The organism is Algoriphagus sp. SE2 (genome assembly GCF_039563885.1).
Classification (GTDB): domain Bacteria; phylum Bacteroidota; class Bacteroidia; order Cytophagales; family Cyclobacteriaceae; genus Algoriphagus.
Map to the genome: position 1 here is coordinate 57,672 of NZ_JBCLWJ010000016.1, position 52,252 is coordinate 109,923.

60 protein-coding genes (1 of these 60 running past the window's edge) are annotated in these 52,252 nt (G+C 38.1%); 54 read left to right on the forward strand and 6 right to left on the reverse strand.

Annotated elements, in window-relative coordinates; genetic code table 11:
* The 45 genes from rplA to cysM form a co-directional block, all read left to right on the forward strand.
* On the forward strand, positions 1-639 hold the 3' portion of the coding sequence (gene rplA, locus AAGF08_RS16755; RefSeq protein ID WP_343512470.1) for a 50S ribosomal protein L1. The gene continues 60 nt to the left of window position 1, outside the view; the window shows 639 of its 699 coding nt (coding positions 61-699); its start codon lies off the left edge, out of view; it ends in the stop codon at positions 637-639.
* A gap of 2 nt (positions 640-641) precedes the next feature.
* Positions 642-1,184, forward strand: a complete 543-nt coding sequence (gene rplJ / locus AAGF08_RS16760; protein ID WP_343512471.1) for a 50S ribosomal protein L10 — start codon at positions 642-644, stop codon at positions 1,182-1,184.
* Between the two features lie 44 nt (positions 1,185-1,228).
* Positions 1,229-1,609 carry a 50S ribosomal protein L7/L12 gene (rplL, locus tag AAGF08_RS16765; protein ID WP_343512472.1) on the forward strand — a complete coding sequence of 127 codons (381 nt, stop codon included), beginning with the start codon at positions 1,229-1,231 and terminating at the stop codon, positions 1,607-1,609.
* A 156-nt stretch (positions 1,610-1,765) separates the two neighbouring features.
* Positions 1,766-5,641 (forward strand): DNA-directed RNA polymerase subunit beta, encoded by a 3,876-nt coding sequence (rpoB, locus tag AAGF08_RS16770; RefSeq protein WP_343512473.1) that lies wholly within the window; start codon positions 1,766-1,768, stop codon positions 5,639-5,641.
* A 50-nt stretch (positions 5,642-5,691) separates the two neighbouring features.
* Entirely contained in the window at positions 5,692-10,002 is a 4,311-nt protein-coding gene (gene rpoC, locus AAGF08_RS16775) for a DNA-directed RNA polymerase subunit beta' (protein ID WP_343512474.1), read from the forward strand.
* A 63-nt stretch (positions 10,003-10,065) separates the two neighbouring features.
* Positions 10,066-10,386, forward strand: a complete 321-nt coding sequence (locus tag AAGF08_RS16780; protein ID WP_343512476.1) for a DUF3467 domain-containing protein — start codon at positions 10,066-10,068, stop codon at positions 10,384-10,386.
* A 98-nt stretch (positions 10,387-10,484) separates the two neighbouring features.
* On the forward strand, positions 10,485-10,880 hold the full coding sequence (gene rpsL / locus AAGF08_RS16785) for a 30S ribosomal protein S12 (RefSeq protein ID WP_343512477.1): 396 nt from the start codon (positions 10,485-10,487) through the stop codon (positions 10,878-10,880).
* A gap of 22 nt (positions 10,881-10,902) precedes the next feature.
* A complete protein-coding gene (gene rpsG, locus AAGF08_RS16790) occupies positions 10,903-11,370 on the forward strand; it encodes a 30S ribosomal protein S7 (protein ID WP_206584544.1) in 468 nt (155 codons plus the stop codon).
* A 5-nt stretch (positions 11,371-11,375) separates the two neighbouring features.
* A complete protein-coding gene (fusA, locus tag AAGF08_RS16795) occupies positions 11,376-13,496 on the forward strand; it encodes an elongation factor G (RefSeq protein WP_343512479.1) in 2,121 nt (706 codons plus the stop codon).
* Between the two features lie 12 nt (positions 13,497-13,508).
* Positions 13,509-13,814, forward strand: coding sequence for a 30S ribosomal protein S10 (gene rpsJ / locus AAGF08_RS16800; RefSeq protein WP_008203035.1), 306 nt, complete (start codon positions 13,509-13,511; stop codon positions 13,812-13,814).
* 236 nt (positions 13,815-14,050) lie between these two features.
* Positions 14,051-14,683 carry a 50S ribosomal protein L3 gene (gene rplC, locus AAGF08_RS16805; protein WP_343512490.1) on the forward strand — a complete coding sequence of 211 codons (633 nt, stop codon included), beginning with the start codon at positions 14,051-14,053 and terminating at the stop codon, positions 14,681-14,683.
* A 4-nt stretch (positions 14,684-14,687) separates the two neighbouring features.
* Positions 14,688-15,317, forward strand: coding sequence for a 50S ribosomal protein L4 (gene rplD, locus AAGF08_RS16810; RefSeq protein ID WP_343512491.1), 630 nt, complete (start codon positions 14,688-14,690; stop codon positions 15,315-15,317).
* 4 nt (positions 15,318-15,321) lie between these two features.
* Complete coding sequence (gene rplW, locus AAGF08_RS16815; RefSeq protein WP_296699877.1) at positions 15,322-15,609, forward strand: 50S ribosomal protein L23; 288 nt, start codon at positions 15,322-15,324, stop codon at positions 15,607-15,609.
* 13 nt (positions 15,610-15,622) lie between these two features.
* Entirely contained in the window at positions 15,623-16,447 is an 825-nt protein-coding gene (gene rplB, locus AAGF08_RS16820) for a 50S ribosomal protein L2 (protein ID WP_343512492.1), read from the forward strand.
* 2 nt (positions 16,448-16,449) lie between these two features.
* Positions 16,450-16,728, forward strand: a complete 279-nt coding sequence (gene rpsS, locus AAGF08_RS16825) for a 30S ribosomal protein S19 (protein WP_074226879.1) — start codon at positions 16,450-16,452, stop codon at positions 16,726-16,728.
* Positions 16,729-16,730: 2 nt separating this feature from the next.
* Complete coding sequence (gene rplV, locus AAGF08_RS16830) at positions 16,731-17,123, forward strand: 50S ribosomal protein L22 (RefSeq protein WP_343512493.1); 393 nt, start codon at positions 16,731-16,733, stop codon at positions 17,121-17,123.
* Positions 17,124-17,132: 9 nt separating this feature from the next.
* On the forward strand, positions 17,133-17,864 hold the full coding sequence (gene rpsC / locus AAGF08_RS16835; protein WP_296699867.1) for a 30S ribosomal protein S3: 732 nt from the start codon (positions 17,133-17,135) through the stop codon (positions 17,862-17,864).
* A gap of 24 nt (positions 17,865-17,888) precedes the next feature.
* Positions 17,889-18,308 carry a 50S ribosomal protein L16 gene (gene rplP, locus AAGF08_RS16840; RefSeq protein ID WP_184494596.1) on the forward strand — a complete coding sequence of 140 codons (420 nt, stop codon included), beginning with the start codon at positions 17,889-17,891 and terminating at the stop codon, positions 18,306-18,308.
* Positions 18,309-18,315: 7 nt separating this feature from the next.
* Entirely contained in the window at positions 18,316-18,498 is a 183-nt protein-coding gene (gene rpmC, locus AAGF08_RS16845; protein ID WP_343512494.1) for a 50S ribosomal protein L29, read from the forward strand.
* 19 nt (positions 18,499-18,517) lie between these two features.
* On the forward strand, positions 18,518-18,781 hold the full coding sequence (rpsQ, locus tag AAGF08_RS16850) for a 30S ribosomal protein S17 (protein WP_074226883.1): 264 nt from the start codon (positions 18,518-18,520) through the stop codon (positions 18,779-18,781).
* 2 nt (positions 18,782-18,783) lie between these two features.
* The gene (gene rplN, locus AAGF08_RS16855) at positions 18,784-19,152 is read left to right on the forward strand and encodes a 50S ribosomal protein L14 (RefSeq protein WP_343512495.1); all 369 of its coding nucleotides are present in this window, start codon (positions 18,784-18,786) and stop codon (positions 19,150-19,152) included.
* A gap of 2 nt (positions 19,153-19,154) precedes the next feature.
* Positions 19,155-19,499, forward strand: coding sequence for a 50S ribosomal protein L24 (gene rplX, locus AAGF08_RS16860; protein WP_343512496.1), 345 nt, complete (start codon positions 19,155-19,157; stop codon positions 19,497-19,499).
* Positions 19,492-20,052, forward strand: a complete 561-nt coding sequence (rplE, locus tag AAGF08_RS16865; protein WP_343512498.1) for a 50S ribosomal protein L5 — start codon at positions 19,492-19,494, stop codon at positions 20,050-20,052. Before rplX ends, rplE begins: the two co-directional genes overlap by 8 nt.
* A 2-nt stretch (positions 20,053-20,054) precedes the next feature.
* The gene (rpsN, locus tag AAGF08_RS16870) at positions 20,055-20,324 is read left to right on the forward strand and encodes a 30S ribosomal protein S14 (protein ID WP_343512500.1); all 270 of its coding nucleotides are present in this window, start codon (positions 20,055-20,057) and stop codon (positions 20,322-20,324) included.
* Positions 20,325-20,406: 82 nt separating this feature from the next.
* Positions 20,407-20,802 carry a 30S ribosomal protein S8 gene (rpsH, locus tag AAGF08_RS16875; protein ID WP_296699842.1) on the forward strand — a complete coding sequence of 132 codons (396 nt, stop codon included), beginning with the start codon at positions 20,407-20,409 and terminating at the stop codon, positions 20,800-20,802.
* A gap of 9 nt (positions 20,803-20,811) precedes the next feature.
* A complete protein-coding gene (gene rplF / locus AAGF08_RS16880; protein ID WP_343512502.1) occupies positions 20,812-21,369 on the forward strand; it encodes a 50S ribosomal protein L6 in 558 nt (185 codons plus the stop codon).
* A gap of 6 nt (positions 21,370-21,375) precedes the next feature.
* Positions 21,376-21,726, forward strand: coding sequence for a 50S ribosomal protein L18 (gene rplR / locus AAGF08_RS16885; RefSeq protein WP_343512504.1), 351 nt, complete (start codon positions 21,376-21,378; stop codon positions 21,724-21,726).
* A 6-nt stretch (positions 21,727-21,732) separates the two neighbouring features.
* Positions 21,733-22,251 (forward strand): 30S ribosomal protein S5, encoded by a 519-nt coding sequence (gene rpsE / locus AAGF08_RS16890; RefSeq protein WP_296699832.1) that lies wholly within the window; start codon positions 21,733-21,735, stop codon positions 22,249-22,251.
* 5 nt (positions 22,252-22,256) lie between these two features.
* Positions 22,257-22,436 (forward strand): 50S ribosomal protein L30, encoded by a 180-nt coding sequence (gene rpmD / locus AAGF08_RS16895; RefSeq protein ID WP_343512505.1) that lies wholly within the window; start codon positions 22,257-22,259, stop codon positions 22,434-22,436.
* A 2-nt stretch (positions 22,437-22,438) separates the two neighbouring features.
* Positions 22,439-22,885: a 50S ribosomal protein L15 gene (gene rplO, locus AAGF08_RS16900; protein ID WP_343512507.1), complete on the forward strand. Its 447-nt coding sequence runs from the start codon at positions 22,439-22,441 to the stop codon at positions 22,883-22,885.
* 4 nt (positions 22,886-22,889) lie between these two features.
* On the forward strand, positions 22,890-24,209 hold the full coding sequence (secY, locus tag AAGF08_RS16905) for a preprotein translocase subunit SecY (RefSeq protein WP_343512508.1): 1,320 nt from the start codon (positions 22,890-22,892) through the stop codon (positions 24,207-24,209).
* A gap of 1 nt (position 24,210) precedes the next feature.
* The gene (map, locus tag AAGF08_RS16910) at positions 24,211-24,984 is read left to right on the forward strand and encodes a type I methionyl aminopeptidase (RefSeq protein ID WP_343512510.1); all 774 of its coding nucleotides are present in this window, start codon (positions 24,211-24,213) and stop codon (positions 24,982-24,984) included.
* Position 24,985: 1 nt separating this feature from the next.
* A complete protein-coding gene (gene infA / locus AAGF08_RS16915; protein ID WP_143960025.1) occupies positions 24,986-25,204 on the forward strand; it encodes a translation initiation factor IF-1 in 219 nt (72 codons plus the stop codon).
* A 6-nt stretch (positions 25,205-25,210) separates the two neighbouring features.
* The gene (gene rpmJ / locus AAGF08_RS16920) at positions 25,211-25,327 is read left to right on the forward strand and encodes a 50S ribosomal protein L36 (RefSeq protein WP_206584531.1); all 117 of its coding nucleotides are present in this window, start codon (positions 25,211-25,213) and stop codon (positions 25,325-25,327) included.
* Between the two features lie 4 nt (positions 25,328-25,331).
* A complete protein-coding gene (gene rpsM / locus AAGF08_RS16925) occupies positions 25,332-25,709 on the forward strand; it encodes a 30S ribosomal protein S13 (protein WP_008202997.1) in 378 nt (125 codons plus the stop codon).
* Positions 25,710-25,723: 14 nt separating this feature from the next.
* Positions 25,724-26,122 carry a 30S ribosomal protein S11 gene (rpsK, locus tag AAGF08_RS16930; RefSeq protein ID WP_074226895.1) on the forward strand — a complete coding sequence of 133 codons (399 nt, stop codon included), beginning with the start codon at positions 25,724-25,726 and terminating at the stop codon, positions 26,120-26,122.
* Positions 26,123-26,140: 18 nt separating this feature from the next.
* Positions 26,141-26,746, forward strand: a complete 606-nt coding sequence (gene rpsD / locus AAGF08_RS16935; RefSeq protein WP_296699782.1) for a 30S ribosomal protein S4 — start codon at positions 26,141-26,143, stop codon at positions 26,744-26,746.
* A 38-nt stretch (positions 26,747-26,784) separates the two neighbouring features.
* The gene (locus AAGF08_RS16940) at positions 26,785-27,774 is read left to right on the forward strand and encodes a DNA-directed RNA polymerase subunit alpha (RefSeq protein WP_296699779.1); all 990 of its coding nucleotides are present in this window, start codon (positions 26,785-26,787) and stop codon (positions 27,772-27,774) included.
* A 6-nt stretch (positions 27,775-27,780) separates the two neighbouring features.
* On the forward strand, positions 27,781-28,308 hold the full coding sequence (rplQ, locus tag AAGF08_RS16945) for a 50S ribosomal protein L17 (RefSeq protein WP_343512512.1): 528 nt from the start codon (positions 27,781-27,783) through the stop codon (positions 28,306-28,308).
* Positions 28,309-28,426: 118 nt separating this feature from the next.
* Positions 28,427-29,524 (forward strand): glutamine-hydrolyzing carbamoyl-phosphate synthase small subunit, encoded by a 1,098-nt coding sequence (gene carA / locus AAGF08_RS16950; protein ID WP_343512514.1) that lies wholly within the window; start codon positions 28,427-28,429, stop codon positions 29,522-29,524.
* Positions 29,525-29,545: 21 nt separating this feature from the next.
* A complete protein-coding gene (gene eno / locus AAGF08_RS16955) occupies positions 29,546-30,823 on the forward strand; it encodes a phosphopyruvate hydratase (protein WP_343512515.1) in 1,278 nt (425 codons plus the stop codon).
* 97 nt (positions 30,824-30,920) lie between these two features.
* On the forward strand, positions 30,921-31,208 hold the full coding sequence (locus AAGF08_RS16960) for a septum formation initiator family protein (protein WP_343512516.1): 288 nt from the start codon (positions 30,921-30,923) through the stop codon (positions 31,206-31,208).
* Positions 31,189-31,734 (forward strand): hypothetical protein, encoded by a 546-nt coding sequence (locus AAGF08_RS16965; protein WP_343512517.1) that lies wholly within the window; start codon positions 31,189-31,191, stop codon positions 31,732-31,734. The genes AAGF08_RS16960 and AAGF08_RS16965 overlap by 20 nt, the downstream gene beginning before the upstream one ends.
* Positions 31,735-31,755: 21 nt before the next feature.
* On the forward strand, positions 31,756-32,601 hold the full coding sequence (gene epsC, locus AAGF08_RS16970) for a serine O-acetyltransferase EpsC (protein WP_343512518.1): 846 nt from the start codon (positions 31,756-31,758) through the stop codon (positions 32,599-32,601).
* A complete protein-coding gene (gene cysM, locus AAGF08_RS16975; RefSeq protein WP_343512520.1) occupies positions 32,588-33,466 on the forward strand; it encodes a cysteine synthase CysM in 879 nt (292 codons plus the stop codon). The genes epsC and cysM overlap by 14 nt, the downstream gene beginning before the upstream one ends.
* On the opposite strand, the gene AAGF08_RS16980 is transcribed toward cysM, so the two are convergent.
* A complete protein-coding gene (locus AAGF08_RS16980) occupies positions 33,467-34,375 on the reverse strand; it encodes a sugar phosphate isomerase/epimerase (RefSeq protein WP_343512522.1) in 909 nt (302 codons plus the stop codon). It lies immediately after the preceding gene.
* 110 nt (positions 34,376-34,485) lie between these two features.
* Between AAGF08_RS16980 and AAGF08_RS16985 the strand changes: the two genes are divergently transcribed.
* From AAGF08_RS16985 to AAGF08_RS17000, 4 genes are read left to right on the forward strand one after another with little or no spacing between them, the layout of a single operon-like run.
* Positions 34,486-35,208, forward strand: a complete 723-nt coding sequence (locus AAGF08_RS16985; RefSeq protein WP_343512523.1) for a hypothetical protein — start codon at positions 34,486-34,488, stop codon at positions 35,206-35,208.
* On the forward strand, positions 35,205-37,943 hold the full coding sequence (locus AAGF08_RS16990; protein ID WP_343512525.1) for a carboxypeptidase-like regulatory domain-containing protein: 2,739 nt from the start codon (positions 35,205-35,207) through the stop codon (positions 37,941-37,943). Before AAGF08_RS16985 ends, AAGF08_RS16990 begins: the two co-directional genes overlap by 4 nt.
* Complete coding sequence (locus AAGF08_RS16995) at positions 37,944-39,101, forward strand: DUF4249 domain-containing protein (protein WP_343512526.1); 1,158 nt, start codon at positions 37,944-37,946, stop codon at positions 39,099-39,101. It abuts the gene before it with no gap.
* A 2-nt stretch (positions 39,102-39,103) separates the two neighbouring features.
* A complete protein-coding gene (locus tag AAGF08_RS17000; RefSeq protein ID WP_343512527.1) occupies positions 39,104-40,705 on the forward strand; it encodes a hypothetical protein in 1,602 nt (533 codons plus the stop codon).
* A gap of 12 nt (positions 40,706-40,717) precedes the next feature.
* Here AAGF08_RS17000 and AAGF08_RS17005 read toward each other — a convergent pair whose 3' ends face one another.
* From AAGF08_RS17005 to tilS, 5 genes are all read right to left on the reverse strand, one after another.
* A complete protein-coding gene (locus AAGF08_RS17005) occupies positions 40,718-42,376 on the reverse strand; it encodes a mechanosensitive ion channel family protein (protein WP_343512529.1) in 1,659 nt (552 codons plus the stop codon).
* A gap of 60 nt (positions 42,377-42,436) precedes the next feature.
* Entirely contained in the window at positions 42,437-45,142 is a 2,706-nt protein-coding gene (locus tag AAGF08_RS17010; RefSeq protein WP_343512530.1) for a hypothetical protein, read from the reverse strand.
* A 100-nt stretch (positions 45,143-45,242) separates the two neighbouring features.
* Positions 45,243-46,178, reverse strand: a complete 936-nt coding sequence (gene mdh, locus AAGF08_RS17015) for a malate dehydrogenase (protein WP_343512531.1) — start codon at positions 46,176-46,178, stop codon at positions 45,243-45,245.
* A 148-nt stretch (positions 46,179-46,326) separates the two neighbouring features.
* Positions 46,327-46,842 (reverse strand): cyclic nucleotide-binding domain-containing protein, encoded by a 516-nt coding sequence (locus tag AAGF08_RS17020; protein WP_343512533.1) that lies wholly within the window; start codon positions 46,840-46,842, stop codon positions 46,327-46,329.
* Between the two features lie 2 nt (positions 46,843-46,844).
* Positions 46,845-48,164 (reverse strand): tRNA lysidine(34) synthetase TilS, encoded by a 1,320-nt coding sequence (gene tilS, locus AAGF08_RS17025; RefSeq protein WP_343512535.1) that lies wholly within the window; start codon positions 48,162-48,164, stop codon positions 46,845-46,847.
* A 47-nt stretch (positions 48,165-48,211) separates the two neighbouring features.
* On the opposite strand from tilS, the gene AAGF08_RS17030 reads away from it, so the two are divergent.
* From AAGF08_RS17030 to AAGF08_RS17050, 5 genes are all read left to right on the forward strand, one after another.
* A complete protein-coding gene (locus AAGF08_RS17030) occupies positions 48,212-49,855 on the forward strand; it encodes an OstA-like protein (protein ID WP_343512536.1) in 1,644 nt (547 codons plus the stop codon).
* A gap of 166 nt (positions 49,856-50,021) precedes the next feature.
* Positions 50,022-50,738 carry a T9SS type A sorting domain-containing protein gene (locus tag AAGF08_RS17035; protein ID WP_343512537.1) on the forward strand — a complete coding sequence of 239 codons (717 nt, stop codon included), beginning with the start codon at positions 50,022-50,024 and terminating at the stop codon, positions 50,736-50,738.
* A gap of 67 nt (positions 50,739-50,805) precedes the next feature.
* Entirely contained in the window at positions 50,806-51,711 is a 906-nt protein-coding gene (locus AAGF08_RS17040; protein WP_343512538.1) for an outer membrane protein assembly factor BamD, read from the forward strand.
* A 23-nt stretch (positions 51,712-51,734) separates the two neighbouring features.
* Entirely contained in the window at positions 51,735-52,049 is a 315-nt protein-coding gene (locus tag AAGF08_RS17045; protein WP_343512540.1) for a DNA-directed RNA polymerase subunit omega, read from the forward strand.
* Positions 52,050-52,054: 5 nt separating this feature from the next.
* A partial coding sequence (locus AAGF08_RS17050) for a flavoprotein (protein WP_343512542.1) occupies positions 52,055-52,252 on the forward strand: 198 nt, incomplete at its 3' end.

Sequence of the window (52,252 nt, forward strand, 5' to 3'; positions counted from 1 at the left end):
TACTCCCTTGAGGCAGCTTCTTCTATCGTAAAGGAAATTACCAGCACTAAGTTTGATGCTTCTATAGATCTTGACATCCGATTGGGTGTTGATCCAAGGAAGTCAGATCAGATGGTGAGAGGGGTTGTTGCCCTTCCTCATGGTACTGGAAAAGACATCAAAGTATTGGTGCTTTGTACTCCTGATAAAGCGGCAGAAGCAACTGAAGCGGGTGCAGATTATGTGGGCTTGGATGACTACATAGCTAAGATTGAAGGCGGATGGACTGACATTGATGTCATCATCACAATGCCTAATGTAATGGCGAAAGTAGGTAGATTAGGTAGAGTGCTAGGGCCTAGAGGTCTTATGCCAAATCCTAAATCAGGAACAGTTACACTAGATGTAGCAAAAGCTGTAAAAGAGGTTAAAGCAGGTAAGATTGATTTCAAAGTTGATAAATTTGGAATTATTCACGCGAGTGTCGGTAAAGTTTCTTTTACTCCTGAAAAAATTCAGGATAATGTACGAGAACTTATGGTGACTATCTCAAAGCTTAAGCCTAGCTCATCGAAAGGTACTTATTTCAAGAGTATCCATTTATCAAGTACAATGTCTCCTGGAATCGCAGTAGACAAGGGTAGCATTCAAGGTATTTAATTATGACTAGAGACGAAAAGAAAGTAATAATCGACGGTCTTACTGAGAAATTTAGAGAAAACCCTTTCTTCTATATCACGGATGCTTCAGGTTTTACTGTTGCTCAAGTGAATGCATTCAGAAGAACTTGTTTTGAAAAAGGTGTTGAGTACAAAGTTTACAAAAACACGCTTATTCAAAAAGCTTTGGAAAATTTAGATGCAGATTTTTCGCAACTAAGTTCTGAGGCCTTGAAAGGATTCTCTGGAATTATATTCTCAAAAGAGACAAGTAATCTTCCAGCAAAAGTATTGCTGGATTTCAGAAAAAAAATAGGTAAAAAAGCGACAAGACCTGTATTTAAAGGTGCTTCAATTGATACAGATATATTCATTGGAGAGGAAAACCTCGAGATGCTGTCTAAGCTTAAATCTAAGCAGGAACTATTGGGCGACCTTATCGGATTGCTTCAATCTCCAGCTATGAACCTTATTTCTGCTTTGCAGAGTGGTCAAAACAACCTTACAGGTGTATTGAAAGCTCTTGCTGAGAAGGAAGAAAATTGAGTAAAAAAAATAAAATAAAACACAAAAAATAAATTTCAAATAAAATGGCAGATCTTACGAAACTTGCAGATGAGTTGGTGAACTTGACTGTTAAAGAGGTTAAAGAATTGACAGATATCCTTAAAGATCAGTACGGAATCGAACCTGCTGCTGCTGGTGTAGCAGTAGCAGCTGGTGCCGCTGGTGGAGGAGAAGCTGCTGCAGAAGAAGAGAAAACTTCATTTGACGTTATCTTGAAAGCAGCAGGAGCATCTAAATTAGCAGTAGTTAAATTGGTAAAAGAATTGACTGGACTTGGGTTGAAAGATGCTAAGGATCTAGTTGACTCAGCTCCTAAAGCGCTTAAAGAAGGCATTGCTAAAGACGAAGCTGAAGGCTTGAAGAAGTCTTTGGAAGAGGCTGGTGCTGAAGTAGAAATCAAGTAATTTGCTAAGCCAGAGCCTCTAGGTTATGGTTTAGCCCATGAGACCTGACTAAAATAGTCAGGTCTTTTCCTGTTTATGCACAGGTATAAAATTGCATTATTTTAAGCGAAAATTGTCGCATTTCGTTAATTAATTTCACTATAAACATATACTACCTTGGCTATCAAGAATCAAACCGAAAGGAAAAGTTTCTCCTCCATTAAGGTGGTCAAAGACTATCCGGATTTTCTAGATATTCAGCTTCAGTCTTTTAAAGACTTTTTTCAGTTGGATACCCCCGCAGAAAAGCGCCGGGCAGACGGGTTATTTAAAGTATTTGCCGAAAACTTCCCAATCAGTGATTCCCGTGAAAATTTCACTTTGGAATTTATTGATTATGCAGTAGATCCTCCTAAGTATAGTGTAGGAGAATGTATTGATAGAGGTTTGACATATTCTGTCCCTTTGAAGGCAAAACTTAGACTTCTTTGTCACGATGAGGATAATGAGGATTTCGAAACCATTGAGCAAGAGGTTTTCTTGGGAAACCTTCCCTACATGACTGAGAAGGGATCCTTTGTAATCAATGGTGCAGAGAGAGTTATCGTTTCTCAGCTTCATAGATCTCCTGGTGTGTTCTTTGCACAAAGCAAGCATACCAATGGAACAAAACTCTATTCAGCTAGAATTATTCCTTTTAAAGGTTCCTGGATTGAATTTGCTACCGACATCAATAATGTCATGTATGCTTATATCGATCGGAAAAAGAAATTCCCGGTAACTACATTGCTTCGGGCAATTGGTTATGGTTCTGATAAAGACATCTTGGATCTATTTGGACTGTCTGAAGAGGTATCAGCTACCAAAAATGCTTTGAAAAAAGCTGCAGGTAGAAAATTGGCGGCAAGGGTTCTCAGGACTTGGGTAGAAGATTTCGTGGATGAGGATACTGGTGAAGTGGTATCAATCGATAGAAATGAGGTATTGCTTGAGCGTGATACCGTTCTTACAGATGAAGATATCTCAATGATTTTGGATTCGGGCTCTAAGAGTATCATTCTTCATAGAGAAGATGTTAATATTGCCGATTTCTCTATCGTTTATAATACATTGCAAAAAGATAATTCCAACTCTGAAAAAGAAGCAGTTGAGGTTATCTATCGTCAGTTGAGAAATACTGAAGCACCAGATGAGGCGACTGCAAGAGAAGTAATTCATAGCTTATTCTTCTCAGATAAGCGTTATGATCTTGGTGAAGTTGGTCGTTACAGAATCAACAAAAAATTAGGTCTTGATATCGAGTCTGAAAAAATTGTTTTAACAAAAGAGGATATTATTTCCATTGTGAAATATCTGATTGGGTTGATAAATTCTAAGGCTGTAGTCGATGATATTGACCACTTAAGTAACAGAAGGGTTAGAACAGTTGGAGAACAACTTTATAGCCAATTTGGGGTGGGGCTTGCCAGAATGGCTAGAACTATCCGTGAAAGAATGAACGTTCGTGACAATGAAGACTTTAAACCGGTCGATTTGATAAACGCTCGTACGCTTTCTTCTGTAATCAATTCCTTCTTCGGAACGAATCAGCTTTCTCAGTTTATGGATCAGACTAACCCATTGGCTGAGTTAACTCATAAGAGAAGACTTTCTGCTTTGGGACCTGGTGGTCTTTCAAGAGAAAGAGCTGGTTTCGAGGTTCGAGATGTACACTATACCCACTATGGTCGTCTTTGTACGATCGAAACACCGGAAGGTCCAAATATTGGTCTTATCTCTTCTCTTTGTGTTCATGCAAAAGTGAACTCAATGGGCTTCCTTGAAACACCTTACAGAAAGGTAAAAGATGGGAAAGTAAATATGGATAGGGGTGAAATTGTATTCCTGACCGCTGAAGAAGAAGATGATAATAATATCGCTCAAGCAAATGCTCCTTTAGATGACAAAGGGAATTTCTTGAATGAAAAAGTTAAGGCGAGATTTGAAGGGGACTTCCCAGTTCTTGAGCCAAGCGAAATTAGCTATATGGATGTGGCTCCAAATCAAATTGTTTCTGTAGCTGCATCTTTGATTCCTTTCTTGGAGCATGATGATGCAAACAGAGCCTTGATGGGATCAAACATGCAACGTCAGGCTGTTCCATTACTGAAAGCAGAAGCTCCTATTGTAGGAACAGGTCTTGAAGCTAAAGCTGCTGTGGATTCTAGATCCTTGATTATTGCTGAAGCTGATGGTGTAGTTGATTATGTTGACGCTAGAAAAATCACTATCAAATATGATCTTTCAGATGATGAATTATTAGTCAATTTCACTGACGAATATAAGTCTTATGACCTGATCAAATTTAGAAGAACAAATCAGGATACTACTATTAACTTGACTCCTTTAGTATTGAAAGGTCAAAAAGTAGTAAAAGGTCAAGTTCTTGTGGAAGGATATTCAACCAATGATGGTGAGCTTGCCTTAGGAAAGAACTTGAAAGTGGCATACATGCCATGGCAAGGATATAACTTTGAGGATGCGATTGTAATCTCTGAGCGAGTTGTTCGTGAAGATGTATTTACTTCCATTCACGTTGAAGAATTCCAACTGGAAGTAAGAGACACCAAGCGTGGAGAGGAAGAATTAACTTCTGAAATCCCTAACGTTTCCGAAGAAGCTGTAAAGCATTTGGATGAAAATGGTGTTATCAGAATCGGTGCGGAAGTAAAAGAAGGTGATATTATCATTGGTAAAATTACTCCAAAAGGTGAAACTGATCCTACTCCAGAAGAGAAGCTTCTAAGGGCGATCTTCGGTGACAAAGCAGGTGATGTAAAAGATGCATCTTTGAAAGCTTCTCCTTCATTAAATGGGGTTGTAATCGAGACTAAGTTATTTGCCCGTCCTAAAAAGGATAAGGATGTAAGAGTTAAAGCAAAAGCAGAAGTTGAAAAGCTTAAAGCAAAATACTCAAAAGACCTTTTGGGCATTAGAGCTCGAATGATCAATAAATTGGTTACACTTCTTGATGGCAAAACTTCTCAAGGGGTAAGACATAAGTTTGGTGATGAGATTATTAGTAAGGGGGTAAAATTCAATTTGAAAAATATTGAAAACAACCTATTCCCAGCTAAAAATCCTTACAGAGACGAAAGCAATTATAATGTTCCTGAAGAAGCTAATTTGATTTCTGATATCATTTTAGATGACTGGACAGATGATGTTCATACCAATGATTTGATTGTAAAATTGGTTAAGAATTATACCAATTCAAGAAACGAGATTTCAGGTCTTTTCAAAAGAGATAGATTTACATTGGAAGTTGGCGATGAACTTCCTGCTGGTATTGTAAAACTTGCAAAAGTTTATGTTGCTAAAAAGCGTAAACTAAAAGTAGGTGATAAGATGGCAGGTCGTCACGGAAACAAAGGTATTGTAGCTCGTATTGTAAGAGACGAAGATATGCCTTTCCTTGAGGATGGAACTCCAATGGATATTGTATTGAATCCTCTTGGTGTACCTTCCCGAATGAATATCGGACAGATTTTCGAAACTGTACTTGCTTGGGCAGGTCAGGTTCTAGGTAAGAAATATGCTACCCCAATCTTCGATGGAGCTTCTATGGAAGAAGTTTCTAATGAATTGGAGTTGGCAGGAGTTCCAGCTTATGGAAGAACTTATCTATATGACGGTCTATCAGGGGTGAAATTTGATCAGCCAGTGACGGTGGGTGTGTCTTACATGCTAAAGCTTGGGCACTTGGTTGATGATAAGATGCACGCAAGATCAATAGGTCCATATTCCTTGATTACGCAGCAACCATTGGGCGGTAAAGCTCAATTTGGCGGTCAGCGTTTCGGAGAAATGGAAGTTTGGGCACTGGAAGCTTTTGGTGCATCACACGTACTTCAGGAAATCCTGACAGTTAAATCAGATGACGTAATAGGTAGAGCAAAAGCTTATGAAGCTATTGTGAAAGGTGAAAACCTTCCTAAACCTAATATTCCTGAATCATTCAATGTATTGGTTCATGAACTAAGAGGTTTGGCTCTTGAAATTACCCTGGATTAAATTAGCTCATTAGGGCTCGCAAGAGCCCTTTACATATCTTTCAAAAAACTATGGCGTTCAGAAAAAATAAAAAACTTAACATCGATTTTTCCAGAGTCACCGTTAGTTTGGCTTCTCCAGAATCTATTCTGGATAGTTCAAACGGTGAAGTGACCCAGCCAGAGACGATCAACTATAGAACTTATAAACCAGAAATGGGTGGTTTGTTCTGTGAGAGAATCTTTGGTCCGGTTAAAGACTGGGAATGTCATTGTGGCAAGTACAAGCGCATCAGGTATAAAGGTATTATCTGTGACCGCTGCGGTGTAGAGGTTACAGAAAAGAAGGTAAGAAGAGAGAGAATGGGGCACATCGAACTGGTAGTACCAGTTGCTCACATTTGGTATTTCAAATCTCTACCTAATAAAATTGGTTATCTCCTTGGTTTACCAACTAAAAAACTTGATCAGATTGTTTACTATGAGCGTTATGCCGTAGTACAGCCAGGTATCAAAGCAGAAGACGGGATTCAATATCTTGATTTTCTTACTGAAGATGAATATCTGGATATCATGGATAAGCTTCCTAAGGAGAATCATATGCTTGATGATGACGATCCAAATAAATTTATCGCCAAAATGGGCGCTGAAGCTTTGGAAATGTTGTTGGCAAGAATAGAGTTAGATGAACTTTCCTATGCACTTCGTCACCAAGCGGCTACTGATACTTCTCAGCAGAGAAAGGCGGAAGCTCTAAAAAGACTTAAAGTTGTAGAGGCATTTCGTGATGCTAGAACCAGAATTGAAAACCGTCCTGAGTGGATGGTCGTGAGAATGGTTCCTGTAATTCCACCTGAATTGAGACCTTTGGTTCCTTTGGATGGAGGTAGATTTGCTACATCTGATTTAAATGACCTTTATAGAAGAGTTATTATCAGAAACAACCGTCTGAAGCGATTGATAGATATCAAAGCGCCAGAGGTGATTTTGAGAAACGAAAAAAGAATGCTTCAGGAAGCTGTAGATTCTTTGTTCGATAATTCTAGAAAAGTAAATGCGGTAAGATCCGATGGAAACCGTGCCTTGAAATCTCTTTCTGATATGTTGAAAGGTAAGCAAGGTCGTTTCCGTCAAAACTTGCTCGGTAAGCGTGTGGATTATTCAGGCCGATCTGTAATCGTCGTAGGTCCAGAATTGAAGCTTCACGAGTGTGGTCTACCAAAAAATATGGCTGCAGAACTTTTCAAACCTTTTATCATCAGAAAACTGATCGAAAGAGGTATTGTTAAGACTGTAAAATCTGCCAAGAAAATTGTGGATCGTAAAGATCCCGTGGTTTGGGATATTTTGGAAAACGTTTTAAAAGGACACCCTGTTCTTCTAAACCGTGCTCCTACGCTTCACAGACTAGGTATTCAAGCATTCCAACCAAAATTAATAGAAGGTAAAGCGATCCAGCTTCACCCATTGGTATGTACTGCATTCAATGCCGATTTTGACGGTGACCAGATGGCGGTACACGTACCTCTTGGTCATGAAGCAATTTTAGAAGCTTCAACTTTGATGCTTTCTGCACATAATATCTTAAACCCTGCAAATGGTGCTCCTATTACAGTACCATCTCAGGATATGGTTTTGGGTCTTTATTATGTAACAAAAGGCAAAAAATCTACTCCGGAAGAGCCAGTTCCAGGTGAAGGAATGACTTTCTATAGTACTGAGGAAGTTGTAATCGCTTTGAACGAAGGCGTGATTTCGAAGCATGCGAATATCAAGTGTAAAGTAAACATTCGAGAGGCTGATGGCCAGATCGTTGAAAAAATCATTGATACTGTTGCAGGTAGATTGATTTTCAATCAGTTTGTTCCCGAAGAAGTAGGTTATGTAAACGAACTACTTACTAAGAAAAAGCTTCAGCAAATCATTGCTCAAGTTGTCAAAGTTTGTGGCATAGCAAGAACTGCTAAATTCTTGGATGATATCAAGCACTTAGGTTTCCAGAGTGCTTACCAAGGAGGTTTATCCATGGGCCTTAATGATGTTATTATTCCAGAAGAAAAAGAGCCAATGATTGCTAAGGCGAAAGAGGAGGTTGATCAAGTGTGGAATAACTATCTGATGGGTTTAATCACTGATAACGAACGATACAATCAGGTAATTGATATATGGACTCGGACCAACTCTCATTTGACTAATAATCTGATGAAGCAGATGGAGGAGGACAAGCAAGGTTTCAATGCAATCTATATGATGATGCACTCTGGAGCCCGTGGTTCAAGAGAGCAAATTCGTCAGTTGGGTGGTATGAGAGGTTTGATGGCTAAGCCACAGAAAAACCTTCAAGGTTCTGTTGGTGAAATTATCGAAAACCCAATCTTATCCAACTTTAAAGAAGGTCTTGATGTATTGGAGTACTTTATTTCTACTCACGGTGCACGTAAAGGTCTTGCAGATACAGCATTGAAAACAGCTGATGCTGGATACTTGACACGTCGTCTTGTGGACGTTGCTCAGGATATGATTGTAACAGAAGAGGATTGTGGAACTTTGAGAGGGCTTAATGTTCTTCCATTGAAAGACAATGACGAAATCGTTGAACCACTTTCTGAAAGAATCCTTGGTAGAGTATCTGTTCATGACGTTTATGATCCATTGACAGACGAGTTGATTATTCCTGCAGGAATAGAAATCTCCGATGAGATAGCAGCTAAAGTAGACGAGTCTGCTATTGAAGAAGTTGAGATCAGATCCGTATTGACTTGTGAAACTAGAAGAGGAGTATGTTCTAAGTGCTATGGTAGAAACCTCGCTACAGGATATATGGTACAAAATGGAGAGTCAGTCGGTGTTATTGCTGCGCAATCCATTGGTGAGCCTGGTACTCAGTTGACATTAAGAACGTTCCACGTGGGTGGTACAGCATCTAACATGGCAGTTGAAGCTAGTATTACGGCCAAGTTTGAAGGAATAGTAGAGTTTGATGACGAGTTGAGGATGTTGGAAACTACCAACAAAGAAGGAGAGCCGGTTACAGTAGTAATGGGTAGATCAGGAGAGATCAAGATCAACGATCCTAAAACTGGTAAGACGTTAGTATCTAATCATGTTCCTTATGGTGCTTTATTAGCAGTTAAAGACGGTCAGAAAATAAGTAAAAATGGTGCACTATGTAAGTGGGATCCATATAATGCCGTAATTCTTTCTGAATTTGATGGAAAAATTGATTTTGAAGCTATTGTAGAAGGAGTAACCTACAAAGAAGTTGCTGATGATCAGACAGGTTTCCGTGAGAAAGTTATTATTGACACCAAAGATAGAACCAAGAACCCAGCCATTATTGTGAATTATGGTGATGAGTCTAAGTCTTATAATATTCCAGTAGGTGCTCACTTAGCAGTCGAAGTAGGTGAAAAAGTTAAGGCTGGTCAGGTATTGGTAAAAATCCCAAGATCTGTAGGTAAAACTAGAGATATTACCGGTGGTCTTCCAAGAGTTACAGAATTGTTTGAAGCTCGTAACCCATCTAACCCAGCGGTAGTTTCCGAAATCGATGGTGTAGTTACTTATGGTGGTATCAAGCGTGGTAATAGAGAGATTCTTATCGAGTCTAAGGATGGAGTGATCAAGAAATACATGGTATCTCTTTCTAAGCATATTTTGGTTCAGGAAAATGACTTTATCCGTGCAGGTGAGCCATTGTCTGATGGAGCAATCACTCCAAATGATATCCTTGCAATCAAAGGACCAACAGCAGTTCAGGAATACTTGGTGAATGAGATCCAGGAAGTTTATAGACTTCAAGGTGTAAAAATCAACGATAAGCATATTGAGGTAATTGTATCTCAGATGATGCAAAAAGTTGAAATACTTGATGCAGGTGATACTGGGTTCCTCCAAAATCAAGTAGTTGATAAGTGGGCGTTTAGAGAAGAGAACGACAATATCCTTGACAAAAAGGTTGTTATGGATGCGGGAGATTCATCTACCTTAAAACCAGGAATGATCATTTCCGCAAGAAGATTGAGAGATGAAAACTCAAGCTTAAAACGTAAAGATCTTAAGTTGGTACAGGTAAGAGATGCTGAAACTGCGGTTTCTAAACCTACGTTGCAGGGAATTACTGCTGCTTCATTGGGTACTGAAAGCTTCCTTTCTGCCGCTTCTTTCCAGGAAACTACTAAGGTTCTTTCCGAAGCAGCGATCAGAGGTAAGCGAGATGAATTATTAGGATTAAAAGAAAACGTATTGGTTGGACATCTTATCCCAGCTGGTACCGGACAGAGAAGAATCCAAAATATTATCGTCGGTTCTCAAGAAGAATATGATAAGCTTTCTGATAATATGGATCGTGTGGCAAAAAGATCAAGCGAAGCCATTTTATAATAAGTTGAATTAACAAATAGTAAAAGGCCTGTATCTGTACAGGCCTTTTTTAATCCAAAGAAGATGAAAGACGAAAAAGGAAATAGACCTGATCAGCAAATCAATGTTGAACTATCAGAGGAAGTTGCCGAGGGTGTTTATTCTAATTTGGCGATGATAGCCCACTCAAATTCCGAATTTGTTATTGATTTTATAAGACTTATGCCAGGAGTTCCCAAGGCAAAAGTAAAGTCAAGAATCATAGTAACTCCAGAGCATGCAAAGAGGTTGTTGGCTGCTTTGAAAGATAATATTGAGAAATATGAGGAAGCTTTTGGTAAGATTAGCCAATCAACGGGAGCTCCTCAATTCCCGATTAGCTTTGGTACACCAGGAGAAGCATAATAAAAATATAACTACTTAATTTTGTTCATCTTATTACTTTGGTTACCTTTGCAGTCCAAAATTTAACAGTTTACAGGAAAACTAAATTTTATCAGTTAATGCCTACTATTCAACAGTTAGTAAGAAAAGGTAGAACTACACTGGAGACCAAATCAAAATCAAGAGCTTTGGATGCATGTCCTCAGCGAAGAGGTGTTTGTACCAGGGTATACACTACAACCCCGAAGAAGCCTAACTCAGCAATGAGAAAAGTGGCCAGGGTGAGATTGACAAATGGAAAAGAAGTGAATGCTTACATTCCAGGAGAAGGTCATAATTTACAGGAGCACTCAATCGTATTGATTAGAGGTGGTCGTGTGAAGGATCTACCAGGTGTAAGATATCACATCATCCGTGGTGCACTAGATACAGCCGGAGTAAAAGACCGTAAACAAGGTCGCTCTAAGTATGGTGCTAAAAGACCGAAGTCAGGAAAAGGCCCGGCAAAGAAATAATACTTTATAACATTTAGAAAAAATGAGAAAAGCGAAACCAAAGAAGAGATATATTCTTCCTGATCCTAAGTTCAATGATACCTTGGTTACCAAGTTTGTGAACTGTCTTATGGTAGATGGGAAGAAGAGTATTGCTTACAGAATTTTCTACGATGCGGTAGAAAAAGTTGAACAAAAAGTAGGTGAGAATGGTCTTGAAGTTTGGAAAAAAGCGCTTAACAATATTGCTCCATCCGTAGAGGTGAAGAGTCGTAGAGTTGGTGGTGCTACGTTCCAGGTTCCAATGGAAGTTCGTCCGGAAAGAAAATTATCTCTAGGTATTAAGTGGATGATCACTTATGCTAGAAGAAGAGGTGAGAAAACTATGATGGATAGACTTGCAGGTGAGATCATTGCTGCTTCCAAAGGCGAAGGTGCTGGAGTGAAGAAAAAAGATGATACGCACAGAATGGCCGAAGCTAACAAAGCATTCTCCCACTTTAGATTTTAATTAGGATGGCAAGAGACTTAAAATATACCAGGAACATCGGTATTGCCGCTCACATCGATGCTGGTAAAACAACTACTACTGAGCGAATTCTTTTTTATTCTGGGGTATCCCATAAAATCGGTGAAGTGCACGACGGTGCAGCAACGATGGACTGGATGGCACAGGAGCAGGAGAGAGGTATTACCATTACTTCGGCTGCAACTACTGTGTTCTGGAACTACAGAGATCACAAATATCAAATTAATATCATTGACACTCCTGGGCACGTCGATTTTACCGTAGAGGTAAACCGTTCCCTTAGAGTATTGGATGGTTTAGTTTTCCTATTCAGTGCTGTGGATGGTGTTGAACCACAGTCTGAAACAAACTGGCGATTAGCTGATAATTATAAAGTAGCCCGTATCGGTTTTGTTAACAAAATGGACCGTGCAGGTGCAGACTTCCTAGAAGTTTGTAAGCAAGTGAAGGAAATGCTAGGTAGCTATGCAGTTCCTTTACAACTTCCAATTGGTGCTGAAGACAAATTCAGAGGTGTTGTTGATTTGATCAACAACAGAGCCATCACTTGGAATGAAGAAGACATGGGAATGACTTTTGAAGAAATTCCTATTCCTGAAGATATGACTGAAGAAGTAGAGCAGTGGAGAGAGCATTTGCTTGAAGCAGTTGCTGACTACGATGAGTCTTTGATGGAAAAATTCTTTGAAGATCCAAACTCAATCACAGAAGAAGAAATTCTTGCAGCATTGAGACAAGCAACCATCGACATGAAAATTGTTCCTATGGTTTGTGGTTCTTCATTTAAAAACAAAGGAGTTCAAACCATGCTTGACTTGGTGATGGAATTACTTCCTTCTCCTTTGGATAAAGACAACTTGATTGCTCATGATTTAGATGACGAGGAAAAAGAAGTTGTTATCACTCCTAACGAAGATGAGCCATTTGCCGGCTTGGCTTTTAAAATTGCAACAGACCCGTTTGTTGGTAGATTATGCTTTGTAAGAGCATATTCTGGTCGATTGGATTCAGGATCATACGTTTTCAATAGCCGTTCAGGTAATAAAGAGCGTATTTCCAGAGTTTTCCAGATGCATGCTAACAAGCAAAACCAAATTGATTCGCTAAGAGCTGGAGATATTGGTGCGGTAGTTGGATTTAAGGATATCAAAACTGGAGATACACTTTGTGCTGAAAACCGTAAGGTAGTTCTTGAGTCAATGATTTTCCCAGAGCCTGTTATCGGATATGCAATCGAGCCAAAAACTCAAGCTGATGTCGATAAATTGGGTATGGCAATAGCAAAACTTGTTGAAGAAGATCCAACACTTCAGGTTAATACCGATTTTGAAACTGGTCAGACTATCTTAAGAGGTATGGGTGAACTTCACTTGGATATTATCATTGACCGTTTGAAGAGAGAATTCAAGGTTGAGATTACACAAGGAGCTCCTCAGGTAGCTTATAAAGAGGCTTTGTTTGGTTCGGTTGAACATAAAGAAGTTTATAAAAAGCAAACTGGTGGTAAAGGTAAATTTGCGGACATCGTATTCGAAATTGGACCTAAAGATCCTGATCCAGAAACTGGTGAGATCAAGCCAGGGCTTGACTTTGTCAATGGTATTGTGGGTGGTGTGATTCCAAAAGAATTCATCCCATCTATTCAGAAAGGATTTGCAGAGGCTATGAAAAATGGTCCTTTGGCAGGATATCCAATCGAATCCATGAAAGTAAGATTGTTCCATGGTTCCTTCCATGATGTCGATTCAGATGCTCTTTCATTCGAACTGGCAGCAAGAATTGGTTTCAAAGAAGCAGCTAAAAGATGTAAGCCTGCATTGCTAGAGCCTATTATGTCTGTAGACGTAGTTTCTCCTGATGAATATACTGGTCCAATCACTGGTGATTTGAACAGAAGAAGAGGATTAATGAAAGGTATGGATACGAAAGGTACATCTTCCGTAATCAAGGCGTCGGTTCCATTGTCAGAGTTGTTCGGTTACATCACTGACCTTAGAACAATTACCTCTGGTAGAGCAACGGCTTCATTGACATTCTCTCACTATGAGCCGGTTCCAAATAACATAGCAGAGGGCGTAATTGCTAACGTAAAAGGTCAGAAAGACTAATCAATATTTGCGATGAATCAGAAAATTAGAATAAAACTAAAATCATACGATCACAGTCTGGTGGATAAGTCATCAGAGAAAATCGTAAAAGCTGTTAAAGCAACAGGTGCAGTAGTAGTAGGACCAATTCCATTGCCTACTAAAAAGGAGAAGTTTACAGTTTTGAAATCTCCTCACGTAAGTAAGAAAGCTAGAGATCAATATCAGTTATGTACCTATAAGAGGTTGGTTGATATTTACTCAAATAGTTCTAAAACCGTAGATGCTTTGATGAAAATCGAGCTTCCAAGTGGAGTTGATGTAGAAATCAAAGTTTGATCTGCTCTTAAATATTTTGTAAAAAAGACCTGCACAAGCGTGCAGGTCTTTTTCTATCATCACCTTTTGATATTGAAATAGGCGGTTTTAAAGGTTTAAAGAAATGAAAATTCTCTAAATGTTTGAAAATATACAAGTTGGCATTTGTTGCAGAATTTTATTTCAGTAACTTTGCAGTCCTTTAAAAGGGCTCATGCGTATAAGCGCTTGTGAATTATCAAATTATCTTATTATAGATGTCTGGTATTATAGGTAAAAAAGTAGGAATGACTAGTATTTTCAGTGCCGATGGACGTAATGTCGCATGCACGCTAATAGAAGCTGGTCCTTGCGTAGTGACGCAAGTAAAAAACGTTGAAACAGACGGGTACAACGCAGTGCAATTGGCATATGGTGAGCGTAAAGAAAAAAATACGCCTAAACCATTGATCGGTCATTTTAAAAAGGCCGGTACTACGCCAAAGCAAAAAGTTGTTGAGTTCAGAGAATTCCGGGTCGAGTTTGAAGGCCAGGTAGATCTAGGGGCTACTGTGAAGTCGTCAGAGGTATTCGTTGAAGGTGACTTCGTCGATGCTATTGGTACTTCTAAAGGTAAAGGATTCCAAGGTGTAGTAAAACGTCACGGTTTTGCTGGTGTGGGTGGTCAAACTCACGGTCAGCATAACAGACAGAGACACCCAGGTTCCATTGGTGCTTGTTCTTGGCCATCAAGAGTATTCAAAGGAATGCGTATGGCAGGAAGAACCGGCGGTGACAGAGTAAAGGTACTCAACCTAAGAGTGTTGAAAATCTACCCTGAGCAAAACCTGCTGTTGGTTTCTGGTTCAGTACCAGGTCCTAAAAATTCTTTCGTTATTCTAGAGAAATAAGTCCATGGAATTAGCAGTAATAAATCATAAAGGAGAAGATACAGGAAGAAAAGTAAATCTTTCTGACGATATCTTCGGAATCGATCCTAACGATCACGCGATCTATTTGGATGTAAAGCAGTACTTGGCGAACCAAAGACAAGGTACACACAAGTCAAAAGAAAGAAATGAAATCGCTGGTTCAACTAAAAAGATCAAAAAGCAGAAAGGTACTGGTAGTGCCAGAGCTGGATCTATAAAGTCACCACTTTTCAGAGGTGGAGGTAGAGTATTTGGCCCACAGCCAAGAAACTATACTTTCAAATTGAATAAAAAGTTAAAGCAGTTGGCTAGAAAATCTGCGCTTTCTTATAAGGCAAAAGATAATAGCTTGATGGTTTTGGAAAACATTTCATTTGAGTCTCCAAAGACAAAAAGCTATGTAGCATTGATGAACGGATTGGCCTTAGCTGATAAGAAAACATTAGTAGTTCTTCCTGAAGAAAACAAAAATGTATACTTATCAAGCAGAAATCTTCCTAAGTCAAAGGTTGTAACTGTAAATGATGTAAATACTTACCAAGTTCTAAACGCTGACCACTTAGTGATTTGTGAAGGTTCTGTAAGTATGTTGGAAACCATTTTATCGAAATAAGACAATGGATATTCTAAAGCAGCCCTTAATTACTGAGAAAGTCTCTGCCATGAACGAAAGAGGAGTTTATGGATTTATCGTAGAGAAAACTGCGAAAAAGCCAGAGATTAAGAATGCAGTAGAGAAAACATATGGTGTGAATGTGGTTTCTATAAGAACCATGAGATATGCTGCAAAGCATAAAACAAGATACACCAAGAACAAAGTGGTGTCAGGCTTTACAAATGCTTTCAAGAAAGCTATTGTAGAAGTTGCTGATGGACAGGTAATAGATTTTTACGGAGAAATTTAATTGATTCAATATCATGGCAATTAAAAAATTGAAGCCTGTAACTCCAGGGACAAGATTCAGAGTCGCTCCGGCATTTGACGAGATTACTAAGTCAAAGCCAGAGAAGTCTCTTCTTGCACCTTTGAAGAAATCAGGCGGAAGAAATAATGAAGGCAAAATGACTGCTCGCTATATCGGTGGTGGTCATAAGAGAAGACTAAGAATTGTAGACTTCCAAAGAAATAAGTTTGGTGTACCGGCTACCGTTAAGGCAATCGAATATGATCCAAACAGAACAGCACGTCTTGCCCTGCTTTATTACGCAGACGGTGCTAAGGCCTACATTATCGCCCCGGAAGGTTTGGTAGTGGGACAAACAGTGATTTCCGGTGAGCAAGTTGCTCCTGAAGTAGGTAATGCAATGCCTTTGGCTAATATTCCATTGGGTACAATTGTACACAATGTAGAATTAAAGCCAGGTAAAGGTGGAGTAATGGCCAGAAGTGCTGGTGGATATGCGCAGATCGTTGCCCGTGAGGGTAAATACGTAACTGTAAAGCTTCCTTCCGGTGAAATGAGACTCGTTCTTGGTGTTTGTATGGCAACAGTTGGTACTGTTTCTAATGGAGATCACATGAACGTTGTGCTTGGAAAAGCTGGTCGTAAGAGATGGTTAGGTGTAAGACCTCGTACAAGAGGTGTTGCGATGAACCCAGTAGATCACCCAATGGGTGGTGGTGAAGGTCGTTCTTCCGGTGGACATCCAAGATCTAGAAAAGGTCTCTTGTCTAAAGGAAAGAAAACCAGATCACCAAAGAAGTATTCAAGTAAGTTCATCATCAGCAAAAGATCTAAATAATTATGGCACGTTCATTAAAAAAAGGTCCTTATATCGAACATCACTTGGTGAAGAAAGTGGATGTTATGAACGAGTCCGGCAAGAAATCTGTCATCAAGACTTGGTCAAGAAGATCTATGATTTCTCCAGACTTCGTAGGACATACCTTCGCTGTGCATAATGGAAATAAATTCATCCCAGTATTTGTAACTGACAATATGGTTGGTCATAAACTTGGTGAATTTGCTCCAACCAGAAATTTCAGAGGCCACATTGCCAAAAAAGATAAAGGAAAGAGATAATCATGGAAGCTATCGCAAGATTAAATAATGTTCCTACTTCTCCGCGTAAAATGCGCCTCGTGGCTGACCTTGTCAGAGGCAAGAGAGTTGGAAATGCACTTAGTATTTTAAAGTTTACTCCGAATCATGGAGCTTTAAGATTAGAAAAGTTATTGCTTTCTGCCGTTGCCAACTGGCAGGCAAAAAATCCTGATGCCAAACTTGAAGAGGCAGATTTGTTTATTAAGACCATTATGGTTGATGAAGGCAGATCTCTCAAGAGATTGAGACCAGCTCCTCAAGGAAGAGGCCACAGAATACGCAAGAGATCAAATCATGTAATTCTCGTTATCGATTCATTCGATTCTGGAGACGTTACCGCTGATGTAGTAGAAACAAACGAAAAGGCAAATTAAGAACAGACTATGGGACAAAAGATCAACCCAATAGGATTTAGACTTGGTGTAGTCAAAGGCTGGGATTCCAACTGGTATGGTGGGAAAGACTTTGCTGAAAAACTATACGAAGATCAGCAAATCCGTAAGTACGTCCTTGCCAGAATTCCTAAAGGTGGGATTGCTAAGGTGATCATTGAGCGAACGCTTAAAAGAATCACTCTTACCATTCATACTGCCAGACCAGGTGTTGTAATTGGTAAAGGTGGAGCCGAAGTAGACAAGCTGAAAGAAGAACTTAAGAAGATCACTAGCAAAGATATTCAAATCAATATCTTCGAGATTAAGCGACCTGAATTGGACGCGAAATTGGTAGGTGAATCTATCGCTCAGCAACTTCAAGCTAGAATCTCCTTCAGAAGAGCGATGAAGCAAGCGATTGCTGCATCAATGAGAGTAGGAGCTGAAGGAATTAAAGTAAAACTTTCTGGACGTCTGGGTGGTGCCGAAATGGCAAGATCCGAAATGTACAAAGAAGGAAGAATTCCTCTTCACACTTTAAGAGCAGACATTGATTACGCACTTTCTGAAGCACTAACTGTGTACGGAATTATCGGAATCAAGGTATGGATTTTCAAAGGTGAAGTGTACGGTAAAAGAGACCTTTCTCCAAACCAGGGTGCTGCCAACGAACCAAAAGGTGGTCGTCACTCAGGTCCAAAGAGAAATGATGGTCCTAGACGCAGAAAAAGAAATAACTAATTTTCACCGACTAAGTGAGAACGCATGTTACAGCCAAAAAGAACTAAATATAGGAAAATGCAAAAGGGCCGTGTCAAAGGCATCGCGCAAAGAGGGCATACGCTTTCTTTCGGGAACTTTGGCATCAAATCCCTGGAGGCAGGATGGATTACTTCACGCCAGATCGAGGCAGCTCGTATCGCGATGACAAGAGCCATGAAAAGAGAAGGTCAGGTTTGGATCAGAATTTTCCCTGATAAACCGATCACTAAAAAGCCCGCAGAGGTTCGTATGGGTAAAGGTAAAGGTGCTCCAGAATATTGGGTTGCTGTTATCAAGCCAGGAACGATCCTTTTCGAAGCTACAGGCGTGAGCCTGGAGACTGCTAAAGAGGCGTTAAGATTAGCTCAACAAAAGCTACCAGTAAGTACAAATTTTATCGTTCGTAGAGATTACGTAGAATAGAATGACTATGAAAAATACTGAGATCCAATCACTTTCAGCAAGTGAAATTGCCGAGCGAATTGTCGCTGAGCAGGGGAATCTAACCAAACTTAAGTTTGCGCATACGATATCTCCTATAGAGAATCCTAATAGAATCCGCGAGACCAAGCGTCTGATCGCAAGATTGAAGACTGCATTGGCTGCCAAATAACTAGCTAACAGAAAAAGAAATGGCTACGATTGAGAGAAATCTTCGAAAAGAAAGAGTTGGTAAAGTGGTAAGTAACAAAATGGATAAGTCCATTACCGTTGCAGTTGAGCGTCGCGTAAAGCATGCCATGTACGGTAAATTTGTTGCCAAAACAACCAAATTTATGGCTCATGACGAGAAAAACGAGTGTAACCCAGGTGACCTTGTTAAAATCAGTGAAACTCGTCCGCTGAGTAAGAACAAACGTTGGAGAGTAGTTGAAATTATTGAAAGGGCTAAATAATCATGATACAACAAGAATCAAGACTAGGTGTCGCGGACAATTCCGGTGCCAAAGAGGTATTGGTGATCCGTGTATTGGGAGGAACCAAGAAGCGTTATGCTTCAATTGGTGACAAAGTAGTCGTTACTGTAAAGTCAGCCCTATCTTCCAGCAACATGAAAAAAGGTACCGTTTCGAGAGCGGTTATCGTACGAACCAAAAAAGAAATTAGAAGAAAAGACGGTTCTTATATCCGATTTGAGGACAACGCTGCTGTATTGTTGAATAACAACGATGAGCCTAGAGGCACTCGTATCTTCGGCCCAGTCGCTAGGGAGCTGAGAGAGAAGCAGTTTATGAAAATCGTTTCTTTGGCCCCTGAAGTATTGTAATCATGGAAAGAAAATTCAATAAGCAGCCTAAGCTGCATATCAAAACCGGTGATACCGTAAAAGTGATCTCTGGTGATGACAAAGGGAAAACAGGTAAAGTACTTTCTGTAGATACAGCAAAAAGGAGAGCATTCGTGGAAGGAATCAATATGATTACTAAACACGTAAAGCCAACTGCTGCAAAACCACAAGGTGGTATCGATAAGAAAGAAGCTGCTTTACATCTAAGTAACCTGATGCTTGTAGACCCTAAAACTGGTGAAGCTACCAGAATTGGCCGCAAGATTGGTGAAAATGGTAAACTAGTAAGATACTCAAAGAAAACTGGGGAGGTGATCAATGGCTAATCCAAGAATCAAACAAAAATATGTGGACGATATCGTCCCTGCTTTGAAGGAAAAGTTTCAGTATACTTCTGTAATGCAAGTACCAAAACTTTCAAAAATTGTTTTGAATAAAGGAATTGGAGCAGCGGTTGCGGATAAGAAGCTCGTTGATCAGGGTGTTGAAGAATTATCTTTAATAACTGGACAGAGAGCAGTATCTACTAAAGCAAAGACTTCTGTTTCTAACTTTAAGTTAAGAGAAGGCATGCCTATCGGAGCAAAAGTTACTTTGAGAGGTCAGAAAATGTACGAATTCCTTGACAGATTGATGACTGTAGCTCTTCCACGTGTAAGAGACTTCAAAGGAATCTCTGATAAAGGATTCGACGGAAGAGGAAATTACACTTTAGGTGTAACAGAACAGATTATCTTCCCTGAGATCAGCATCGAAAAGGTGAATAGAATCTCTGGTATGGATATTACATTCGTGACTTCCGCAAATTCAGATGAAGAAAGCTTCGCATTATTGAAAGCTTTCGGATTGCCGTTCGTTAATAAAAATAAAGAAGAATAATCATGGCAAAAGAGTCCATCAAAGCTCGTGAGAGAAAAAGAGAGCGTCTTGTAGCCAAGTATGCTAAGAAAAGAGCTGAGCTAAAAGCAGCCGGAGATTACGAAGCACTTGACAAGTTGCCTAAAAACGCTTCACCTGTAAGACTTCATAACAGATGTAAAATTACAGGTCGTCCAAAAGGCTACATGAGGAAATTCGGTATCAACAGGGTAACCTTCAGAGAAATGGCCTCATCAGGCAAAATTCCTGGAGTGACTAAGTCCAGCTGGTAAAATAACGACAGTAGTTTTTATTCTAAAAATCAATTCGTAACTTTGCACGCCCAAATAGGGTGGGGCTAGACTTATAAATATCATGACTGATCCAATAGCTGATTATCTAACAAGGTTGAGAAACGCCATCAAAGCTTCTCACAGAATCGTTGAGATACCTGCTTCTAACATAAAGAAGGAGATTACCAAAGTATTGCACGATAAGGGATATATTCAGAATTACAAATTCGAAGAAAATGGTCCACAAGGATCCATTAAGATCGCTTTGAAATTCAATCCTACTACAAAGCAAAACGCCATTGTTAATCTCACAAGAGTAAGTACTCCAGGTTTGAGAAAATATGTGAAACATGATTCTCTTCCAAGAGTAATAAATGGCTTAGGTATCGCCATTATTTCCACCTCTAAAGGTGTAATGACAGACAAGGAAGCCCGCGTGGAAGGCGTTGGAGGCGAAGTACTTTGCTACGTATATTAATTTACTATCATGTCTAGAATAGGTAAAAAACCAATAAATCTACCTGCCGGTGTTACTGTAGACGTGTCAGCTCATGGGCTGGTCACTGTTAAAGGTCCGAAAGGTACACTCACTCAGGATGTGAATCCCGATATTGAGGTAAAAGTGGAAGACAACGAGGTTGTCGTTTCCAGACCTACCGATTCCAAAAGACACAAGTCTATACATGGACTTTACAGATCTCTTATCAATAACATGGTTATTGGGGTATCTGAAGGTTATAAAAAAGACTTGGAGCTTGTTGGTGTAGGTTATAAGGCTACTAATCAGGGACAAGTTCTTGAACTTTCTCTTGGTTATTCTCACAATATCTTCTTTGCATTGCCATCTGAAGTGGCTGTGAAGACAGAAACTCCAAAAGGTAAAAACCCGATCATTACTTTGGAGGCAATTGACAAAGAATTGATCGGACAAGTTGCAGCCAAAATTAAGGGACTTCGTAAAGTTGAGCCTTACAAAGGTAAAGGTGTGCGCTTCGTGGGTGAACAAATTAGACGTAAGGCTGGTAAAACTGCCGGTAAAAAATAATAGGTTATGGCATTTAATAAGAATTCCAGAAGACTTAGAATCAAGCAGGGTATCAGGAGAAAAATTTCTGGTACTGATTCCAGACCTCGTTTGTCAGTTTTCAAAAGTAATACTGGCATGTATGCACAGCTTGTTGATGACCTTAAGGGTCAGACGCTTGCACAAGCATCTTCCAAAGAATTGGGAGCTAAAGCGAACACCAACATTGCAACAGCTACTGAAGTAGGTAAAAAATTAGCTGAAAGAGCGATTGCAAATGGAGTAAGCGAAGTAGTATTCGATAGAAACGGCTACTTGTACCATGGTAAAGTGAAAGCTTTGGCAGATGGTGCCAGAGAAGGAGGCCTTAAATTTTAATCAACTATGTCTCAACTAAGAAAAAAGCCTATCAGGGCTACAGATACAGAACTTAAGGAAAAAGTAGTTTCTATAAACCGAGTAGCCAAAGTGGTAAAAGGTGGTAGAAGATTCTCTTTTTCCGCAATAGTTGTAGTAGGCGACGGTGCAGGAGTAGTAGGTTACGGTTTGGGTAAAGCCAATGAAGTAACTGATGCTATCACTAAAGGTATCGAAGATGCTAAAAAGAATTTGGTAAGAGTACCAGTTTTGAAAGGAACTATTCCTCACGAACAAATTGGTAAATTCGGTGGAGGTTTTGTATTGATCAAACCAGCAGCTGCGGGTACCGGTGTAATCGCTGGTGGTGCGATGCGTGCTGTTTTGGAAAGTGCTGGCGTAACAGACGTTTTAGCAAAATCCAAAGGATCTTCAAACCCTCACAATGTTGTTAAAGCAACAATTGATGCTTTGACTCAATTGAGAGATGCAATCACCGTTTCTCAGCAAAGAGGTGTGAAAATGTCTAAAGTCTTTAACGGATAATCATCATGGGAAAGATCAAAATCACACAAACTAAAAGTACTATCGACCGTCCGAAGGATCAAAAAGCAACAATCACTGCTTTAGGTTTAGGAAGAATCAGTAAGTCTGTTGTATTGGAAAATACGCCACAGATAGCTGGTATGGTTAATAAAGTTAATCACCTTGTAAAAGTGGAGGAAGCTTAATTATGAAACTGCATACATTAAAACCAGCAGAAGGGTCTACAAAGAACCGTAAGAGAATCGGTAGAGGTACTGGTTCCGGACGAGGTGGAACTTCTACAAGAGGTCACAAAGGTGCTAAATCCAGATCTGGATATAAGTCTAAGGCTGGATTTGAAGGTGGTCAAATGCCACTTCAGAGAAGAGTCCCTAAATTTGGCTTCAAAAGCTTGAATAAGGTTGAGTTCAAACCAGTTAATTTGGATACCTTGCAGGCTCTTTCTGAAGAATATAACTTAGAAACGATAGACATGACAGCTCTTATAGCTCATGGAGTGGCTTCTAAGAATGACAAAATCAAAATCCTCGGAGGAGGTGAATTGAAAGCCAAATTAGACGTAACTGCTCATCAGTTCTCTGCTTCTGCAACTGCAGCAATAGAGAAAAATGGGGGTTCTGTAAACAAGATTTAAGTAAATGAAAAAGTTTATTTCGACGGTTAAGAATATTTTCTCTATCGAAGATCTGAGAGTTAGGATTCTGAATACAGTAGGTTTCCTAATTATTTTCAGATTGGGTTCTTTCGTTGTTCTTCCTGGTGTAGATCCCTCTCGATTGGGTGAAGCTCCTGAAGGCATCTTTGGACTGATAGATACATTCCTAGGTGGTGCATTTAGTAATGCTTCCATTTTTGGACTTGGCATCATGCCATATATTTCTGCATCCATTGTGTTGCAGCTATTGACTGTCGGAGTACCTTACTTTCAGAAAATGCAGAAAGAGGGTGAATCTGGAAGAAAGAGAATCAACCAGATTACCCGTGTTTTGACAATATTGATTACCATTGCCCAGGGTATTGGCTATGTGAGTGCCACTATTCTTCCAACGGGCGCTGTTATGATCAGTACATCCCTCTTTATGTTTAGTTCCTTGGTATTACTATCTGCCGGAACCATGTTTTGTATGTGGTTAGGAGAGAAGATTACCGAAAAGGGAATAGGAAATGGTATTTCTATGTTAATCATGATAGGAATTATTTCCAGATTCCCCGGGGCATTAATAGCTGAAGGTTTGGAAAAAGGAACTTCTGGCATGTTGCTTTTAATCATTGAAGCAGTTGTGTTGTTCTTTGTAGTTGTTGGGGTTATTGCTCTTACTGAGGCTACAAGAAGAATTCCTGTGCAATATGCCAAGCAAGTTGTCGGTGGTAAAGTATATGGTGGACAAAGACAATATATTCCAATTAAGGTGAATGCCTCTGGAGTTATGCCTATCATTTTTGCTCAATCTCTAATGTTTCTGCCTGCTCTGATCGCACAGATCTGGGCATCAGAAAGTGATGTTGCAAACTATATAGGGAATACATTCAGTGATTTTACTTCATGGCAATACAATCTTTTGTTCGCAGTTCTTATCATTATTTTCACTTTCTTCTACACTGCTATCACGGTTAATCCTGAGCAAATAGCTGAGGATATGAAGAGGAATGGGGGATTTGTACCCGGGATCAAGCCAGGTGCGCCTACTTCAGAATTTATTGATGGGATTATTTCAAAAATTACGTTGCCAGGATCTATCCTTTTAGCGGCTGTGGCGATCCTACCTGCTTTAGCAATTATTGCTGGTGTGGGAGGGGAATTTGCTCAATTTTATGGAGGAACATCTCTCTTAATTATGGTTGGTGTTATCCTTGATACGTTGAGACAAATCGAAAGCTACTTGTTGATGCGTCATTATGAAGGCATGATGAAGAGTGGTAATATGAAGAATAATCCTTCTAATTACCAAGTAGCGTAATATGATTAATTATAAGACTTCTGAAGAGGTTCATATAATAAAAGAAAGTGCAGATATACTTGGAAGAGCCCATGGGGAAGTTGCCAAGTATGTCAAGGAAGGAGTAAAGACTTCTTTCTTAGATAAAATTGCTGAGGAGTTTATTAGGGACCATGATGGAGTACCTTCTTTTAAGGGCTACAACGGGTTTCCTTCTTCACTCTGTATTTCTGTGAACGAAGTAGTTGTTCATGGTTTTCCAAGCGATTATGAATTGAAAGATGGCGATATAATCTCAGTAGATTGTGGAGTCTTTCACCAAGGTTTTCATAGCGATTCCGCTTATACATACCCTATTGGTGAGGTTTCCCCTTCTGTCTTAGCATTACTTAAAGCCACTAAAGATTCTTTATACTTGGGAATTGAAAAGGCTGTTTTTGGGAATAGATTAGGTGACGTAGGGAATGCGATCCAAAGATTCGTAGAAGCAAAAGGCTACACAGTAGTTAGAGAGCTTGTAGGACATGGCATTGGTCGAAATCTCCACGAATCCCCAGAGGTTCCTAATTATGGTAAAAAAGGTAGTGGCCCCTTGTTGAAAGCAGGGATGGTGATTGCAATTGAGCCGATGGTGAATCTGGGTACAAGGAATATTGTACAAGAAAGAGATGGTTGGACGATCCGCACTGCAGATCGAAAGCCCTCAGCCCATTATGAGCACACAGTGGCAATATTTGAAGATAAAACAGAGGTTTTGACGACCCATAAATACATAGAAGAGAATTTTAAATTCTAATATGGCTAAACAGACATCTATAGAACAAGACGGTACCATCATTGAAGCATTGTCAAATGCAATGTTTAAAGTGGAACTAGAAAATGGACATCAGTTGATTGCACACATTTCTGGAAAGATGAGAATGAATTACATCAAAATTCTTCCTGGGGACCGTGTTAAATTAGAAATGTCTCCCTATGATTTATCAAAAGGTAGAATTGTATATCGTTATAAATAGACTGATATGAAAGTAAAGACATCTATTAAGAAGAGAAGTGTTGATTGTAAGTTGATCAGAAGAAACGGAAAACTTTACGTCATCAACAAGAAGAATCCTAAGTTTAAACAAAGACAAGGTTAAGATTATGGCTAGAATTGCAGGTGTAGATATACCAGACAATAAGCGAGGCGAAATCGGGCTTACTTATATCTTCGGAATTGGAAGAAGCTCAGCCAAAGCGATCCTGAGCAAAGCCGGTATCTCTTTCGACAAAAAAGCAGGTGAATGGGATGATGATGAATCGACCGCTATCCGTAACATTATTGCCGAAGAATTCAGAACCGAAGGTGTTCTGAAATCAGAGATCCAATTGAACATCAAACGACTGATGGACATCGGTTGTTATAGAGGTTTGAGACACAGAAAAGGACTTCCAGTTCGTGGTCAGCATACCAAGAACAACGCTAGAACAAGGAAGGGTAAGAGAAAGACAGTTGCTAACAAGAAAAAAGCAACTAAATAAAACCTGATTAGATTATGGCTCAGAAAAGAAACGATAAAGCAAAAGGTAAAAAAAGAGTTGTTAAGGTAGAAGCGGTAGGACAAGTTCATATCAGAGCTTCCTTTAACAATATCATCATCTCTATTACCAATAATGCAGGTCAAGTGATCTCTTGGGCTTCTGCCGGTAAAATGGGATTCAGAGGTTCAAAGAAAAATACTCCTTACGCTGCACAGATGGCGGCGCAAAACTGTGGACAGGTAGCATATGACTTAGGTTTAAGAAAAATCGAAGTTTTTGTAAAAGGTCCGGGATCTGGTCGTGAATCAGCGATCAGAACATTGCAAAATGTAGGTTTAGATGTAACGACTATTACTGACGTTACTCCAATGCCACACAATGGATGTCGTCCTCCTAAGCGTAGAAGAGTTTAATTTAAAATTTGTAAAAGAATGGCTAGATATACAGGTCCTAAAGCAAAGATCGCCAGAAAATTTGGCGAGCCTATCGAAGGGCATAGCAAAGCGCTTCAGAAGAAAAACTACCCTCCAGGACAACATGGAAGAGGTAGAAGAAAGAAGCAGTCAGAATATGCTATTCAGCTTGCTGAAAAGCAGAAAGCAAAATACATCTACGGCGTGTTGGAGAGACAATTCGCAAAGATGTTTGATATTGCTTCCAGAAAATCTGGTATTACAGGTGAAAACCTTCTTCAGCTTCTTGAAGCAAGATTGGATAACACCGTATATAGATTAGGAATTGCTCCTACCAGAAGAGGTGCCAGACAATTGGTCTCTCACAAGCATGTGCTTGTAAATGGTGAAGTAGTAAATATTCCTTCCTATTCATTAAAGCCTGGTGATATTGTTTCTGTAAGAGAAAGATCTAAATCTTTGGAAGCTATTACCAATAGTTTGGCTGGTAGAGGTGCAAATAAATATTCCTGGTTAGAGTGGGATGGCGCTTCATTATCCGGCAAATTCGTCAGTGTGCCTTCCAGAGATGATATTCCAGAGAATGTCAAGGAACAACTCATTGTCGAACTTTACTCTAAGTAATTTTACTATTTTCAGCTTTTAAAAAAAGAACAAGATATATGTCCATACTAGCATTTCAAATGCCCGAAAAAGTGGTGATGGAAAAGGCCGACGACTTCCATGGCTTGTTTACTTTCAAACCACTAGAAAAAGGCTATGGAGTTACTATCGGTAACGCCTTAAGAAGAATTTTGCTTTCTTCGCTGGAGGGTTATGCCATCACATCTATTAAGATCCCAGGAGTGGTGCATGAGTTTTCCACCATCGAAGGTGTTGTAGAAGACGTGACCGATATTATTTTGAATTTGAAGCAAGTGAGATTCAAGAAAGTGCATGAAGCATTTGACGGAAAAATCACTGTAGAGATCAAAAATCAGTCTGTGTTCACAGCAGGGGACATTGCTAAGTTTACTTCTTCTTTCGAGGTCCTAAATCCAGAGCTAGTGATTTGTCATATCGATGAGTCCAAAAACTTCGAGATTGAGATCACAATAGAAAAAGGAAGAGGATATCTACCAGCTGAAGAATCCAAACCAAAAGAGCAGGTATTCGGGCAAATTGCCATAGACGCCATCTTTACACCTATTAAGAATGTAAAGTATAGCGTTGAGAATACCCGTGTTGAACAGAAAACTGACTTTGAAAAGTTGATCTTGGAAGTTTCTACTGATGGCTCTATCCACCCGGAGAAAGCACTTCAGGAGTCTGCTAAAATCCTGATCCAGCATTTCATGCTGTTCTCTGACCAAACGATGGTACTTGACTCTACAGGTATTGCTGAGCCAGAACCAATTGACGAGGAGTTCTTACACATGAGAAAACTCTTGAAGACATCTTTGGGCGATCTAGATTTATCTGTTCGTGCATTCAATTGTCTTAAAGCAGCTGATGTGAAGACACTTGGAGATCTTGCTAAACTTGAAATTTCTGATATGATGAAATTCAGAAACTTTGGTAAGAAATCTCTAGCTGAGCTTGAGCAACTGATCCAAGAGAAAGGTCTGACCTTCGGGATGGATATTTCTAAGTATAAACTTGATGAAGAATAAATAACGATGAGACACGGTAAGAAATTTAACCACCTTGGTAGGAAAGCCGCTCACAGGAAGGCTATGCTTTCCAATATGGCTACTTCCCTGATTCTTCACAAGCGTATTTCAACTACGCTTGCCAAGGCTAAAGAATTGAAGAAATATGTAGAGCCATTGGTTTCAAGAGCCAAAGAAGATACTACTCATAACAGAAGAATTGCATTCTCTTACCTGAAAAGCAAAGATGCTATCATCGCTCTTTTCGGAGAAATCAGTTCTAAAGTAGGTACACGTCCAGGAGGATATACTCGTATTATCAAAACTGGATTCCGTCTTGGCGATAATGCTGAGATGTGTATTATTGAGCTTGTTGATTACAATGATTTAATGTTGAAGGATGCTAAACCAGCTAAAAAGACTACTAGAAGATCTAGAAGAGGTTCTGGAAAATCTGCTGATGCTCCTGCTAAACCAGCTGTTGAGGCTAAAACTGAGGAGCCTAAGGCTCCAGAAGCTAGCGATTCAACTGAAGGTGAAACTGAAGAAAAATAAGTTGATTAATGACTTTAATAATAAAAAAGGATTGGACTTTCGTTCAATCCTTTTTTTATACCCTATCCATTTATTCTCCTTCCCAATAAATCTTTAACTTTGGGCAACTTTCAAGAAAATGATTAGAAAAAAAGCGACTTTACTCTTAGCGGACGGAACAGTGTTCCCAGGAACCCTTATCGGAAATGCCGGTACAAATGGCGGCGAAATTTGCTTTAATACAGGTATGACTGGATATCAGGAAATTTATACTGATCCATCCTATACTGGACAAATTGTTGTTACGACAACTCCTCACATTGGGAACTATGGTGTCATTGACACCGAAGTTGAATCAGATCATCCTACTGTGGCTGGGATTGTGGTTAGTAATTTTTCGGATGTATATTCTAGAATAGATGCCTCAGGCTCATTGCAAGATTATTTAGTGAACAATAAGATTACAGGGATCGCAGATGTTGATACTCGTAAACTTGTTAGACACTTAAGGTCCAAAGGTGCAATGAATGCTATTATTAGCTCAGAATTTGAGGATAATATTGAAGGTCTAAAGGCTGAACTGGCTAAAGTTCCTAATATGGATGGTTTGGAACTTTCCTCTCAAGTCTGTACGCAGGAACCGTATTTCGTCGGAAATGAGAATTCTAAAATCAAGGTAGCCTGTCTAGATTTTGGTATTAAGAAAAATATACTCAGGAATCTTTCTGATCGAGGAGTTTATTGTAAAGTTTTCCCTGCCAAAACAAAACTTGAAGAAATGGAAGCTTGGAACCCTCAAGCTTATTTTCTATCCAATGGACCAGGTGATCCTGCTGTAATGGAGTATGCAGTTGAAACTACAAAAGCAATTTTAACTACTGGGAAACCTGTTTTTGGAATTTGCCTAGGACATCAGATTTTAGCAGAATCGGTAGGTATTTCTACATACAAAATGCATCATGGGCATAGAGGGCTAAATCATCCTATTAAAAATATTTTGACTGGCAAAAGTGAAATCACCTCTCAAAATCATGGTTTCAATATTTCTAGGGAAGATTCTGAAAGCAATGAAAATGTAGAAATTACTCATGTTCATTTAAATGATGATACTGTAGCAGGAATAAAATTGAAAAATAAGCCTGCTTTCTCGGTACAATATCACCCCGAGTCGTCTCCTGGACCACATGATTCACGTTACCTTTTCGACGACTTTATTTCTTTAATCAATAAAAATTAAATCTCAATAACCTTTTATACTATGACTTTGATACAAGCAATTCATGCAAGACAAATTTTAGACTCTAGAGGAAATCCTACTATTGAAGTGGATGTACTGACTGATACAGGTGCTTTCGGTCGTGCAGCAGTACCAAGTGGGGCTTCTACCGGCGTCAATGAAGCGGTAGAACTTCGTGATGGAGACAAAAGCAAATACCTCGGAAAGGGAGTCTTGAAGGCAGTAGAAAATGTAAATGAAATCATCCAGTCTGAATTGATCGGTGAATCAGTTTTTGATCAGAGAGGAATCGACAACTTGATGATCAAATTGGATGGCACTGATACCAAATCAAAATTGGGAGCAAATGCAATTCTTGGTGTTTCTTTGGCAGTAGCCAAAGCTGCAGCTGATGATCTGGGGATTCCTTTGTTTAGATATGTGGGTGGTGTCAATGCCAAAACCCTACCTGTTCCCATGATGAATATCATCAACGGTGGGTCTCACTCAGATGCTCCTATTGCATTCCAAGAATTTATGATTCGACCAGTGGGTGCTCCAACTTTTTCCGAAGCAATGAGGATGGGAGCTGAAATTTTCCATAATCTAAAGAAAATACTTCACGACAAAGGATTAAGTACTGCAGTTGGAGACGAAGGTGGTTTTGCACCAAATTTCTCTGGTGGAACTGAAGAAGCCTTGGCTTGTATCCTAGACGCTATCGAAAAAGCTGGTTACAAAGCAGGTTCTGATATCACTATTGCACTTGATTGTGCTTCTTCTGAATTCTTCGAAGACGGAAAATATAACTATGCTAAATTCGAAGGTGAATCAGGGAAAGTAAGATCAAGAGCTGAGCAAGTAGATTACTTAGCTGAACTGACAGAAAAGTACCCTATCGATTCTATTGAAGATGGTTGTGCTGAAGAAGATTGGGAAGGATGGGCAATGTTGACTGCCAAAATTGGAGATAAAGTTCAATTAGTAGGGGATGACCTTTTCGTTACCAATGTTAAATTCTTGAAAAGAGGAATCGAAGAGAAGTCTGCTAACTCCATCTTGATCAAAGTGAACCAGATCGGCACATTGACGGAAACTTTAGATGCAATTGATTTGGCACATAAAGCAGGTTTTACTGCGGTTATGTCTCATAGATCCGGTGAAACTGAAGATTCAACCATTGCAGATCTAGCAGTAGCTTGTAACTGTGGTCAAATAAAGACCGGGTCTGCTTCCCGTTCTGATAGAATGGCCAAATACAATCAATTGTTAAGAATCGAAGAATTGCTAGCTGATACAGCCTATTTTCCAAAAAAATAAGATTCAATAATTAAGTTTAAAAGCAGCCTTCATAGGGCTGCTTTTTTTTTGCATCATTTTTGTACCTTGTTCATTAAATGATTTCAATTATTTAGAAATGAGCAAATACCTTAAATACACGAAAAACTTTTATGTTCTCGGGACGCTCTTTTTCATTTTTTGGATGTTTTTTATAGATTCTAATAATGTAGTCAATCAATTCAAGTTGAGTAGCAAGCTAAGTGAGCTGAATGACCAAAAGGAGTTTTATATCGAAAGAAAAGAAATAATAAAGGCAGAAAGAGAAGAATTAATGAGTAATCCTGAACTTTTAGAGAAGTTTGCCCGTGAAAAGTATCTCATGAAAAAGAAGACTGAAGATCTCTATGTTATTGTTGAAAAATAAGCTTTTACTACTTTTTGTTTTTGTATTCTTTTTGCATTTGAATGCGAATGCTCAGCGAGATATTTATTCAGATTCTCTGACTTTAAAAGATCGACTCTATTTCGGAGGTAATTTCGGGATGCAATTTGGGACGGTGACGTTATTGGATTTTTCACCTTTGGTAGGTGTCATGGTTACTCCAAAGTTTTCATCAGGAATAGGAATAACCTATCAATATTTCAATGATAAAAGATATATAGGGGGTGAGACTTCATCCTATGGAGGAAGAATTTTTTCTAGATACAATGTTCTTCCAAATATTTTCACTCACGCAGAGTATGAGCGAATCAATTTTGATAATTATAACATTTTTACAGACCAGTTTCAAAGGATTTGGGCTAATTCACTTTTCTTAGGAGGGGGTTATTTTGCTCCTTTTGGTCCTAGAGGTGGAGCAAACTTCACTTTCTTATATAATGTACTACATGACAATCTAAGATCACCCTATGGTGAACCTTATGTCATAAGGGTTGGTTTTGTACTTTGATAGTGCATTAAATACCAAAACATGAATTCCTTTATTTCAAAAATATATCATGCTCATCAAGAATGCTCAAATTGCCCTTCTCCAAAGGTAATTCATAAGTTTTTTGAAGATGTGTTGGGACTCTTATTTCCTGAATTTGCTTCAGAGAAAATCAAAGAAGAAAAAGAGGTCGCAGCAAAATTTGCCGAGCTGGAGATTTCTTTGGCATCCATACTTACTAGAAATTTACACCTTCATAAAGGTGATGGAGAAAAGATTTCCAAAGATTTCTTCTTAGAATTGGAGTTGGTCTATGAATTTATTAATCAAGATGTCGATGCCATATATGAAGGGGATCCAGCGGCAAAATCTAAAGCAGAAATACTAAGGAGCTATCCAGGTTTTTATGCCATAGCTGCATATAGAATTGCGAATCTATTACATAGATTAGGAGTTTCTCTGATACCAAGAATGATAACTGAACTGGCACATGGCAGAACTGGAATAGAAATTCATCCAGGTGCTAAAATTGGCCAATATTTTTGTATAGATCACGGTACGGGGGTAGTTATAGGTGAAACAACAGTGATAGGGGATCATGTTAAAATCTACCAGGGAGTAACCTTAGGTGCTTTAAGTGTCAATAAAGCAGATGCAGATATAAAGAGGCATCCCACCATTGAAGATCATGTTGTGATTTATTCAGGAGCCACTATTTTGGGAGGAAATACAGTAATAGGTGAGAATAGTGTAATAGGAGGAAATGTTTGGTTGACAAAAAGTATTCCTGCTGGAAGTAAAGTTTATTACCAAACCCAGATGTATCATACTGATTCTGAAGTAACCGATTTATACGTCTTCAAAAATGACCAAGATGAAGCTATTTGAACTAATAGGTAATACTCCTCTAATTTCTCTAGATAAGATTCCGGTTAATCCTAAGGTGAAAATTCTTTGTAAACTCGAAGGACAAAACCCTGGTGGAAGCGTAAAAGATCGAGCTGCCTATAATATGATTAGGTCTGCTCTAGATCGAGGGGATATCAAGGCAGGGGATAAATTAGTAGAAGCGACTAGTGGAAATACAGGTATTGCTTTGGCAATGGTCGCAAAAACGCTTGGTTTGGATATGACTTTAATAATGCCTGATAATTCTACAAAAGAGCGTATTCTTTCCATGAAGGCATATGGAGCAAAAGTTATCTTGACTCCTGCCGCACAAACGATTGAATATTCAAGAACGCTTGCTGAGAAAATGAATAAAGAGGAAGGATATTTTTTATTAAATCAATTCTCAAATCCTGATAATTATTTGGCTCATTATAAAACTACAGGACCTGAAATATGGAAAGATACTGAAGGGAAAATCACCCATTTTGTTTCAGCCATGGGAACTACAGGGACAATTATGGGCGTTTCTATGTATTTAAAAGAACAAAAACCCTCTATCCAGATTGTGGGCACTCAGCCAACTGACGGTTCTAGTATTCCAGGAATTCGAAGGTGGTCCCCAGAATTTCTTCCCGCCATCTTTGATGCTTCCCGAGTAGACCAAGTAATTGATGTGAGTCAGGAAGAAGCCACGAAAATGACAAGAAGAATGGCAAAGGAAGAGGGAATCCTGGCAGGGATGAGCAGCGGGGGTGCTTTGCATGCTGCTATAAAACTTTCTCAAACACTTGAAGAAGGATTAATAGTCTGCATCACCTGTGATCGAGGAGATCGTTATTTAAGTTCTGATCTTTTTGGTTGATCAAAAAAACTTCTTAGTCTTTTCCAATCCTGTTCTAGCGACGGATAATGCATCTTGCGCCCAATACTTTTCATTGAATAATTCTAAGGAAAGGATTTTAGTACCGCCCATCCTTTTAAGAAAACTCACAATTTCTTGGTATGGTGCTATCCCATCTCCTGGATATACCCTGTCTTTATCTGCAAGTTTTTCCCTTGAGATACCAGCAGGAATATCATTTACATGAATTACGTCGAAAGCATCCCCACTTAGTAGTTTCAACCCATTATATCCTGAGCCGCCTCGATATAAATGATAGACATCTGGTAAAATTTTTGTATCAGGATCATTCGCAGCAGCAGCGACGGAGAGACATTGACTTAAATTATGAAAGGGAAGAAATGAACCCCAAAATTCTAACTGCGGCATGACGCCGGTTTTTCTACCCAACTCTAACAATTGAGAGAATTTTTCTGCGGATTGCATCACATCAATCGGTGCTGTTGCACCAATGGCAGGAGCTGCAACCCGGGTGCAACCTATTTCAGCTAGCATTCCCATTTCTTTTTCCATTTGAACAAATCCCTGTGCAGATTTTTCTGAGTCTTGTGCCATCCAAGGAGCAAAACCGATTGCATTAAATGGGACTTGTTTAGCATCTTCCAATAACTTTTTTAAGGAGCTTAAACTTTTTCCAGAGGCTAAATAGGCTTCAATCTCATTTACCCAGATTTCCATCCCATCAAATCCTGCTTTTGCAGAGGTCTCAATCATCTCGGGAAGGGTAAGTTTTTGACCGCGTATGGTACTTGTGTTTAAGCAAAAATGAATATTAGCTTTGGCTTTGGGTTGCGATTTAGCAAAAGCTTTCGTCTGAGTTAAAACTAATGGTGCTAATGCAATTGATTTAATTAGATTTCTTCTTTTCATTTTTGATTTATTTCGGGTTATCCTTTATTCTCCACTTATATTTTAATTTTGCCGCTTATGATATTCCATATAAAATAGAATCTAAACGGATTTACTATCGTATTAATCCTATGCTAAAAATATACTTTTTTACGCCTTTTCTTTTGATTTTTATCTGGTCAGCAGAATTGCATGCCCAGTCTCAATCTTTTCTTTCTTTGTATAAAGAGCAATTACCTTACTTTCAAGAATTGATTACTGGAGGACAGTATGCAGAACCTCCTTTAAATTATGAAGGTCATCCCTATTTTCAAACAAGAGTTTTTGAAGAGGGCTATTTATTGATCAATGGGATTAAATACATAGGGGTTCAATTGTTGTTTGATGAAAATGCTGACGTTTTGGTAACTTTTCATCCAATCTATAAACAAAAAATATTGATTAAGCCCGAAAAGGTGGAGGAGTTTCAGTTGGAAGGTGGGAAATTATTTCGACGATTTGAAGGGAATGAATCATTTCCCAAACACGGCAATGGATTTTATGAAGTTTTGAAAGATGGAAAGATTAAGGTCTTATTAAAGCATTACAAGGAAGCGGAACCAACCAAGGAAATTGGAAAATACACCTATAAATTCGTGGAAGATTCTGAGTACTTCTACTGGTATGAAGGAGATTTTATACCCATAAGGAAAAAGAAACAAGCCATAAAAAGTCTTGGACTTAACAAGAAAGAAGTGAAAAGTATCCAAAAGGAAAAAGATATTTATTTTGCCCTGGAAAAGGAAAAGTTTATCCTTGAGTTGGCTGTATTAAGAGAAGGGAAGTCTGATGAGTTTAACGGATTCTATGAATGAGAAAGCTTCTACTCTTAGTCCTTGCTACTTTTTTTATCCATGAATTATTGGCCCAAACTTCGGCTCAAGTTAAGCTCTCAGGGACATATTTAGGTATGCCATTTGAAAGATTTGTGGAGCGAGTGGAATCAGAAACTCCAATAAAATTTTTCTATAAAATTGAGGAAATCGAGGATCTCCAGGTCAATCTACAAGCATCAGACACTGAATTAAGATTGATTTTGGATCAGATTTTTGTGAATTCAGGTTTGACTTACACAATTGATGCTTCCCAACGGGTTTGGGTTTCAAAAGGCGCAAAAATATTCACAGATTTTCCAACGGATTATTTCCAAGTAAGAGAAAGGCAAGAGCTTCTTGTCAATGCAAGTGATACTTTAGGAGAATTCGATAAGAATAAACGCTTCGTAATTGGGAAAGCTTCTGATAACCCTGAATCTTCCACTGCAATTTTAAGCGGGGTCATAACAAGCATAGAATCAGGAAATCCTATGAATGGTGCCATTGTCTCTGAAAAAGTCAATTTTACTCAAGTGGCAACTGACAAGGATGGTAGATATTCACTGAAATTAAGGAGAGGCCGACACACTATCTGGATCCAAAATATTGGAGGGTTTCAGGAACAACGACAAATTGAACTTCGTGGTGATGGGGTATTAAATATGAGTATAGCTGAAAATGTACTTTCATTGGACGAAGTTGTAGTGAGTTCTGGTGCTCTTTCTAATGTGAATAAGTTAGATATGGGAGTGCAATCTATCAGTATTGCTGAAGTTAAACGACTGCCAGCAGTAATGGGGGAGGTAGATGTGTTACGGGGGATCTTGACTATGCCAGGTGTAAATACTGTGGGCGAAGCAACGACTGGATTCAATGTGAGAGGTGGAGCAGCTGATCAAAATTTAATTCTTTATGGAAATTCAACAGTATTCAACCCGACTCATGCTTTTGGTTTTTTCTCAGCCTTTAATGCAGATGTAGTTTCTGGAGTGGAATTATATAAAGGTTCGATACCAGTAAATTATGGAGGCCGCCTCTCATCGGTATTACAAGTTGATCCCAAATTTGGAACAAAAGAAAAATTCAGTGGATCGGGAGGGATTGGTATCCTAACTAGCAGACTTGGATTTGAGGGACCAATAGGGGAGAAAACAAATTTTGCAATCGGAGGAAGAACAACCTATTCAGATTGGGCATTAAAACTTTTGGACGATGAAGCTGATCTAAAAGGAAGTAATATTGCTTTTTATGACATTAACTTAAATATTCAACATCAGATCGACGAGAAAAATATTCTGGAGTTGACAAGCTATTTAAGTCAGGATGATTTCCAATTTGATCTAGATACAACCTATTCTTACCAAAATATAAATCTCGCACTCGGGTGGAGACATTTTTTCAATGATGAGCTTGAAGGAAATCTAACTATTGGTAGAGACAGTTACGATTTTGGTATTATTGGTCAGGATAATCCACTCAATTCATTTGATTTTGGGTTTGATGTAAATCAGCTGTTTTTGAAAGCTGATTTTGAATATAGAAAAAGCGAAAATCACATTTTTAAGTTTGGAGTAAACGCAATTCAATATTCAATCAATCCAGGAAGCAATAAACCGTATGGTTCCGAATCTATTGTAATTGAAGAAGAGCTTAGCGAAGAAAAAGCTAGAGAATTATCAATTTATTTTGGTGATGAATTTACTATTAGCGAGCGTTTTTCTGTGAGTTATGGAGGTCGATATATGTTATATCAATTCCTTGGCCCAATGACGATCAATCAATATGTGGATGGTGCTCCTATTACAGAAAGTAATGTAATTGGCGAAAGAACTTATGGGGATGGGGAGACTATAAAAACCTACCATGGACCGGAATTCAGGATATCAGGCAGGTATAATTTGGGGAATAGGTCTTCTGTAAAATTTGGGTTTAACACGATGCGCCAAAACATTCACCTTCTTTCAAATTCCTCTTCTATTTCGCCAACGGACAGTTGGAAACTCAGTGATAGCTTTATCAAACCCCAACTTGGTGGTCAGGGTTCTGTCGGATATTACAGGAATCTGGCTAGGAATACCTTGGAGTTCTCAACTGAGGTCTATTATCGGTATATGAATAACCTATTGGATTATAGATCAGGTGCCAATATTGTCTTAAATGAAAATATTGAACAAGATGTATTGAACTCAAAAGGGAAAGCATATGGAGTAGAGGTTTTGCTTAAAAAGAATACCGGATTATTAAAAGGCTCTATCGCATACACTTATTCCAGATCTTTGATGAGAACCTCAGATGAACCAAGTGTTGAAAAAATAAACGACGGCGAATTTTATTCCAGTAATTTTGATCAACCTCACCACTTGGTCGTTGTAGCAAATTATGAATTGAGCAAAAGAATCAATACATCATTAAATATGAATTATAGTACTGGGAGACCAGTTACATTGCCGATTTCAAAATTTGATTATGCCGGTTCAGAGCGGGTATATTTCTCTGATCGAAATGCTTATAGAATCCCCGATTATTTCCGATTAGATTTTTCTATCAATTTAGAAGGAAATCATAAGGTAAATAAACCGGCACATGCCTCATGGTCATTTGGGGTCTATAATATTTTGGGAAGGAGTAATCCATATTCTGTTTATTATGTCCCTGAAAATGGAAGGCTGAGAGGGTATCAGTTGTCTATTTTTGCAAATCCTATTCCATTTATTACCTATAATTTCAAGTTTTAAATGAGAAAAATAGCAACATATCTATTTGTTTTTCTATTCATGCTCTCAGCATGTAGGGAACCATTTAATCCTGAAATTGAACCAAGTGATTTGAAAGTATTGGTAGTAGAAGGTTATCTGGATACTGAAGGGTTACCAAGTATTTTGAATTTGAGTTATACCAGAAATATTAATTCTGATGATTCTTTTTCACCTACCTATCCGAATGCAATTGTCTTTTTGGAATCTGAATCTGGGGCTCAATTTGATTTGAATCCTTTGGGAAACGGTTCTTATGAATTTGCTCATGATATTTCAGAAACCGAAAATTATAGACTTCGGATTCTTATAGATGATGGGGCAAGTTATACTTCAGAACTGCTTAAACCTATTTTGACCCCAGAGATCATTGATGTGGGGTTTGAAAAAAATGAGGAAGGAGTAGAAGTCTATTTGACAACTAAAGGAGATGAAAATGCAGATGACTTCCTTTGGACTTTCGAAGAAACGTATGCATTTAGGCCTAGAATCCCAACTTCTTACAGATATGATCCAGACCTAAAAACTGTTGTTTTATCTACACAAGAAAACAGAACAGACTTGTGTTATAGAGATCTAATAAGTTCTGATTTGATATTAGAGACCTCTTCTCGCTTTGAAGATCAGTTTGTTTTTAGACAATCGATCACCCAGATCATTAAAGGTGATGAGCGTCTTTCAAACCGCTACAGCATTTTAATTTCTCAGAAAGCTTTGGATCAAAAAGCTTCCGAATTTTGGGAAGTGATGAGAAAGAATACAGATGATTTAGGTTCGATTTTCAGCCCATTACCTTCTAATATTGGAGGTAACTTTAAAAACGATCAAGATTCAGGTGCTCCAGTTGTTGGATATTTAAGCTTAGGTACAGTGAAGCAAAGAAGACTTTGGATTGATTTCAGGGATGTCATTCCATGGGGAGTTGCTGAGGTTGAAGACTATTTTGGATGCATTGCAGAACCTGATACAGTTTTTATTCCAGATTATGAGGTTGCGTTTAGAACTGGATCCTATATGCCGGCCGTGCCAATATTTTGTGATAATTGCTACGACCCAATTGGATTTCTAAAAGCAGAGAGGCGATGCGTTGATTGTACGCTCAGAGGCACAAATGTCAAACCTGATTTTTGGGAGGATTGAAAATGAGCATCTATAAAAAACTAAGTCTAGCTATTTTTATTTTCTTTGTATGTCAAGCTATTTCATACTCTCAATCCATAGAAGAAGTTTCCTATTCAATTCCTAAAACGGTCTATTTCGGTGGGGAGAAAGTGTGGATTTCGGGGCAGGTAACTCAGGATGAATCAGAAGAAAAATCAATTATTTTGTATGCAGAGCTGATTAATCGATATAATGAATCAGTAGCTATTGCAAAAATTCCTTTGGAGGATTCCCAAAGCTTCAATTTTCTCCAGCTTCCGCAGGACTTACCCTCTGATAATTATTTACTCAGAGTATTCACAAGGATTAGCCCTCACCAAAGTCTTGAAAAAGGGATTTCTCAACAGTTTATTACAGTATTTAACAGACTGGCTCCTCCAGATGTAGTAGGAGAAAGAGAAGAATTTGATTTTGAGAACCCTAATTCCTCCTCTAAAATTAAAATCACAAGTAATGAGTTAAATCCAGGTGAAAATCTTTCTGTCGATATATCCGCAATAACTGGAGTGGAGGAAATCAGCATATCTGTATTGAATCCATTTTTAGCAAATCAAGATAAAATTGAATCATCTATGATTTATGAATCTATTGATTCAAAAAACATTTTGCCTGAGTTATTTGGACATATTATTGAAGCAAAGGTGGAGGGAGAGAGTTTGGATACAACTCAACTTTATTATGTTTCTATCCATGGTGAGAAATCAGCCTTGCTTACTGACAGGCCGGATACTAATGGTAGTCTTTTCTTTGATGCGGGGGGAATGAAAAATTGGAAATACCTAGTTGCCCAAGCGGATGGGAATAAAAGCTTGATTGATTTTAATTTAGTTTCTTCTGCACCTAAAACTCATTTTAAGGATAGCTTTAGCTTTCCGGTTCTAGTAATAAGCCCCGCAGATGAACCATTTCTAAAAGAGCTTTTAAAAGGAGGCCAAATAGAAGGCTACTTTGTCCATGAGTATGAAGCTTATAATGATCCTGTTGTTACTGGTCTTGTCGAAGATAGAGTTTATGAATTAGATGATTATACTCGATTTGAGACTGTTGAAACAGTAATTAAAGAATATGTGCCTGAAGTTTCAGTTAAAACGGTACAGAAGAAAAAGGAATTTAGAGCCATAAATGAGGTAGGAAATTTTTCCTTTGATTCCAATCCATTGATGCTAATAGACGCAATGCCAGTTTTTGATTCTGATGAATTGGCAAAATTTGATCCCAAGGGTTTAAAAACACTTGAAATCCTCACCAGGACATTTTATTTGAATGAAGAAGAATTCCCAGGTGTACTTAGCTTTTCCTCATACAAGAATGATTTTGGAGGCTTTCAAATTCCCACAAATGGCATTTATGTTGACTATGAAGGAATCCAACCAAAAATAGCTTCAGCTAATTCATTGTTTGATTCTCCAGACAAGGAAGATCAAATAATGGACTGGAGAACAATCCTTTATTGGTCAAAATCTCAGAAATCCACACCTATTTCTAATTCTTTCGATATAAAAGTACCCGAAATCAAAAGTAAATTTATGATTTCTGTTAAGTCAAACGGTGAAATCTTTACCAAACTATTTGAGGTGAAATAAAATCGACCAGTTTTAGTTTTCCTTTTTTCTAAGCTCCTGCTGCATAAACTGAGTTAATTTTGCCTGATAATTTTTGACGTCTGGGTCGTATTCAGGAGATAGACTTTTCTTTTCAGGAAAAGTCTCCATATGCACAGTCTGAGTTGGGAATGCAAATCTCACATCTAAGGAATTGGCAAGTTTCATGATTTTGATCAGAACTTCATGCCTACATCTCAATTCTTCCGCCCAAGTAGGAACTTCAAAAAAGATGTAAAACATAATATCTAAGCTATATGATGACAGATTGTTGAAATAGACATGAAATGTGTCTTTTCGTGTATTTGGATGAGAAAGAACTATTTCTCGAAGTCCTTTAACAAACTCTTCTACTAAATCTGGAGGGGTATCATAAGTGATGGTGATAGTAGAATAGAATCTTCTATACTGTCTCAGACCATGATTATCGATTGTTGCATCAGCTACTTTTCCGTTTGGTATGTACATTACCGAATTTCGGAAAGTCCTAACTCTTGTTGATCTAAAACCGACCTCTTCAACTGTACCGTCCAAATCACCGGAAGTAATCCAATCCCCCACCTGAAATGGTCTGTCCAGAAAGATCATGATTGAGCCAAAAAAGTTTTTAATGGTATCTTGAGCCGCCAAAGCTATGGCCACACCACCAATTGACAAACCTGTAAGGAAAGGGATAATGTCTAGATTGAGTCCTTCCTTTAAAACGAAAAGAGTACCTATAATAACGACAAATGCCTTGAGTGATTTTCGAATTAATGGTACTAATTGATCATCAAGAGTAGACTCGGTCCTTTCGGCCAATTTTGAAAAGTAGGCAGCAATTACATCTACAATCTTGTAGAAAATGACGGTTATTAAAAATGGTTTTAAGGTATTAATTATCACTATTATCCAAGCCCAAATACCTGTTGGGAGTTGTAGGACAGGAAGAAAAAGTGCTAATAAAAGGACTATTAAATAAAAACTGGTAATTCTCGCGACAGGGAGTAAATAATGCTCCCCTATGTATCCATATCCGAAACGTTTGAGGATATATAAGAGACCCCTATCTACTAAGAATGTAAATAGCAAATGGCTGAGAAAAACTACAAATATTAAAACAAGCAAACCAACAAGCTGCCAGAGGTGAAACCCTAAATATTCATCATTTCCAATTTTTGGAAGAAGATCGAGTAGTTTAGCTGTCCCGAAGGGATAAGTCTCTTTGTGTAAATTGTTTATTTGCCCTACAGTAAAAGCTGAGAATTTCCATTGTGAACCAACCTTTTCTAAGAATATTCCTGGGAGTTTAGACTTGTCGAAATAATAGATTTGGTCATAACCTGATGTGGTATCTCTATAATCTTGTTCATTTGGTATTTCGCTCGTTCTTATTATTACCCCTTTTCCCTCAAAAATCTGCTTTAGCTTTACACTTAGATTATCTCCATTTTGTGATGTTACTCCCTTTAAATTCAGCGTCTCAGCAGCCTTATCCGGATGAAAATTTGCTTCTTCCAAGTTATAGAAGAAAGTAAGAGTAGTGTGATAAGGAGAACTTAAATTAACCTCATCAGTTATTTCCTTCAAATCTTGCTGCTCCGTGATTAACTGACCATAAGAACTGTAGGCCAAACTGAAAAGACAGAGTAATAAGAAATACTTTTTAAACATAAGGTTTGATTTTTTGCAAGTTAGCTATTCGTGGTTCTAGTCCCAAGCTATTCAAGAAGGTTAATCGGCCAATAAAAATTCCGTAATCTTAGAACCACTTATGGTTCTGATCAGGTATTGACCTTTGGATGACTGGTATGTAATCTGTACCGAACCGCTACTTTCAAGTGGCACTGTAGTTATTAAATTTCCTTCAAGATCATATAAATAACTAAATTCCTGTGTAAGATCGGTCAAAGCGAAAATCTGCCTTTCAGCTCCAAAATCGAAATATTGGTAGATCAAATTTTCACTTGAAACCCGGATATTCATTAATATTTTTTCCGACCTATCCAGAACAGAAACTTCATTATATTGTCTTGAAACAAACACAAAGTCATTTGCTTTTTGATCAGGGACTAGAATGAATTCACTATCTCTATCTTTTTTAACCAACTGATTTCTGTACACAATTTCCCCATCAAAGTTGCTTTGAATAATTTCTCCATTTGAGGTAATCGCAACAAATTTATAGGATCGGGAACTAGGGTCTCGCCAGACTATCCCTTCTGATTTTATCGCCTCTCCAAACTTAATAGGAGTGCCTCCTTGTTTCTCACCTCTTCGATTGAATAAGAATAGATTTCCATTTTCTCCTAAAGCAACCATATAATCGCCTTTTCCAGGGATCCTGTAATGTGCCGGTGGACCAGCACTTCTTTCATTAATTGAAAGTGGATTCCATCCGTCAAGTTGCTCACCTGTTTTGTCTAATAGGTACAGATTACCATCTTCTGTACTAATGAAATATCGGTATTCTTTGGTATTTGAGTAATCCACCAAATTCAAATGAGAAATCCATTCGTTTCCTAAATCAATAGGATAACCAGGAAGGAGATTGCCAAGTCGGTCTATGCCGTAGATCTTATTTTTGGTAGCTAATAAAATCTGAAGTTTACCATTTTTATAGTAATCAATCTGAAAAATATTTGAAACGATTGGTCCATCAAGTGGATAGGTGTAAACTTCATCTCCAATTTCATTAAATAAATGCATGACATAATTTTCATCTTGAACCAAGAGATCCAAGGTGTTGTCTTGATAATTTAATGCTGTAGAAGGCCCATATATTAGTGGCAGATTCAAAGAAATTGTCTTGTTTGGTTCAAGACTGATTGCCTCGACCTGTTCTATTTTAGTTTTAAAATCTCTTTTATAAGGAATTTTTAATGTAGCTTCAGTCCTATCCGGGAGTTGATTAATATGTAAAGAAAGCCAAGGAAAAGATTGGAAACTACCGCTGTATTTTTGTAAAAAAGAACTCCAGGACGGGTTGGTTTCTTTGGTCCATTGTGCCCATATTTCATCAATCAGGTAAATCTTAGAAAATCCTGAGGTTGAATTAAGTTCTGATTTAGCTGCAGGAGAATTGGGAGAATTTCTCCAAGTGTTGTTAGAAGTAAAATCATCCAAGATCAACTTCATGGCTTGTTGGGAGTTACAGAAAACCAAAATGTCATTTATACTAGTCACGAAAGTTTGACCAAAACCTGGGAATTTTCCTGAAAATAAATGGGCGGGAAACTCTTCCTCGGGAATAAACAAGATTTCATAGTCCAAGTAGAAATCTGAATTTTCTTCATTCTCAGATTTTTGGAACTCTTTCAGTAATTCCAAAGAGGAGGAGGAGTCAAAAGTTCTAGCAAGCAATGCTAAATTTTGGTCTGCCCCCCCGTACTTTTCTAAGTTTAACAAATAGAGTTCACCAGAAAAATTATCAAAGAAGCCTCGGTCAGTCAATGTTCTTTGAATTTCACCAATTAAAGTAGATCGAAAAGGAAATGCTCTGTTTTCGATTTTTTGGGTTTCAAAAATACTTTCAAGATTATATTGGGTCAGAGCTAAAGTTCTATTAGAAATCAGAGATTCTATCGCAGTTAAATTTGCTCTAATGGATGGCGTAAAATTTATTGGGTCCGGGTAATAAACTGGGCCTACAAACTCAAGACTACCTTCCTCAAAGGAAAGATCAAGAGCTAAAGCGGCATTTAGGATTTCTAAACTTGCAATTGCTTGACTTTCCCTGTCATCCGCAATTCCTTTCAACATTGAAGCCATTCCCTTCCCGGATAGCAGAAGTCTTCCTGGAGAATCAGATCTTATTGATGCTCCTGTTACCAGTGTTGAAAACGTTTCTTGGTTTTCATTCATATAAAAACGAATCGCCTGCTCAACTAAAAACGATGATGAAGAAAATACGACCAAGTCACCAAGCATTGAAATAGACCAGCCTCTGTTGTTTTCGTTATCATAAAATTCTATGACCTCTTGGTCTGAATACATCCTGTTTTGAAAGCGTGACCCTTCCGGTATTTTTGTTTTAATATCCTCGATCAAACCCGAAGTCTTTGAGGGATTTAGATTTAAGGTGAAGAGTAATTCAAAATTTTCAATGCCAGTTGAATGAAGGCTGACAGTTAACTGCTCATTTTGGACGAGTTTGGCTATTTGTCCATTTTCCCCAGTAAGACTGTCTAATGTAACGAGCTGCCTTGATAGCTTGTCAAAGGCTGGAAGTGTTTGAAAAATCCCCCAGACAGGATCATTGACAATTGCATTCCAGGTTTCTGCTCCTTGATAAGTTTCAAAAACAAAAATGGCTTCCTGACTGATTATGTCCAGGCTATTAATTTTTCGGGAGGAAAAATAATTTTGATAGATCCAAAAACCGCCTCCTGCTAGTAGGATTATAAATAAAAGAATAAGTAGGCTTTTCCAGATTTTCACAAGTCATTTATTGTTTCTAAAAACATATTACAAAAATTAGACCTAAGAATTAAGAGGAAACCCTCAAACTCTTAGGTCTTTTTATTTCAGATAAACTGGCTTAATTGCCAAGCTTATTCAATACTTCCATTACTTCTTTTACATGACCTCTTGAAGTCTCAAGTAGCGCTTTTTCCTCTTCATTAAGATCTAGCTCAAGAACTTTCTCGATACCATTCTTCCCAAGGATTACTGGCACACCTAAATAGCAGTCATCAATTCCATACTCTCCATCCAATTTAATACATACAGGGAATACTCTTCTTTGGTTTTTCAAAATAGCTTCAACCATTTGAGCAGCCGCCGAACCCGGTGCATACCAAGCAGAAGTTCCCATTAACTTCACTAATTCACCACCGCCAAATTTGGTTCTCTCTATGATTGCATCAAGTTTATCTGCCGGTATCAGTTCAGTTACTGGTATACCTGCCACCGTCGTATAACGAGGAAGTGGAACCATTGTGTCACCATGTCCACCCATAAGAATTGCCTGAATCTCTTTTGGGGAAACATTTAATTCAGATGCAATAAATGCTCTATACCTTGCTGTATCCAGAATTCCTGCCATTCCCATTACTTTATTTCTTGGTAATTTGGAAGAAAGATGAGCTTGGTAAGTCATTACATCCAGTGGGTTTGAAACCACAATAATGATTGCATTTGGAGAATATTTAACCACATTCTCTGTCACTGATTTTACAATTCCTGCATTTGTTTCGATCAAATCGTCCCGAGTCATTCCCGGTTTACGTGGAAGACCTGAAGTTATTACCACAACATCTGAATTTGCAGTTTTGCTGTAATCATTTGTGCTTCCGACAGTTCGGCTGTCATACTGATTGATTGGAGCTTTCTGCCAAATGTCAAGTGATTTGCCTTCAGCTACACCTTCTTTGATGTCAACTAAAACTATTTCTTCTGCGATTTCGCGATAAGCCAATACATCGGCACAGGTCGCACCCACGTTACCTGCCCCTACTACGGTTACTTTGCTCATGAGATTATATTGATTTTATTTTAAATACTGCCTTAAAAAAGCGACGCTAAGTTATTAAACTATGCCTAGGAATAGAAGCTACTAAGTGAATACTTTGTCTGGAGCAGGGGGATTTTTGATAAATGCAATAAGAAAGCTTTGAGCTATCTCATTCGAACATTTGACGGAGGCTGAAAAACCCAAATGATTCTCGATAAGATTTAAAGAGTCTTTGATTATTTTGATTGTAATACTCGGCAAGAGAAGTCATTATTTTCGCTTTGATTTTTGGATTGCTATCAAAAACTTCTTGAATAGCAGAATGAGGTATTACAATCAAATCCGCTTCTTCAGAAACTACGATAGCGGTATAAGTTCGCTTGGCATTCTCCAAAAGTGAGTTTTCTCCAAATGCCTCACCTCTTCCCACTTCTAAAATTGTCTCAAAATTATCTTTAACATCAATTGTTAAGATGATCTGACCTTTTTTGACCAGATATAAGGCCTGGCTGGGATCTTTGCTGAAAAACACGACCTCATCCCTCTTATATTTCCGGTGATGCATAGCAGGAATAAATCTTGCCATTTCTTTATTCTTCATCCTTTCAAAAAACTTGATTTGTGTGAGAAAATCAAACATTTCATGTTCTTCGGGGGTGTAGGTTTTTGAAAATGGATTCCTCATAATTACCGTTTTTTCAGGTATAAAGTATTTCTGGTAGCAGCTGTATGCTTTGCCCAATCTGCAATTCTGTATCCTATGATCCAAGCAATTTTTTCTCCTGACTCCAATATTCTGACCTCTTGCTTTTTGACCAACGGGATTTTCAAATCTATCAAAAAGTCGCTGATTTTCTTGCTGTTTTTCATACCTAAAGGAATAAATCTATCACCTTCTCTCCAAGTTCTAATTGTTAGAGGGAAATTTAATTGGTCTAGATCCAACATTGCATTTGTACTGCTCTTGTCTAATTTGACTTCCCCTGTCAGTTTAAGGATTTCGTATTTCCCCTCAGGGATCATAAAATCAAGATCATTTCGAGATATTTCAATCGGGTCAAAATTTTTGGATTTAGGAGCTAATATCAATTGACTCCTATCTATGTTCAAAATGTAGTCTGCACTTTCAAAGAATTTTCCAGATTCTCCCGAAAGGCATGATTGATATAATTCTTGGACCTGATCAGAATTGAAACCATATGAACGAAGCCAAAAGTAAAGAATCGATATAGTACCTTCAAGATGTATAAAGTCTTCAAATTTAAGCGTCTGAAAACCATCGCGATCAAGAATACTTTTACTTTTCCATAATTCAAATAATCCTGAAAATGCCCGGCCTGTATCTTTTAACCTATTAAAGCTTGTAATCAAATTTGCCCTTGAATCCTCTGAGGCTCCGTAAATTACAGGTAAGACATCCAAGCGTAATTTGTTTCTTTTGTAATCAGTTTTTGTATTCGAGCTGTCCTCCCTCCACTTCAATGAATTTTCTTTGGCATACTGCATGATTTCTTTTCTCGAAAAGGGCAATAAAGGTCGAATCAAAAAACCTCTTTTATCTGCCATACCGTATAATCCCTCTATGCCTGTTCCCCTGAGAAGATTTAAGAAGATAGTTTCCAATTGATCGTCTTGATGGTGGGCTATAATTATTCCTTCAAGATTTCTGGTTTCTAGAAGTTTGTCAAACCAATCGTATCGGATTTCTCTTGCAGCCATTTGAGGAGAAATATGTTTCTCTTCCACTACATTAGATGTTTCGGCATGAAGAATATGAAAATAAGATCCCCAGCTCTCAGCCAACTGCTTCACGAATTTTTCATCATCATCGCTTTCTTTTCCCCTTAACTGAAAATTAACATGCGCAACTTCAAAATGGATTTTAGAATTATGAAGGAGGTGGCCAAGACAAACACTGTCTAGACCCCCACTGCAAGCAAGAAGATAATTCTTATTAAAATCTAATAAGGACTTATTTTTGATATGACTGATAAATGCTTCGATCATTGATCAAAAATATCATTTTCTGCTAATTTTGCCCCATCCAATAATTTATGACCAATCAATTCTCCCGTTTTTTTCTAGCTCTTAGTTTTTTAACTGTTTGGGTTTCTCAAGTTAATGCCCAAGGTTCGTCTACATTAGAAATAATGAAAGCGGATGTGTTGTTGGGAGCAAATGGGTTCGAGAGGTTAATCGGCGATGTAGAAATGAGAAATCAAAATTCACTGATTTATTGTGATTCAGCTCATTTTTACCGTGCTACAAATAAAGCTAGGTTGTTTGGGAATGTAAGGATTGTGGATCAAGAAGATCCTGTTAAAACTACCAGTGCTTATGCAGAATATGACGGTAATATCAAGCTGGCAAAACTTAGAAATAATGTTGTTTTTACAAATCAAGAAACAACACTGTACACTGATTACCTAGATTACGATAGAGACCAAAATATTGCCTACTATTATAATGATGGTAAAGTAGTAGATTCGGTGAATGTCCTAACAAGCGAAAAAGGAAAATACGAGGTGAGTATTGAGCGGATTACTTTTGAGAATGATGTGGTTTTAGTTAATCCGGATTATACGATGAGAACTAATGACCTGGTGTATATGACGATCCCCAAAACAGCAGAGACAAAAGGATTAACAAACTTGGTGTCTAAGGAAGGGAATACGTTAGATGCTCAAAATGGTAGTTTTTATGATACTCAGAAAAAACAATTTCGATTTTTTGATGGAATCGTTGAGACAGAAACCAGTAGGGTTAAAGCAATAGAGCTTTTTTACGATGAAAACCTGGCCTATTATGAAGGAAAAGAGGAAGTTCAGGTATTGAATAAAGAAAGAGAAGTGGAGATTTTTGGAGATGTAGGAAAATATTGGGAAGAAAGAAAATACAGCTTGGTTTATGGGAATGCACTGGTAAGGAGGTACTTTGAAAAGGACACCTTGTATATGACTTCGGATTCCTTGATTTCCCAAGACAATGAAATAGATTCTGCAAAGTTTCTTCTTGCTTTCCGCTCTGTTAATTTGGTCAAGTCCGACCTTTCCGGGAAAGCGGATTCATTAGTTTACAACTACAACGATTCTTCGATTCAGCTATTCCGAGATCCTGTCATGTGGAATCAAAAAAGCCAAATCTCTTCTGATAGCATGACTTTTTACATAGAGCAAGAAACTTTGGACCGTGTATACCTGAAAGACAATGCATTTATAATTACACAAGATACCATTCTGAATTTCAACCAAATGAAAGGGAGAAAAATGATGGGATACTTTCAAGATGGACAAATAAATCAGATGGACATCGATGGAAATGGAGAATCATTATATTTTGTATTGGAGTCTGACACAGTTTCTCAGGGAGCTAATAAAACGTTGAGCGCTACCATTAAATTGAAATTTAAGGACGGGGCGATACAACGAGTTAATTATGGGATAAAACCAGATGGGCGATTCATTCCTTTTCAGAATCTTGACGATGAAAATTCAAAACTTTCCGGGTTTAATTGGAGGTTTGAAGAGAAACCTGATATGGCTACAATTTTTAGATGGAGAACTCCAAAAGAGATTGATCTTAGAGCAAAAAATCTTTTTAATATACCTGAGGTTGAAATTAGGCTTCCTACTGAAAAAGAAATTGAGAATGAAATGAAGAAACGTGGGTATAGGCCTTTGAAAATGGTTTTTAATTAAGGTTAAAATCCAATAAAAAGCGGCAACGTCCAACTTTGAAAAAAATTTTATGAAGGTTAACAAGAATTAACCGGATTTTTCTCTGTTCAGATTAACATCAAACTAATTTTGTACGTATATTGAGTACTATATTGACGGAAACACCGCTTATTGATTAGAATTTTACATGAATAACTCTCTCAAATTTTTTATGTGGCTTTGCCTGATGCTCCCGCTATTATCGGAAGCACAGCAGGTTCGCGTGTTGAGTGAGGACTTAGAATTCTCCGGTGATTTGAACTCAACTATAAGAAAAACTGTAATACTACAGAACGAGTCATCTCAATCAAAAACATACTTCCTTAAAAACTTAACTGGAAATGTTGGGTCTTCTCAACATGTGAAGATTTGTATTGGTGATGACTGTTATGATCCAAGAAAAGATCTTGCTAAGATTAGAATTACATTGGCTCCTGGTGAATTAATGACTGATTTGTATTTGGATTTTGAAATGGGAATAGTAGAAACCCGTGGTAGTTTTGATTTAAATTTTGTCAACCTTGAGAATATCAGAGAGTCTTTTGTGGTTGAAGCTCGATACGATGTTTCAAATCCAAATAAAAAGGTTGACGAATTTGATTATAAAGAATTGACTTTAAGTGATATTTATCCTAACCCTAGTAATAGAATTGCTCAGTTAGATTATCAATTGAAAAACCCAGAAGCGAATGCTAAAATTTCGATTAATAGTTTCATTGGTAATCCTGTTGCAGAATATCAGCTAGATCCAGATAGAAATTCATTGGTGATTAATGTTTCAGATTTCAATCCTGGAGTTTATTTCTACACTCTTTTCGTTGACAACAAAAATATAGTGACAAAGAAGCTCGTTGTCAAAAAGTAAGAGTCATTCACCATTCTACTCAACATTTGAATCCGAATAATTATCCCGTATATTTGCGGACTTGAAAATGAAAATGCGCGTACAAAACATTATCGTTCTATTTATTCTACTAATATCTAGTGCCTGCGGTCCTTTCAATAAGCTTGAGAAGAGCACGAATTGGGAAGAACTCTATGCAGGAGCTAATAAATATTATCAAGAGGGAGAATATAATAAGGCAATAATCCTTTATGATAAAGTTTTACCTGTAATCAGAGGGAGTGAAAAAGCCGAGTTAGCTGACTATAATTATGCAAATTGTCATTTTAAGACAAAAAGATATATAGAAGCTGCTGGTTATTTCAATAACTTCTTCAGGACATATAATCGAAGTCCATTGGCAGAGGAAGCTTTATTTATGCATGCTTATTCTCTATATCTTGATGCCCCTGATTATAATCTGGATCAACAGAGTAGTCAGGAGGCTGTTGCAGCTATTCAGCAATTTGTAACCAGATTTCCTGGTTCTGCCAGTTATGAAAGAGCTATGGAAATGCTTGGGGATTTGGAAAAAAGATTTGAAGAAAAAGCATATCAAGAGTCTTCCATGTATTACCGTTTGAAAGACGGTTTATATCCTGGAGACTTCTATAGAGCTTGTATAGTGAATTTCCAGAATTTCGCGAAAGACTATCCTGATAGTAAATATAACGAAGAATTAGCCTACAAATTAGTTGAGGTAGCGACAGGATATGCTGAAAATTCTGCTTATGCCAAGAAGGAGGAAAGATTAACTGATGCTTTAAGATTTGCCGGTAATTTCTACAGAAAATATCCTAATAGCGGCTATACAGCTAAGGTGAAGATTTTTGAAGAAGAAGCCAGAGAGGAAATGCAGGATCATTTGGAGTTGAAAAAGAAAGTAGCTGAAAGAGTGGCTCAACAAGAAGCAGAAAAAAAGGCAACTCTTGAAACTCCGATAAATAATAATTAAACGAAACGTAAATAGATCAAAATATGGCAATTAATCCGTCAATTATTACTCGTGATTTAGATAAAATCGCTGAACAGACTGGAAACCTATATGAATCACTTCATATAGTGGGTCAGAGAGCTAAACAAATTTCTTCCTCTTTAAAAGAAGAATTAAATAATAAACTTTCTGAGTTTGCTTCAACAGTAGATAATCTTGAAGAGGTTTTTGAAAACAAAGAGCAGATCGAGATTTCAAAATTTTACGAAAGAATGCCAAAACCATCCACTATGGCTATGGAGGAGTTTTTGGAAGGAAAAATCTACTATAGATATCCTAATGAGGAGTCTGCAGAGTAAACAATATGAGCCTCAAGGGTAAAAGAATAATTTTGGGAGTTACCGGTAGTATTGCCGCGTACAAATCAGCCAATCTTACTCGATTACTCATTAAATCCGGAGCAGAAGTGCAAATAATTATGAGCGCTTCTGCTCTTGATTTTATTACCCCCCTCACATTGGCAACCCTTTCCAAGAAGCCTGTTTTGGTACAATTCCAAAAG

Bases quoted from the DNA above. Each gene is read 5' to 3' on its own strand.
- rplJ (WP_343512471.1), top strand. From the start codon at position 642: ATGACTAGAGACGAAAAGAAAGTAATAATCGACGGTCTTACTGAGAAA.
- rplL (WP_343512472.1), top strand. From the start codon at position 1,229: ATGGCAGATCTTACGAAACTTGCAGATGAGTTGGTGAACTTGACTGTT.
- rpoC (WP_343512474.1), top strand. From the start codon at position 5,692: ATGGCGTTCAGAAAAAATAAAAAACTTAACATCGATTTTTCCAGAGTC.
- AAGF08_RS16780 (WP_343512476.1), top strand. From the start codon at position 10,066: ATGAAAGACGAAAAAGGAAATAGACCTGATCAGCAAATCAATGTTGAA.
- rpsL (WP_343512477.1), top strand. From the start codon at position 10,485: ATGCCTACTATTCAACAGTTAGTAAGAAAAGGTAGAACTACACTGGAG.
- rpsG (WP_206584544.1), top strand. From the start codon at position 10,903: ATGAGAAAAGCGAAACCAAAGAAGAGATATATTCTTCCTGATCCTAAG.
- fusA (WP_343512479.1), top strand. From the start codon at position 11,376: ATGGCAAGAGACTTAAAATATACCAGGAACATCGGTATTGCCGCTCAC.
- rpsJ (WP_008203035.1), top strand. From the start codon at position 13,509: ATGAATCAGAAAATTAGAATAAAACTAAAATCATACGATCACAGTCTG.
- rplC (WP_343512490.1), top strand. From the start codon at position 14,051: ATGTCTGGTATTATAGGTAAAAAAGTAGGAATGACTAGTATTTTCAGT.
- rplD (WP_343512491.1), top strand. From the start codon at position 14,688: ATGGAATTAGCAGTAATAAATCATAAAGGAGAAGATACAGGAAGAAAA.
- rplW (WP_296699877.1), top strand. From the start codon at position 15,322: ATGGATATTCTAAAGCAGCCCTTAATTACTGAGAAAGTCTCTGCCATG.
- rplB (WP_343512492.1), top strand. From the start codon at position 15,623: ATGGCAATTAAAAAATTGAAGCCTGTAACTCCAGGGACAAGATTCAGA.
- rpsS (WP_074226879.1), top strand. From the start codon at position 16,450: ATGGCACGTTCATTAAAAAAAGGTCCTTATATCGAACATCACTTGGTG.
- rplV (WP_343512493.1), top strand. From the start codon at position 16,731: ATGGAAGCTATCGCAAGATTAAATAATGTTCCTACTTCTCCGCGTAAA.
- rpsC (WP_296699867.1), top strand. From the start codon at position 17,133: ATGGGACAAAAGATCAACCCAATAGGATTTAGACTTGGTGTAGTCAAA.
- rplP (WP_184494596.1), top strand. From the start codon at position 17,889: ATGTTACAGCCAAAAAGAACTAAATATAGGAAAATGCAAAAGGGCCGT.
- rpmC (WP_343512494.1), top strand. From the start codon at position 18,316: ATGAAAAATACTGAGATCCAATCACTTTCAGCAAGTGAAATTGCCGAG.
- rpsQ (WP_074226883.1), top strand. From the start codon at position 18,518: ATGGCTACGATTGAGAGAAATCTTCGAAAAGAAAGAGTTGGTAAAGTG.
- rplN (WP_343512495.1), top strand. From the start codon at position 18,784: ATGATACAACAAGAATCAAGACTAGGTGTCGCGGACAATTCCGGTGCC.
- rplX (WP_343512496.1), top strand. From the start codon at position 19,155: ATGGAAAGAAAATTCAATAAGCAGCCTAAGCTGCATATCAAAACCGGT.
- rplE (WP_343512498.1), top strand. From the start codon at position 19,492: ATGGCTAATCCAAGAATCAAACAAAAATATGTGGACGATATCGTCCCT.
- rpsN (WP_343512500.1), top strand. From the start codon at position 20,055: ATGGCAAAAGAGTCCATCAAAGCTCGTGAGAGAAAAAGAGAGCGTCTT.
- rpsH (WP_296699842.1), top strand. From the start codon at position 20,407: ATGACTGATCCAATAGCTGATTATCTAACAAGGTTGAGAAACGCCATC.
- rplF (WP_343512502.1), top strand. From the start codon at position 20,812: ATGTCTAGAATAGGTAAAAAACCAATAAATCTACCTGCCGGTGTTACT.
- rplR (WP_343512504.1), top strand. From the start codon at position 21,376: ATGGCATTTAATAAGAATTCCAGAAGACTTAGAATCAAGCAGGGTATC.
- rpsE (WP_296699832.1), top strand. From the start codon at position 21,733: ATGTCTCAACTAAGAAAAAAGCCTATCAGGGCTACAGATACAGAACTT.
- rpmD (WP_343512505.1), top strand. From the start codon at position 22,257: ATGGGAAAGATCAAAATCACACAAACTAAAAGTACTATCGACCGTCCG.
- rplO (WP_343512507.1), top strand. From the start codon at position 22,439: ATGAAACTGCATACATTAAAACCAGCAGAAGGGTCTACAAAGAACCGT.
- secY (WP_343512508.1), top strand. From the start codon at position 22,890: ATGAAAAAGTTTATTTCGACGGTTAAGAATATTTTCTCTATCGAAGAT.
- map (WP_343512510.1), top strand. From the start codon at position 24,211: ATGATTAATTATAAGACTTCTGAAGAGGTTCATATAATAAAAGAAAGT.
- infA (WP_143960025.1), top strand. From the start codon at position 24,986: ATGGCTAAACAGACATCTATAGAACAAGACGGTACCATCATTGAAGCA.
- rpmJ (WP_206584531.1), top strand. From the start codon at position 25,211: ATGAAAGTAAAGACATCTATTAAGAAGAGAAGTGTTGATTGTAAGTTG.
- rpsM (WP_008202997.1), top strand. From the start codon at position 25,332: ATGGCTAGAATTGCAGGTGTAGATATACCAGACAATAAGCGAGGCGAA.
- rpsK (WP_074226895.1), top strand. From the start codon at position 25,724: ATGGCTCAGAAAAGAAACGATAAAGCAAAAGGTAAAAAAAGAGTTGTT.
- rpsD (WP_296699782.1), top strand. From the start codon at position 26,141: ATGGCTAGATATACAGGTCCTAAAGCAAAGATCGCCAGAAAATTTGGC.
- AAGF08_RS16940 (WP_296699779.1), top strand. From the start codon at position 26,785: ATGTCCATACTAGCATTTCAAATGCCCGAAAAAGTGGTGATGGAAAAG.
- rplQ (WP_343512512.1), top strand. From the start codon at position 27,781: ATGAGACACGGTAAGAAATTTAACCACCTTGGTAGGAAAGCCGCTCAC.
- carA (WP_343512514.1), top strand. From the start codon at position 28,427: ATGATTAGAAAAAAAGCGACTTTACTCTTAGCGGACGGAACAGTGTTC.
- eno (WP_343512515.1), top strand. From the start codon at position 29,546: ATGACTTTGATACAAGCAATTCATGCAAGACAAATTTTAGACTCTAGA.
- AAGF08_RS16960 (WP_343512516.1), top strand. From the start codon at position 30,921: ATGAGCAAATACCTTAAATACACGAAAAACTTTTATGTTCTCGGGACG.
- AAGF08_RS16965 (WP_343512517.1), top strand. From the start codon at position 31,189: ATGTTATTGTTGAAAAATAAGCTTTTACTACTTTTTGTTTTTGTATTC.
- epsC (WP_343512518.1), top strand. From the start codon at position 31,756: ATGAATTCCTTTATTTCAAAAATATATCATGCTCATCAAGAATGCTCA.
- cysM (WP_343512520.1), top strand. From the start codon at position 32,588: ATGAAGCTATTTGAACTAATAGGTAATACTCCTCTAATTTCTCTAGAT.
- AAGF08_RS16980 (WP_343512522.1), bottom strand. From the start codon at position 34,375: ATGAAAAGAAGAAATCTAATTAAATCAATTGCATTAGCACCATTAGTT.
- AAGF08_RS16985 (WP_343512523.1), top strand. From the start codon at position 34,486: ATGCTAAAAATATACTTTTTTACGCCTTTTCTTTTGATTTTTATCTGG.
- AAGF08_RS16990 (WP_343512525.1), top strand. From the start codon at position 35,205: ATGAGAAAGCTTCTACTCTTAGTCCTTGCTACTTTTTTTATCCATGAA.
- AAGF08_RS16995 (WP_343512526.1), top strand. From the start codon at position 37,944: ATGAGAAAAATAGCAACATATCTATTTGTTTTTCTATTCATGCTCTCA.
- AAGF08_RS17000 (WP_343512527.1), top strand. From the start codon at position 39,104: ATGAGCATCTATAAAAAACTAAGTCTAGCTATTTTTATTTTCTTTGTA.
- AAGF08_RS17005 (WP_343512529.1), bottom strand. From the start codon at position 42,376: ATGTTTAAAAAGTATTTCTTATTACTCTGTCTTTTCAGTTTGGCCTAC.
- mdh (WP_343512531.1), bottom strand. From the start codon at position 46,178: ATGAGCAAAGTAACCGTAGTAGGGGCAGGTAACGTGGGTGCGACCTGT.
- AAGF08_RS17020 (WP_343512533.1), bottom strand. From the start codon at position 46,842: ATGAGGAATCCATTTTCAAAAACCTACACCCCCGAAGAACATGAAATG.
- tilS (WP_343512535.1), bottom strand. From the start codon at position 48,164: ATGATCGAAGCATTTATCAGTCATATCAAAAATAAGTCCTTATTAGAT.
- AAGF08_RS17030 (WP_343512536.1), top strand. From the start codon at position 48,212: ATGACCAATCAATTCTCCCGTTTTTTTCTAGCTCTTAGTTTTTTAACT.
- AAGF08_RS17035 (WP_343512537.1), top strand. From the start codon at position 50,022: ATGAATAACTCTCTCAAATTTTTTATGTGGCTTTGCCTGATGCTCCCG.
- AAGF08_RS17040 (WP_343512538.1), top strand. From the start codon at position 50,806: ATGAAAATGCGCGTACAAAACATTATCGTTCTATTTATTCTACTAATA.
- AAGF08_RS17045 (WP_343512540.1), top strand. From the start codon at position 51,735: ATGGCAATTAATCCGTCAATTATTACTCGTGATTTAGATAAAATCGCT.